Raw genomic sequence first — 55553 nt, 5'->3', positions numbered from 1 at the left:
CCTTTCGAAGGTGAAGACGCCGATCCTTATTCTCTCCGGCATGGCCGGTATCGAGGACAAGGTGCGCGGCCTGGGCTTCGGTGCAGACGATTACATGACCAAGCCGTTCCACAAGGACGAGCTGGTGGCGCGCATTCACGCCATCGTGCGCCGTTCCAAGGGGCATGCCCAGTCGGTCATCACGACAGGCGATCTCATTGTCAATCTCGACGCCAAGACGGTCGAGGTTGGTGGTCAGCGTGTTCACCTGACCGGCAAGGAATACCAGATGCTGGAGCTTCTTTCGCTCCGCAAGGGAACGACGCTCACCAAGGAAATGTTCCTAAACCACCTTTATGGTGGCATGGATGAGCCGGAGCTGAAGATCATCGACGTGTTTATCTGCAAGCTCCGCAAAAAACTGGATGCGGCGTCCGGCGGTCAGAACTTCATCGAAACGGTGTGGGGGCGCGGTTACGTGCTGCGCGAGCCCGAGGAAATCCGCGAAAGCGCCTGATTCTGCTCCTGCATCCCCTTCAAGAACGCGCAAACCCGGCCGCGAGGCCGGGTTTTTTGCATTTTTAACGTGATGTCCGTTCGGCAAAGGGCCTAGGGGCCTGACTCTAGAGCGGTTCACCGTTTCATGGAAACGCGGCTCCACTCTATCTGTCTGATTTCCTGCATTTGTGCTGACGTCAGGTGATTCCACCTGACTGCAAAATGCCCTAAGCTGCCGTTTGAAACTCGCGGAACTGCTCGAGCAACTGGGCGCGGGTGAAGGGTTTTAGCATATAGCCCTGCGCACCGGCGCGTTTGGCTCGCATGATCGCGCCGAGGTCGAGTTCGGCCAGGCACAGCAGCACATGCGGTTTGAATTCGGCGGGAAGCGCCATCAGTCCGCGCACAAGGTCGCTTGAATCCATGTCCGGCAGCGAACTGTCGACAATGATGATGTCGGCCATGTCATGGGCAGAGAGATCGAGCGCCTCCTGTCCATTGGCGGCCTCCGTGACCATCATCTCAGCACTGGTCAGGATCCGTTTGGCGACCTTCCGGATGACGCTCGAATCGTCGACGATCAGGCAGCGAGCCATTTTCCACACCCTTTCACGCAATGCAGTCTGCCGCTGACAGCAGACAGGGGAGACTATGAAACAACGCTGGTAAAGCCGCCGCAAAGACTTATGGTTAAAAGTCTATTTTCTCGCCGACAGGATGATTTCTTCGGCCGTTGCACGAATATTGACGGTCATGCCGGTCTCGCGGGCCAGAAGCAGCGTGTAGTAAAACTGGACACTGTGGGCGTCGATCGGCTCTTCGGGCTTGTTCCCCGAGTGAAGCTCCAGAAACTTCGGTGGCACGCGAAGCATCGGGCCTTCCGCAGCGATCCTGAAAGCCGGAGCGCTATCCAGATCTTCCAGGTAAACACGCAGTTTGCCCCCACGCGGAATGGCGGAATTGGCAACAAGCAGCAGGTTCAGCAGAAGCTTTACCTGGTTTTTGGGCAAAAGCGCGCGGGCGCCGTGCCACTCGAGGTCAGGCTTTTCGTTGGAGATGAAAGCCGTTGCCACCGATTGCGCGTCGCCAGTGTCTATCTGCATGCCGGCCGATCCGGCCGCGCCGAAGGCGATGCGCGCAAACTGCAGCCGTGCCGAGGCGTTTACCGCGCTGGCGCGGATCAGTGCCATGGCGTCTTCGTCGGCGCCGCCCTCGTCCAGCAGTTCAAGGCCATTGTTGATGGCACCCACCGGCGAGATGATGTCGTGACAAACGCGGCTGCACAGAAGAGCGGCGAGATCGGTCGCGCTCAACGAGAAAAGTTCGGACATGGGCATCTGTCCTCCAGACGTTGTTGCATCGGGCCATCGCCGCCTGCTGATGCCGCGGTGCCGGCCGGTCCTTGCTCTAGACCGCCGTGCGTCCGACCGGACGCACAAAGGACGATCCAAACGATTGATGGAGCATCGGAATAATCCGAAAACCGGATCCCACTTTTCGGTCCGATTCTCCAATGGTCCTGACTTCGAACAGGTTCCAGTCTCCAACCGAAACAGATCGGGCCGAATCAGATCGTGGAACGCGCTGCTTCTGGTTACACAGGCGGGCGAAAACCGGCAACAGTTTGGCCGGAAATGGCGTCTTGTGCAGTCGGGCTTTCCGCGCTGCAGGCCATCTGTCGGCCATGTTTCAGCTTGAGGTTAACAGTTGGAAAAGATTCGCGGCCTATTTTGAAGCAATCGTGGCTCAGCGCGGGGTAACGGTGGGCGGTCCAAGACAGCCACTCATGGATGGAGAATGAACAATGCCTGCAAGGCTTTTTGACTGGACGCGGTTCATCCAGGCCGTGCTGGTGGTTTTCGCGGTCGGCCTTGGCGCCATTTCCCTGACCACCAACACGGCACGGGCCAATAACGGCTATACGGCGCAGGAAATCGTCGATGCCGGGCACGGCTTCTTCGGCGCGACCACAGGCGGTCTGGCGACCCTGGTCGAGAAGGTCTTCTCTCAATACGGTTTGCCGAACGGATATGTTCTTGGCGAAGAAGGCTCTGGCGCGTTCATCGGTGGCCTGACCTATGGCGAGGGCATGCTCTACACAAAGAACGCCGGTGATCATAAGGTGTTCTGGCAGGGGCCTTCGATTGGCTGGGATTATGGCGGCCAGGGATCACGGGTCATGATCCTCGTCTACAACCTCAATTCGGTGAACGATCTTTACCGTCGTTTCGGCGGTGTTGCCGGCTCTGCCTATCTGGTGGCCGGCCTTGGCTTCAACGCGCTCACCAATGACAACATGATCCTGGTTCCGATCCGCACCGGCGTCGGTGCGCGGCTCGGCGTCAATCTGGGGTATCTGAAGATGACCCCGAAGCCGACCTGGAACCCATTCTGACGTGGTTTCGAATGGCGGCGCGTTGAATAATCCCGCGCCGCTACGAAGGGCGAAACCGCTTCACGAGCGTATCAGCTTGACCTGCGTGTCGTTTTGCGTGACCCAATGAGGTGACAACTGCAGATGCAGGGCTTCGCTGAAGATATGGGTTTCATGCGGTGATCACGACGATTTTGCTCATTTTACTGGGCTTTTTCACTGCGGGGTTTCTCGCTCTTTTGCTTGCGCCGCTTGTGTGGCGCAGGGCAGTGAGGCTCACCACAAAGCGCATCGAAGCCAGCCTGCCGCTTTCTGCCAACGAGCTTGAGGCAGAGAAGGACCGGCTGCGTGCCAGCCATGCAATGGCGGCCCGCCGGCTTGAAATGAACATCGAGAACCTCAACCGAAAGACTTCGTCGCAACTGGTCGAGCTTGCGCGTCTGAGCGATGAGGCGCGGCAGCTTGCCGAAGAGCGTGACGCGCAGGACAGGGTGATCGCCGATCTGCGGGACGAAACGGAAGAACAGCGCGCTGCGCTGACGGAAAACGCCGCGATCATTTCCACGTTGGAAGCGAAACTCGATGAAGCGCTCTCCGAGCTGGAGGTCCGCGGCACGGCGCTGATGGAGCTCAATGATCGTTACGAGGAAGAACGCCTGCTCGCGAGCAGCCGGCAGATTGAAATGGTCGCCCGCGAAACGGAACTGCGCAAGGTCGAGGATGATCTGGCCGAGCTTCGCCGCGATCGCAAGGATGCCATTCGTGCGGGCCGCGATGCCGAGGCAGCGCGCAAGGAGGCGGAGGCCGGTCTGAAGGTGGCGGAGAAGCGCAATGCGGATCTTCAGAAAAAATTGGAGAGCCAGATGAGGGCGCTTTACGAAAACGAGGAAAAGCTGGAGCGCCGTGAGGCCGAGATTGCCCGTTTGCGCAAGGAAATGAATGCGGCAAGCGAGGCCAGCCTTTCTGATCAGGCCGCGCGCCGGTTGATGGAGGCCGAGGCGGAAAGCGACCGGCTCTCCCGCGAGCTTGCCGACAAATCCCTGCAACTGCGCACGCTTCTGGCTGATGCCGGTGGTCGGACGGCGGCGCCTGCAAAGCCCTCGGAGGCCGAACAGGACAAGCTCAAGACACGCATTTCCAGACTGCTTCAGGAAAACAAGAAGCTTCGCGGCGAACTGTCCGAGAAAAAGAGAAACGGCAAGGCCGCTCCCGCAAGGGCTCAGGCCGCGGGGCAGTCGGACGATGCCTTGCGCGAGCAGATCCACAACCTTGCTGCCGAGGTGGTCAGTCTCACAGCCGCGCTTGAAGGCGGGGACACACCCATTGCCGACCTTCTGAAACAGGATGAGGCAGCCGGCGAGGGGCGACCCCTCAGCCTTGCCGAAAGAGTGCGGGCCCTGCGCGATCGTTCCTAAGAACGCGGGCCTGAGCGCGCGGGCCATCAGCCTCTGCGCCAGAGCCTGTGCAGAGCGATGGCGGAGGCCGCTGCCACGTTGAGACTGTCGAAATCGGGAGCCATGGCGATGCGCGCGGTTGGAAGCCGCGTCATGTCTTCGTCGGAGAGGCCGTGTCCCTCGCTACCGAGCAGAAGTGCGTGGCGTGGACTGCGCCTGACGTCGGCGATGTCGATTTCCCCGCGCGGGCTCAGGGCCAGAATGGGATAGCCCCGGTCCTGCAGCGCCGCCGCAAGCGCCGCCGTGTCGCTGAATCGGGCGAAGGGCACTTTGAGCGTCGCGCCCACCGAGACGCGGATCGCCTTGCGATAGAGCGGATCGCAGCAATCGTCGGTCAGAAGAACGGCGGCGGCTCCGAATGAAGCGGCGTTGCGGAAGATCGATCCGACATTGTCGTGGTTGGAGATGCCGGAGAGCGCGACGACGAGCGCTTCGTCCGGCAGCGTGTCGAGAAGCGCTTCGCCGCTGGTTTCCGGCTTGCGACCGATGGCGAGGATGCCGCGATGGATCTCAAACCCGGCGATTTCGTCCATGACCGCGGCGCTGGCGGTGTAGACGGGAACGTTCCGGGGAATACGTTCGATCAGGTCGCCGAGCCCCGAAACGCGGTTTTCGCGCAAAAACACGCTTTCTGCCTCGAACCGGCTCGTGGAGAAAAGCACGTTCAGCACCACGCGGCCTTCGGCCACGAACCGCCCCTGCCGGCCCACGAGGTCGCGTTCGCGGATGTTCCGATAGGCGGCGATGCGTGGATCGTCGGCGCTCTCGATGGGAAGGAATTCCCGTTTCACGCGGCAAGTCCTGCGCGTGCTTCCTTCGCCATGGCGACAAGGGTGGGACGCATCTGGGTCGCGTCGCTCAGCGGAGCAGCGAAAAAGATGCGCAGCGTTTCGTCGCCAAGCGCGAGGTCCAGCCCTTCGGGGTCGATGCCGGTCAGTCGCCATTTGCCGGCGGGTGCGCGGGCAAAATGGCGGGCATAGTTTTCGACCGCGTCCGCGTGATCGCTGTTCATATGCGCGATGGCGCCGGCCTCCGCCTCCGCAAGCCCTTCAAGTGCGGCGCTGCCGGTCAGAAGATCGTTGCCGGTGAGCCTGTAGGCACGGGCGAACCCGCCATTCAGAAGTGCGCCCTGCAACTCCAGCCGGAAGATGATGAAATCGGGAAAATCGACATAGAGTTTTGCCTTGGGGTGGCGGGCGAGATAGCGGCGCCTGACACGCTCATGGACCTCGCTCCCGCGTTCCAGCCGGGAGGCGACGGCCTTGATAGAAAGGCGCGGATGCGCCAGCGGGTCGCCCTTGCCGGGCTCGCCGATCATGAGCGAGCAGCGCGGGTCGGTATCAAGGCCCTTCGTGTGTGCGGAAAGGCCGGAAACGAGAATGAGCGGCGTCCCGTCGAGATCGGTCGCGGTGGCGACGCGGGTGGCAAAGGGCGCGCCGTCCTCCGGGTCAATGGTTGCCAGTGCGCCAAAGCGTGCGGTCCGCAACAGCGTCTTTGCGAGGCGAATGGCATCGGCATCGGTCTCGAGAATGACGTCTTTCTGTTTTTCTGCGCTCATCGCTGCCTCAATCCGTTGAAGCGTCTCCTTCGCCTATGATGCCTTCGGCTGCAAGTCTCTGTTGTTCTTCTCCGCTGATCCCAAACGGGGCAAGTGACGCCGCCGCGCCGGCGGGCGCTGCCGTTTCGCCCGGTGTGCGGGAGAAGCGGGGAGCGGGGGCGGGGCGCGTAAACCCGTGTTTTTCCGCATGGGCGTGGCGGGCGCGGCTGTGCGGATGAGCAGCAGCCTCCCCGGGTGTGAGGACCGGTGCGACACAGGCGTCCGAGTTTTCAAAGCGGTCGATCCAGAATGCACGATCCTGCGCGCCGAAGCGCCGGGCGATTGCCGCGCGCATGTCCGGCCAGCGTGCCTGATCGTATTGTGCGGCGGCCAGCTCGGTCTCGAGCGGCAGAAGACGTGCGAATGCGGCAAAGAACTGCGGCTCGAGGCAGGCGACTGCCACATGCCGACCGTCTGCCGTTTCATAGGTGTCGTAGAACGGCGCGCCACCGTCGAGCAGGTTGGTGCCGCGTTCCTGCCGCCAGAAACCCGTTGCCATAAAACCGAAAAAGGGTGCGGCCAGCATCGAGGCGCCGTCGATCATCGCCGCATCGACGATCTGTCCTTTGCCTGACCGGGTTCTCTCCAGAAGCGCTGCCAGAATGCCGGCGATGAGAAACATTGTTCCCCCGCCATAGTCGCCCACGAGATTGAGTGGCGGAACCGGGCGTTCATCCTTGCGCCCGATCATGGAGAGCACGCCGGAATAAGCGAGATAGGTCAGGTCGTGGCCGGCGCGCTGCGCCAGCGGACCGTTCTGCCCGAACCCCGTCATCCGGGCGTAGACGAGGCCGGGGTTGGCGCCAAGGGCTGCATCGGGTCCCGCGCCCAGACGTTCCATCACACCTGGGCGAAACCCCTCCATCAACACATCTGTCTGCTGGATCATGCGCATGAGCAGTTCCCGCCCGGCCGGGTGTTTCAGGTCGAGCTTCAGGATTTTCCGGCCATGGCGGTCGAGATCGTATTTTGGCGGGACTTTGAGAAAGTCGCGCCTGGCATCCCTGCGCTCGATGCGCAGAACCGCCGCGCCCATTTCGGCAAGCATGAGCCCGGCCAGCGGAACGGGCCCCAGCCCCGCCATCTCTATGACGGTGAAGCCCGCGAGCGGGCCTTTTCGGTCATCGCCTGTGTCTGGGCCCATGTCTGGCCTATTTCGGGGCCATGCGGATCGCGCCGTCGAGGCGGATCGTTTCGCCGTTCAGCATCTGGTTTTCAACAATGTGGCAGGCAAGCGCTGCGTATTCAGAAGGCTCGCCGAGGCGTGGCGGGAAGGGCACCTGCTGGCCGAGCGAGGCCTGTGCGTCCTCCGGCAGGCCGGCCATCATCGGCGTCTTGAAGATGCCCGGCGCTATGGTGCACACGCGAATACCCGAGCGCGAAAGGTCGCGCGCTATGGGCAGTGTCATGCCCACCACGCCGCCCTTGGAGGCGGAGTAGGCGACCTGGCCGATCTGCCCGTCGAAGGCGGCAACCGAGGCCGTGTTGACGATGACGCCACGCTCTCCACCGTCAAGCGGCTCCAGTTCCTGCGTGGCGGCTGCAAACAGCCGGATCATGTTGAACGTGCCGAAGAGATTGATCTCGATCACCCTGCGATAAAGATCGAGCGGGTGCGGGCCATCCTTGCCGACGGTCTTCATCGCAATGGCAATGCCGGCGCAGTTGACGAGAATGCGGGGCGCGCCAATCTTTTCCGTGGCTTCCCTGACTGCCGCTTTGGCGTCATCCTCGCTTGTGACGTCACACTTGACGGCAATGCCGTCAATGTCACTGGCCACCATCCCGGCCCTGTCCATGCCGACATCGGCGATGGCGATTTTCGCCCCTTTGGCAGCCAGTGCCCGCGCGGTTGCCTCACCAAGCCCCGAGCCGCCGCCCGTGACGAGTGCAACGATGCCGGATGGATTCATGTGATTGCCTCCCTCATTGTCTCCTGAGGACAGTAGCGAGGGAGGCCGGTCTGGAAAAGGTGTCTCCTGTGCAACGCCGCTGTGCGCGGGACAGGTTCAACGCCGGATGATGGCGCCGAGCACGTCGCGGATGCCGATGGCGCCGACGAAACGTGACGCTTCGTCGAACAGCGCGACCGGCGCTGTCTGGGACTGCTGCATGGCGCGCATCACCGTGCGCAGCGGCGTGCCCGCCGTTGCCCAGAAGACCTTTGGCCGGTCTTCAGGCAGGTCCTCGAGGTTGTCGCACGAGACCCAGATGGCCGGCCTGCCGTTGCGTTCGGCATCGACCACCAGCATGTTTTCGTCGAACCTGAAACGCGTTGTCTGTCGCCGGTCTAGCCAGAGCCAGCCTTCGCCGGCCGCTTCCAGGTCGCGCACGTCACGCATCACGTTCCAGGCCGTCAGCACCGAGAGCGGGTTCACATTGGAAATGAAGTCCCGCACATAGTCGTTCTCCGGCGCCAGCACGATGTCTTCCGGCGTGCCTGTCTGCACGATCCGCCCGCCTTCCATGATGGAGATGCGGTTGCCGATCTTGAGCGCTTCCTCCAGATCGTGGCTCACGAACAGGATGGTTTTCTTCAGACGTTCCTGAAGTTCGAGCAGCTCATCCTGCAATTTGGTGCGGATGAGCGGATCGAGCGCGGAGAACGGCTCGTCCATCAGCAGGATTGGCGCTTCCGTGGCAAAGGCGCGCGCCAGGCCCACACGCTGCTGCATTCCGCCGGAAAGCTCATGGGCATATTTGTCGGCCCAGTCGGTCAGATGCACCAGCTCGAGTTGCGCCATCACGCGTTCCTTGCGCTCCCCTGCAGGCACGCCGGCGAGCTCCAGCCCGAAGCCGACATTCTCCGCCACGGTGCGCCAGGGCAGGAGGGCGAACTGCTGAAAGACCATCGCCACGCATTCGCGGCGGATCTTGCGTAACTCGGCCTGGGAGCAGTTCACCACGTCGGCCTGCCAGTCACCGTCATGGACGACGACATTGCCGCGGGCCACGGTGTTGAGCCGATTCACCGCGCGCAACAATGTGGATTTTCCGGAGCCCGAAAGTCCCATCAATACGGAAATCTCGCCACGCTCCACGGTCAGATCGCAGTTGGCGCAGCCTAGCACTGCTCCTGTTTCGGCAAGGATTTCCTCGCGGTTTTTGCCGGCATCCACAAGCGGCAGCGCATCCGCCTTCTGCCGTTCGTCGCCGAACAGGATGTCGACCTTCTGAAAATCGATGGCCACGCTCATTTGTCGCTCCCCCGCTCGATGCGCGCGATGCGGTCGAGAATGATCGCCAGCACGACGATGGCGAGGCCGGCTTCAAGCCCGAGCGGGATGTTGACCGAGTTGAGCGCACGCACCACCGGCTTGCCGAGCCCGTCGGCGCCGATCAGTGCGGCGATAACGACCATGGAGAGCGACAGCATGATGCACTGCGTCAGCCCGGCCATGATGGAGGGCAGGGCGGCGGGCAGTTCCACCTTCCACAGGAGCTGCCGTTTGGTGGCGCCGAAAGCCTGGCCGGCCTCCAGCATGGGCTGGGGAACGGAGGTGATGCCAAGATAGGTGAGCCGGATCGGTGCTGGCGATGCGAAAATGACTGTCACGATCAGACCGGGGGCGGCACCGAGACCGAACAGGATGAGAACCGGGATCAGATAAACGAAGGTGGGCAGCGTCTGCATCAGATCGAGTATCGGGCGCAGCACCTTGTAGACACGCGCATTGTGCGCCGCCCAGATGCCCACAGGTACGCCGATCGCCATGGAGACAGCCGCTGCCGCCACGACAAGCACCAGCGTCTCCACGGTTTCTTCCCATAAACCCTGATTGATGATGAAGAGAAGGCCGACAGCGACGCCGATTGCGAGCTTCCAGGAGCGCTGCAGCGCATAGGCGAGCGCTGCAATGGTCAGCACCAGAATGGTGGGTGGAATGGCGAGGAGAATGTCCACCAGACCGTCCAGCACATCGGCCAGAATGTCTGCCAGCGTATCGAACAGCCAGGCGAAATTGGTGGTCAGGAAATCAAAAAAATCTCGGCCCCACCGGCCGATGGGAATTTTCCAGTCAGCGATCCATTCTGAAAGAGGGTCCATGAGCCCGAATGGTTCCTTTCTTCGGATTTCTTCTTATGTTGTGCTCGCCATTCATTTGGCGGCTGCCCGGCTTGCCGGCCGGAGGGGAGCGGTGCGAAACGTCTTGGCCGGCGCGTCGCACCGTCCTGTCGTTTACATGCCCAGATGCGCTTTCACGGCGTCGAGGCCGGCATCGCCGCCGAACGTCGTCACGCCTTCGAGCCACGGGCCGAGCGCGTCCGGATTGGCCTTGAGCCATTCTTCAGCGGCCTTTTGCGGTTCGGCACCGTCGTCAAGAATCTTGCCCATGATCTCGTTCTCCATCTGGAGCGAGAAGACCAAGTTCTTCAACAGCTTGCCGAGGTTGGGGCATTCTTCGGAAAGGCCCGCGCGGGTGTTGGTGTGAACCGTCGCCCCGCCATAGTTCGGGCCGAACACATCGTCACCGCCTTCAAGATAGGCCATCTCGATATTGGCGTTCATCGGGTGCGGTTCCCAGCCGAGGAACACCACGTGCTCCTTCGATCCCACGGCGCGGCGCACCTGCGAGAGCATGCCGGCTTCCGAGCTTTCCACCACTTCGAAATCCTTGAGGCCGAACGTGTCGTTCTCGATCATGTCGAGGATTAGACGGTTGCCGTCATTGCCGGGCTCGATGCCGTAGATCTTGCCGTCCAGCTCGTCGGCAAACTTGGCGATATCGGCAAAGCTCTTCAGGCCGGCATCATAGGTATATTGCGGAACGGCCAGCGTGTATTTCGCGCCTTCCAGATTGGTGACCACGGTTTCCACCGTGCCATCCTCGCGGTAGGGGGCGATATCGGCCTCCATGGTAGGCATCCAGTTGCCGAGGAAGACGTCCACATCGTCGTTCTTGAGCGAGGCATAGGTGACCGGCACGGAAAGAACCTGCGTCTCGGGCTCGTAACCGAGGCCTTCAAGCACCACCGATGCGGTCGCCGTCGTGGCCGTGATGTCGGTCCAGCCGACGTCGGAGAAGGTGATGGCTTTGCAGGAATCCGGGTCGGCGGCGAAGGCGGTGCCCGATGCCAGGCTTGCAGCAAGCCCGAGGATCAGGGTCGCTTTTCGGCTGGATAACATGACGGCTCTCCTCTGTGGTTGTTGTTCGGCAGAGCGCGGGTCTTAACCGGCTTTGCGCATTATTTCAAAGGCAAGCACCAATTCAGGGTCGCTGCAAGCACAAAGAGGTGTCTGTTTGCGCCATGCAACGTGCCGTATGCGACGGTATTCTGGTGGAAGAAAACAATCGGGCGTTTTCTGGCCGGCCGATGTGGTGTTTAAGAGCGCGAACAATACAGGCAGCGCGATGGCAAAGCTCTACTTCCACTACGCGACCATGAATGCCGGCAAGTCGACCATGCTCCTGCAGGCATCCTACAATTACCGCGAGCGCGGGATGAACACGATGCTGTTCGTCGCGGGTCACTACCGCAAGGAAGATGGCGGCTACATTTCCTCGCGCATCGGCCTCGACAGCGATGCGGAGATGTTCCGCGACGGCGACGACCTTTTCGCGCGCATCGCCGAGCACCACGACCACACGAAAGTGCACTGCGTTTTTGTCGACGAGGCGCAGTTTCTGGAAGAAGAACAGGTCTGGCAGCTTGCCCGCGTGGCAGACAGGCTGGGCATCCCGGTCATGTGCTACGGGCTGAGGACCGATTTTCAGGGCAATCTCTTTACCGGTTCGCAGGCACTCCTGGCGCTGGCGGATGAACTGCGCGAGGTGCGCACGATCTGCCGCTGTGGCCGCAAGGCCACGATGGTGGTGCGGCTGGGGCCGGACGGCAAGGTTGCCAAGAAGGGCGCACAGGTCGCCATCGGCAAGGATGTCTACGTTTCGCTTTGCCGAAAGCACTGGGAAGAAGAGATGGGCCGCTGGAAGGCGGAGGATCTCGTGGGTTTTGTCGGCAGCGCTGCCGAGTAGCGCCCCTTCAGGCGACACCGAGAAAACGGATCAGCGCATAGCTCGCCACACCCAGAGCGGTCAGCGACAGAAGGGCTGCGACGATCACGCGCCCGCCGCTCTTCATCACGCTTCTTATATCGACCGTCAGGCCGAGTGCCGCCATGGCGACGATCGTCAGAAGCCCCGACGTTTCATGCATGACTGGAAGTGCCGGAGCCGGTATGAGGTCTGCCGAGCGCAGCCCCGTCATGGCCAGAAAACCGATGATGAACCAGGGCACCATCTCAAAGAAACCAAGCTTGACGCCGGTCCTACGCCCATGGGTCAGCCCCAGAAGAAAGATCACCGGGCCGAGCATCAGCACACGAACCAGTTTGACCAGCGTGCCCACCTGAATGCCGATCGGGCCGGCAGGGGCGGCGGCAGCCAGCACCTGCGGCACCGCATAGACCGTGAGGCCGGCGAGAACGCCCGACTGGACCGGGCTCATGCCGATGGCCGCATAAATGACGGGCAGAAGCAGCACGACAAGAATGCTCAGGAATGCCGTGAAGGAGAGGGAGGCGGCCACTTCCGAAGCTTCGGCGCGGATCACGGGTGCCGCGGCTGCAATGGCCGAATTGCCGCAGATGGAGTTGCCGCAGGCGACCAGCGTTGCCAGTCCACGCGAGAGGCCGAGCGCGCGGCTGATCGCATAGCCTGCAAGCAGTGACAGAACGACCACGCCGACAATGCCGCCGACCAGTCCGAAACCTGCATCGCCGAGCGCGCCAAGGCTGATCGAGGCGCCAAGCAAAACGATAGCCACTTCCAGCACGGCTTTGGCGCAAAAATCGATGCCGGGGCGAAGCGCGGGGCTTAACCGGGCGGCGGAGCTTATGGCTGCGCCGAAGAGGATGGCAAGCACCAGTCCCTCAAGCCACGCCTCGCCGAGAAACACCTGTTCTGCCCACGCTGCCGCCAGCGCGGCTGCTGCGACGAGAACGGACAAAACAATGCCGGGGACAAGATGGAGCGGGTGGCGAAGTGCGGACATGAAGGCGACCTGATGCGATGACCCAATCTTGGTCGCATGGTGCTTTATCGACTTCTATCGAATAGTTTGTCATATATCGTTCGTGAAAATCGAATGATGTCATGACCTTTGAACAATTGCTGATCTTCGTTGCCGTCGCCGAGCGGGAGCACCTGACCCAGGCAGCAAGTGCTGTGGGGCGCACGCCCTCCGCCGTCAGTGCCTCCATCAAGGCGCTTGAGAGCTATTACGGCGTGGAACTCTTTCACCGCGTTGGCCGCCGCATCGAGCTGACCCGTGTCGGCAGGGTTTTTCTGAGTGAGGCGCAGGCAACGCTCGCGCGGGTACGCTCGGCGGAAACCATGCTCTCCGAGCTCGGCGGGCTTCGCCGTGGCACGCTCAACGTTCACGCCAGCCAGACGGTTGCCAGCTATTGGCTGCCGCCGGTTCTGATGCGCTTTCACAAGCTCTACCCCGGCATCTCGTTGAAACTCACTGTGGGCAACACCCGCATGGTGGCAGACGCAATGCTTGAAGGCGTGGCCGAGGTCGGGCTGGTCGAGGGAAGGGTGGATGAACCGGCGCTCACCGTGCGCCGGGTGGATCGGGACGTCATGGCAGTCGTGGTTGCGCCCACGCATCCGTGGGCCGAGGGGGCGCCTCTTACACCGCAAGACCTCATCTCGGGAGCGGCGTGGATTATGCGTGAGGAGGGATCCGGCACACGCACCGCCTTTGAGAGCACGCTGACCGAGATGGGCGTCGACCCAGCCGGGCTCAATCTCGTCATGGAGTTTCCCTCCAATGAGGCAGTGCTTTCCGCTGTGCGCGAGAGTGATTGTGCTGCGGCCATCTCCATGTCGGCTGCCGGACCGCTCGTGGAGCGTGGCCTCCTTAAAGTGGCGAATATCGATCTTGGTGCACGCGATTTCAGCCTGCTTCGCCACAGGGAGCGACGCCAGAGTGGGGCGGCCACTGCGCTTGAGGAATTGTGCGTCGAGGCCGGTAACGTCTTTCAATCGTCAATCGACCCACATATATTTCCGCAACCCTGACCTTTGCGGAGCGTATCATCATGGCCACCTTGCAGAATTTCGACACGGAGATCGCGAAGACCCGTGAGGTGGTCGACGAGATGCGCTCGAAGATCGAGCAGTCGGGCACCGTTCTCGACAAGCTGGCGCGCACCGATGAAAAGATCGGCCAGGCCGATTTCGACATTGAGAATGCCCGCATTCAGGATGTGCTCACGCAGCAGAAGGTGATGGAGACCAACATCGCCGACCTGATCATCGGCCTTGAGGATGCCACCAATGTCTTCGGCTCCGAATTCGAGAGCATGAAGAGTTACACCGGTTGGGAAAACTTCATCGGCATCTTTTCCAAGCAGAAGAAGCAGCGCATGCGCACAGAGCGCGTCCGCAACATGTCGCTGGCCGGCAATCTGCAGGAACTGCTTTCAAAGTCGGACACCATCACCGGTATTCTGAAGGATCAGAAGCAGGTTCTCGAGGAACGCTATCAAACCTCCGAGGCAAGCCTTGCCAAGGTTATCGAGCGGCGCAAAATCACGATGGAGACCCTGGAGGCCACTCAGAAGCGCATCGAGGAACTGAACCCGATGCTGCTCGACATCGAAAACCGCATCGCCGCCTCCACGAGCCAGAAGGATCGCGCGGCGCTCGAGGGGGAACGCTCGAAGCTTGCCACCGAATACAATGAGGCGCAGGCGAAGGAGCAGGAGCTGCTTGCCGAAAGCCAGACGCTCGAGCGCTACACCTCCATGTTCCAGACCTTCGTGGATTCGCTCAACAACCAGATCGCCGCCCAGTCGACGCTGATCAACAAGCTCACCATCGACACCGAACAGCGCATCGTTCTCTACAAGGCGCTCGAAGATTCGCTGAAGACCGCAGCCCAGCAGGATGTGGCCCACCGCATCAACACTCTCGGCTCGAAGGTCGACAACACCGCCGAGGAGACGATGGCCGGCATCGGCGCAGCCGCGCAGCGGCACATTGGCGACCTGCTTGAGCTACACGAGAAAAACATGGTCACCACCGCCGACATCCAGCGCCGCAAGAAGCTCGCCGACGATGCCTTCGCCCGCCGTTTCGAAGACGTGATGAAGAAACACGACGCAGCCAACTACGTTCGGGCGTGACGAGATACGGTGTGCGCACCTTCAATGCCGAGCCTCACCCTTACCCTCTCCCCGCTGGCGGGGAGAGGGGGACCTATACGTTGCGGCCATCCTCCTTCTCCCCGCGAGCGGGGAGACGGAGCCGGCAGGCGGATGAGGAGCGGGCGCCAAGGTCCCAGAACAGGTCTTTTGAATGAACGCCGTTCCTGACGCCGCTGCACGCTATTTCGACGCCATCGCGGCCGCTCTTCAGGGGCTCGGCGTCTATTTTGGCGACCGGTCCGCATCGCCTTTCCAGTCGCACGGTCTCGTGGCCGAGGTCGTCTCACCCTATATCGGCCGGTTGGAGCGCTCTTTCGAGTGCTGGCAGAACCGTCTCGGTTTCATGGAGAAATTCCGTATTCAGCGCGCCGAAAGCGGCTACCCGGTTTTCCAGAGCGTGCTTGAACTGGAAAACGATCGGCGTCAGGCCGACAAGCGTCTTGCCGGTATATCGGGTCCCGATGAACTGCGTGCCGAGATGGTCGATTTCATCCTGCGCCATCGCGAATTTCCGGCAGACCTCCAGCGTTCCATGGCCGAGCGCCTCTATCTGGAGCAATTGAAGGCGGGCAATGTGTTTTCGCCCTTCATTCTGCCGGAAACGGTGCGCGTTTCGGTGAATCCCAAGACAAAACGGCCTTATTATCTGGTGCACTGGGGCGCTTTTGACGGAAGTTCGAGCCTTCCCATGGTCTATATGGCGGCGGTCGAGGATTCATCTCCAGCGATGATCAAGGCGCTTGTTTCCGACGATGGCAGGCTCAACGACGATGTCGAGATTGGCCTGCCGGTGGGCGGTCTGCTCAATCCGGAACTCGCCCATCAGTTCGACGGTTTTGCCGAGAAAAACTCCGCCTATTCCCTTTCGCCGGCCACGATTGCGGGTAATCTCGACAAGGATTTCGACCACCTCCACCCCAAGCAATTGCGCCGGGTGGTGCTGGGGCCGTTCTACACGGCCGGTATCACGGAGAACAATTCGACCGTCTCGGAAGTGCTTGGCAAGGTGCGCCGGCAGGAAAATGCGTGGCTTCTCACCTGGACGGTGCAGGAGGTCTATTCCAAGACCGAGCGCCCGGCGCGCAAGGGGCTGTGGTCCAGCCAGCCGGCGCGCGAGGAGTTTTTCATCGATACTGACGATCTTGATGCGGCCCGCATGGGCGTGAGCGCCTATGAACAGCACGCGCTTGTGCCGCATGAGGCCTATCAGGCGCTCTACGCTGCCGGCGAGGCGCGGAAGATTTTCGAAGGCTACGACGTGCACGTCATTTCGGGCGGGCGGGTGATCACGGATGTGTAGCAGCGTCGCCCCGGCAGAAGGCTATGCGCCAGCGTTTGCGCCCCCTTCTCCCCGCCTGCGGGGAGAAGGTGAGGATGAGGGGCGAGCGCCAGGGGTGAAAGTTTGGCAAGGCATGGGCGTCTTTCCGCCCGAGACGCCGCATGCCCCTCATCCGCCTGCCGGCACCTTCTCCCCGCAGGCGGGGAGAAGGGCGATGGCCGCTGGCGTTGTGCATCACGGGCGGTCCCACTGCCCGACAGATCAGGAATTTCCATGGACACCGGCCTGACGACCATCGACGAGAAAGACATCGAGAAGCACCGGGCGACGGCGCAGAGCCTTGTGACGCGCTTCGTGGTTCTGCAGGCTGATGGCGGTCGCTCCGGCACCGAGCTTGCCGGCACCGGGCGGCGCTTCGTGTCGACCGTTTCCACCGGCGCGCTGCGCAGGACGCGCGAGGTGGAGCTGGCGAAAACCATCGCCGCCATCCGTCAGGGCGACCCGATGCTCTCGATACCACAGCACACGCTTCTTTTCCGCGCTCGGCGCGGGGTGGCGGTGGCGCTGGCCGTTGCCGATGTCTTTGCACGCTCGACCGAGCTTGAAAGCCTTCAGGAACGGAATGCCCGCAGCCCGCTTGAGGGCGATACGGCACAGACCTATCACGCGCTCCTGCAGGCTTCGGCCTATGTCGCCGCCTTCACGCTCTCATCCTATCTCCTGCAGATGCTCGACGCCGACAGTGAACCCGTGAACGACACGGATGAGCCGGATTTCCAGTTCGATACGCCGCAGGACGCGCTCAAAAGCGTTCTTGCCGCGCTCGATGGCGCGATCTCGGGTGCCGCCGACGACACTGCGATGACGGCGCGCGCCCGCGCGCTTGCCCGCGTCGCAATCGAGGGGCTTTTGCAGCGGCGCAGCCGTTTCACCGGCCTCGGTGCGTTTGAAGACACGCATATGCGGCTTGAGGCCGACGATTTCGCGCTGGACGGGTTCGACGTCGCACCGGGCAGCCGGCGCAAGCCGCTCGTCATGACCTTCAAGAAGCCCAACGAGATCATCGGCAATCACATCGCCAAATATCAGGCCATGAAGCTCGCCAAGATGCTGATGGCCTATGATTTCGACCGTCAGCTCAACCCGTTCGTGGAGCTGGGGGGCTTTCTGTTCACCTTCATCGGCGATGGCGCGCCGGGCACCGGCAAGACCATCCTCATCCAGATGACCGCCGGGCTTTTGAACGATTACTGTCAGATCGCGGGCGTGCCTTTCCACTATGAGAATTTCGGCGTCGACCAGATTTCCTCCTATCAGGGAAAGTCGGGGCAGAACTGCAAGCAGTTCGTGGAAAATGTGCTGAGCCCGCGCGCCATCGGCTTCGGCACCATCGACGACATCGATCAGGTGGCGGCCAAGCGCTCCGACGACCGCGCCTCCGCCGGCCAGCAGGAGGTGACGGGCGTTTTGATGGAGAGCTTTGCGGGTGCGGGCACCGTGGTTCGCGGCAATTGCTCCTTCGGCATGTTCTCCAACTATCCGGAGAATGTGGACGACGCGCTGCGCCAGCGCGCCGGCGCGCGCTGGCTGGTCGACGGGCCGCAGACGTTTGAGGACTATGTCGACATTTTCGTGCTTCTGGCCGGCAAGAACCATTCGATCCCGCTTGGCGAGCACGAGCCGTTTGCAACACAGGAAATCAAGCGCGCGGTCGAAACCGCCTATGAGGCGCATTCGAAGCCGCAGGAAGAAGGGCTTGCAAAGGTCTATGAGCGCTTCCTGAACGATCGCGGCGAGCCGAAGACGCTCACGGATATCGGCGCTTATCTGCACGAGATCAAGCTGGCAGAGCCACGCTTTACCGGCCGCGCGATCAAGAACATCACCGACGCGATCAAGATGCGCGCCATGGACATCGAGCTTCCGGACGAATGGTTCGAGACGCCCGATGCTTTCATGCGCAAAAGCTATGATGAGAAGAAAGCGATGATCGCCGAACTGCGCCGGCCATTCACGATGGACATGGTGATGCAGGAGATCAACCGCTACGCGGATTCGGAGTTCCGCTACTCGGACCGGTCGGACGATGCGGCCGTCTCCACCATCGTCCGCGACCAGCGCCTGCGCGAACGCGCCCTGCGCGAGATCGAGGACATGAAGGCGAGGGGTGTTTGGGATGGGTGATTTTCTTGAGATTCTTAAGCGGAAACACAGCGCGCTTGATGCTGAGATTGAGGAACTCAAAGCGTCAGGGGAATACCGGTGGTCTACTGAAAACGCACTTCGTGCCGGTAACGAAGTAAGTTGGGAAACTGGCGAATTTGATAGTAATACGGAAAATATAACTGAAATTGATAGAGATGGATTACTTATAAGGACTCGAAGAGAATCTTTGTCTGGTGCGCTTAATTCGGGACAAGCTCTTGATAAAATATGTTTATTAGAGGCCGAGATTGAAAAATTATCCCGGCGTTCATTAGCTTTGTCAGCATTGATAGTTTTTTTGTTAGTTGTGATCGTGCTGAAATGAACCTCCTCCGCGAAAACGATCTCATCTTCGGTCGGCTCCTGAAGATAGAAGAATCCCATCTGATCGCACGCTACAACAAGGCGCTCGATGCCTTCGGCGTGCCGCAGACGAAACTCGCTTCCTTCGAGATCGACCGCACCGGCTTCTCGCCGCAGATTGCCGAGGAGCTGGACGACGCGCAGTATCTCGACCCCAATGGTGTCAATCGCCGCTTTATCATCCTCACCCCGGCGCAGATCAAATTGCCCGTGGTGCACACGGCCTTCTCCAACACCTCGCAGCTCGTCTACGAATTCATGATGGCCAATGCGCGCGCCATCAATGCCATCACAATCAAGGATGTGGTCTATGGTGAGATCGAGGAGCAGGTAAATCAGGTGCGCGATATTGAGGATCTGCTCTCCATCGCGCAGGTGGAGTTCAAGGTTCTCTCCGCCGAAGACCTGCTCGGCAAGGCCGCGGAGCTTGGCCGGCTTGCCGACCGTGTGAAGCATGAGCCCGACGCCTGGCGTGACGACGAACTGCTCAACCGCATGGTTGCTTTGGCGCGTGAAACCGGCGACATCCGCGAAAACAGTCTTGTGCCCGAACAGGTCGTGTTCCGGCACGATGCCTATTGGACGAGCCATTTCGGCGGTGTCTATATATTCACCGATCCAAACACCACAACGGTGATCGCAGATCCTGCGACGCCGGGCTTCCGCCGCTCGCGGCCCTGGCAGGTGAGCTATCTGTCGAAGGACGATCCAGCGCGCATCTTCCGATTCCTGGCAGAAACGGGCCGCATCCAGCTCCCCCGCGCCTCATGGATCGAACGCTCGAACTATCTCGCCCATCGCGGCGAGATGGTACTGCTTGATCTGATCCGGCGCGAGGAGCCGGATACCGATTTCGCTCGCATCGATCCGGTGTGGCTGCAGACCTGGACGCACCGCAACGCGAAACTGGTTGCCGGTGAGGGGAGTGTTCCGCTTCTCAACGCCGCCGTGCGCGAAATCACCCAGACGGGCACGCTCAAGATCGAAGAAATTCCGGCGCGTGAACGCTTTCTTGTCACCCGCGCAGATCCGGCGCACAAGGATGCCTGGCTCACCAACCGGCTGATTTCCGATTTCGTGCCGTCCGATTTCATCGCCCGTTACGTTTTCAACAAGCAGGGTTTTTACCGCGATTACGAAACCTGGCCGCAAGCCTGGCGCGAATATGTTGTGGCGCGGCTCAAAACCGCATATCTCATGGACAAACCGGCGCTACGGAAGCGTCTCTATGGTCTGGAAACCTGATCCTGGACCCAAATCGCCTGAGGGAGGCGTTTCGTGCTCGATCCGATCGTTGATTTCTTCACCCGGGTGTTTCACTGGATCGGCCGTGGCATCGGGCTGTTGATCGCGTGGATCCTGTGGCCCTTTCTGGCCGCCGGGCGCTGGTATACGCGGCGCGGCTGGATCATTCGCGGTTCCATTGGATTCGTGCTGCTCGCGATCGTTGGCTTTTACGGCTATTTCTTCTGGCAGACGCAGGCATGGACCGGATTCAATCCCGACTATGTCGAGGAATACAATCTTGACGCGCGTGGCGTTTCCGCCGGCGAGCAGACAGCGGCCACACAGGGCGGCGAGACGCGCACCTGCGGACGGTCCGCCATTGTCGACGTCACGGCTGACCTCACGGATTTCAACGTCAACGAAAATGCATGGATTTCTTCCATGCTGCTTTACAAGCTCGGCTTTTTCTTCGTGCTCGACTGGGACGACACGCCCTTCTTCGACAACAAGGCATCGTTCCAGCGCGGCATCAATCAGGCCGTTCGCCGCAGCGCCATCGAACTCGTCGATGCGCTTGGCCGCGTGCGTGGTACTTCGCAGATCGACCGCGATCTGCAGAATGCGCGCGGCGCGCTCACCTTCGATGAGGAAACCTGGTATTTCGGCCTGAGCCCCTTTGGGCCCAAGACGCCCACCCCGAGTTTCTATCGCTCCGCCATTCGCGATTTGCGCAGCTTCAACGGCCGGCTTGAGAGCTGCGATGCCGTGTTCGATGCGCGTGCCGACAATCTGATCCAGTATCTCGACCGCATTGCGAGCGATCTGGGCTCGACCTCCGATCTTCTGCGCCAGCGTTCGGAAAATTACAATTCCGGCTGGTTCGACACGCGTGCGGATGATCGTTTCTGGTTCGCCTATGGCCAGCTCTACGCTTATTACGGCCTTCTGAAAGCGGCGGGTGCCGACTTCGAAGATGTGATCAAGCAGCGTTCGCTGGGCTCGCTCTGGGACACGACGGAAGAGCAGTTCCGGGCGGCGCTCAACGTGCAGCCCTTCATCATTTCCAATGGGCGTGAGGATGGCTGGATCATGCCCACACATCTTGCCACGATGGGCTTCTACATTCTGCGTGTGCGCTCCAATCTCGTGGAACTGCGCCTGGTTCTGGATCGGTAGGTCAACCGGCATGCGGGGCGGGCGCAGATGTCTGCCACGCCTACCGCTTCATTGCCACCGTCGCACATGCCCTGTCGCATTTCACGCATTGCGCGCCTCTTTTGCGACGGTGGACGTTTATAATTCGCGGCTTTATGCCAGTCGGCAAACGTTGCGGACCACCGGGAGAGGAAATCATCGTCATGGCCGAAGTGAAATCCGATATCGAGATCGCCCGCGCGGCGAAGAAGAAGCCGATCCAGGAAATCGGGGCGCGGCTCGACATTCCGTCCGAACACCTACTTCCCTATGGCCATGACAAGGCGAAGGTTTCGGCCGAGTTCATCGCAGAGGCCCGCAAGAACGGGAACGGCAGGCTGATCCTCGTCACGGCGATCAACCCGACGCCGGCGGGTGAAGGCAAGACCACCACCACCGTCGGTCTGGGCGATGGTCTGAACCGCATCGGCAAGAAGGCGGCGATCTGCATCCGCGAGGCCTCGCTTGGCCCGTGCTTCGGCGTCAAGGGCGGGGCGGCCGGCGGCGGCTATGCCCAGGTGGTTCCGATGGAGGACATGAACCTCCACTTCACCGGCGATTTCCACGCCATCACATCGGCCCACAACCTTCTTTCGGCGCTGATCGACAACCATATCTACTGGGGCAATGCCCAGGAGATCGACACGCGCCGCGTCGCATGGCGGCGTGTCATGGACATGAACGACCGGGCGCTTCGCGAGATCGTCTGTTCGCTTGGTGGCGTGGCCAACGGTTTCCCGCGCGAGGCGGGCTTCGACATCACCGTGGCCTCCGAGGTCATGGCCATTCTGTGCCTTGCGACGGACCTGAAAGATCTCGAAAAGCGGCTCGGCGACATCATCATCGGCTATCGCCGGGACAAAAGCCCCGTTCACGCCCGCGACATCAAGGCCGATGGCGCCATGACCGTGCTCCTCAAGGACGCGCTTCAGCCCAATCTGGTGCAGACGCTGGAAAACAATCCGGCTTTCGTGCATGGCGGCCCCTTCGCCAACATCGCCCATGGCTGCAACTCGGTGATGGCGACCACCACGGCGCTGAAAATTGCCGACTATGTGGTGACGGAGGCCGGTTTCGGTGCCGATCTCGGTGCGGAAAAATTCTTCGACATCAAATGCCGCAAAGCAGGCCTCAAGCCCGCCGCCGCCGTGATTGTGGCCACCGTACGGGCGCTCAAGATGAATGGCGGCGTCAAGAAGGAAGACCTGGGCACCGAGGATGTCGCATCCGTCAAGGCGGGCTGTGCCAACCTTGGCCGCCACATCGAAAATGTGAAGCAGTTCGGCGTGCCGGCCATCGTCGCCATCAACCATTTTCATACGGACACGGATGCCGAGATTGAGGCGGTAAAGGCGTATGTGGCCGAGCAGGGGGAGGAAGCCGTTTTGTGCCGCCACTGGGCTGAAGGCTCTGCCGGTATCGAAGAACTGGCACACAAGGTGGTGGCGCTGGCCGAAAGCGGAGTCTCCCAGTTCGCACCGCTTTATCCCGATGACATGCCGCTTTTCGACAAGATCGACACGGTGGTGAAGCGCATCTATCGCGGCTCGGAGGCGATTGCCGACAAGTCCGTGCGCAATCAGCTAAAGCAATGGGAAGAGCAGGGATACGGCCACCTGCCGGTCTGCATGGCCAAGACGCAGTATTCCTTCTCCACAGATCCCAATCTGCGCGGTGCGCCGACCGGGCATGTGGTGCCGATCCGCGAGGTGCGGCTTTCCGCCGGTGCCGGTTTCGTGGTGGCGATCTGCGGCGAGATCATGACCATGCCAGGCCTGCCGAGAGTGCCTTCGTCAGAGCATATTTTTCTCAATGAAAACGGCCTGATCGAGGGACTTTCCTGATAAGTTGAGTCTGATGGGGGGCGGGCTGCGGGCCCGCCAACTGCCGGCACGGGGACAGAGCGCAGGCCCGTATGTGGTACAAACTCAAGTTCACTTGAAGTTTGGCCTCGATCGTGAAATTCTCAGCCTCAACACGGGAGGCTGCCAATGCTCACTATCAACCAGGTTTCGCGGCGCAGCGGCGTTGCCGCCTCCGCCCTGCGCTACTACGAGGAGCGGGGGTTGATTACTTCCGAGCGAGCGGGCTCGGGCCATCGCCGCTACGAGCGCGCCGTGCTGCGTCGCGTGGCCTTCATCGTTTTCGCCCAGCGGGTGGGGCTTTCGCTCGACGAGATCAAGGCGGAGCTTGGCAAGCTGCCAACCGACCACGTGCCCAGGGGCGATGACTGGGCGCGCCTTTCGGAAAACTGGACGAAGCGCATAGACGAACGGATCGCGGAAATGGAACGGCTGAAGCGTGGCCTCACCGAATGCATATCCTGCGGTTGCCTGTCGCTCGAAACCTGCGCGCTGACGAACCCGGCCGACCGGGCAGGGCGAATGGGGCCGGGTCCGCGATACTGGGTCGGCGGCAGGGCGTGAAGCTCCGGCGCTAGACCGGTTCACCGTTTCACGGAAACGCCGCTCCGCTCTACCAGTCTGTTTTTCCGAATTCATGCGGACGTCCGGTGAATTCACCTGACTGCAAAATGCTCTACTCCTCCCTAATGCGTCTTGCCCATGCGCGCATGGCGGTCGGCAGCCATCTGGAAAAGCCAGCACCCAGCGTCTCGTAGCGCTGTACGAAGTCGGGGTGGTTTTCGTAGATGTCAGCGAGACCGGCATAGGCCTTGGGCGGGCAGGGCTTCGCCCACATCCGCGCGACCCAGGCGCGATGCCGTTCCACAAGCGGGTCGAGCGCTCGCGCTTCGGGAACAGTGCCGTTTTGCATCGCCTTGACGAGGTCTGCCTCGATCGCGGCCAACGCCTGCATGTGCCCCGCCATGGCCTGTTCGCCGGTTTGCTTTGCCGATGAACCGCCTGGAGCGATTTCCTCGCGGATCGATTCACCGAACCTCTCGGTGAGCCATGTCTCATACTCAGCCTGTTTTTCAGGCGCTACGAAACCTCTGTAGAGCTCTTCATGTTTCATCGCACGTTCTCCGTTCAGATGGGCGATCGTGCGGTCGATCGTCCTGACAAGCTGGCGATGGCGCTTCGCTTCCGCTTCCAGTAGGCGACGCTGTTGCTTCAGCGCCGCCACACCGTCGAAATCCGGGCTGTCGAGAATGGCGCCGATCGTTTCGAGCGGCAGTCCAAGCCCGCGGTAAAGAAGGATCTGTTGCAGGCGCAGCAGTTCCTCCTCGCCGTAGTAGCGATAGCGGTTTTCGCCGACACGCGCCGGGGGAAGGAGACCGATCTCGTCATAATGATGAAGTGCCCGCACCGAGATGCCGGCGAGCTTCGCCACATCGCTGACCGTCCATTCCTTCATTGCTCGTGCCTCCGCAGGACGAGAGAGATAGTCCCTCACGTAGCGTGAGGGTCAAGCAGCACTCGGTCCGGGATCGTCGTCACCGCCGGAAATGACAGCCGCGCGGTGAGGGACTGTACCTGTGTCCGCACTGTGGACGAGGCGCAGCGCGGGACGTTTCGTCGCGCGCATTTTTCTGCGTGCGGCTTCGGGCTGGTAAAGCACCGCTTCAAGCACAACACGCTCGGGCGCGGCTGTGCCATCTCGCGGCAGGACGATTGACTCGCCTGCAGCGAGCCCCAGAAGCGCAAGCCCGCGCAATGTCGTCAGTGGCAATGTCAGGCCGACGAAGCCCTGCAGTTCGTCATGGCTGATGATGCGCGTCTGCGGTGGCTCGTCGCCGATGCGAAAACGCACACGGCTGTTCAGCGTGGTGACGTGAGCCGGCATGTCTTCCCGGAAGATGACTGTAGCCGCGTCGAGTTTTGCGCGCAAAAGCGCGGCATAGGTTTCACCGAACCTGTGCCTGCGCTCCTGCAGGAATTCGAGGATGGTGAAGTCCTTGGTGGTAAGAATGCATCCCTGTCCGGTCCACACGGCAATCTCCTGCACGATCTCCAGCGCGGTTTCAGCGTCCTGGGAGGGGAAACCGCGAACAGACAAATCCGCGCAGCCTTGCGTCGGCGGCGCAGCTTGAACATCGGTCGTCCGGCCCCTGCGCCCGGGAATGACGCAGGGGCTAGGCTCCCGTCAGGAGATGTCCCGTGAAAAAGCGGAGATTGGGGCTGGACATGGCGACAGGCTCAGGCGGCGTTTTCTGCCTGGGTTACGCGCACCACGGTCAGCCTGTGGGTCTGGCCCGTGCGTGCGGCCCAGTCGATTGACTGGCCTTCCTTGAGCCCGATCAGGGCCGTGCCCACCGGGGTGGTGATGGAAATGCGTCCCTTTTCGATGTCCGCGTCGCCTGGATAGACGAGCGTGACCGTCTTCTCGGGGCCTTCGTCTGCCGTGTAGACGACGGTCGAACCCATGCGCACGATGGTCGAGGCAAGCGAACCGTCGCGTACCACGCGTGCCCGGTCGAGTTCGGCCATCATGGTTTCCGACGCTTCGGGATTGCGGTCTTCCAGCGCCTCGGCCAGGCCGGTCAGGCGTTCATAGTCGGTCTCGGAAATCGTGATGCTCGGCTTGCGCCCTGTCTTCTGCTGCATTGGCTTGTCCATGCGTGTCATGCGGGCATGCGTTCGGTTCATGCCGCGAGGCTTCAATTGTCATAGAAAGTCTTGGTGATGCGCCCTAGAACCGTTTCCGCCGCTCGATTTGATCGCCTCGATCAATCGGCGGAAGAGCGCCCCTCGGTTCGGAGGCGCACAGCACCGAACCGGGGGTCAATATCCCGCAATGGGACATACCCGGAAGAGAACGGAAATGTGTTTTCGGTTCGTGCTCATCTCATAAACGTGGTGCGCGGATGCGGCGATGTCAAGGCGGTAGCCGTAAATGTGGAACCGTTGCAGGATCAGCTTCGATCCTGTCTGCTGCGACCGGTGCGTCGTTTGAAGCGAAACCCTTCGGGCATTGCCGCGCGCACCATGATCATCTCGCCGATCGTTTCATGAGTGATGAGGCCGACAAGCCGGTCATGACTGTCGAGAACGGCCACTGCCGGGGCCTGCGCTTCCTGCATCAGGCGCACCCCTTCGGTCAGGCTCTGCCGCCTGTGAACGGTCGGAAGGCCGGTGCGCATCGCACTGGCTGCCGGTGCATCCGGCCCGGCATCCTTAAGGACGCGCATCATGTCGTTGCGCGTGATCAACCCCTCCAGATGGCCGTTTCCGTCGACCACCGGAAACTCGTTCTGCGTTGTGGCGAGAAGCAGGTCGATTGCCTCGCCGACGGTCGCCGAGCGGTCCAGCGTGGCAAATTTTCTTACCATCACATCCCCCGCCAGAACGCTGTTCGCAACGCTGCGAATCTGCGCGTTCTGCGCTTCTGCCGAAGCTGCCAGATAGACGAAGATGGCGATGAAGATCAGAAGCGGATTGTAAAGCAGTCCCAGAAAGCCGAACAGAAAGGCGAGGCCCTGGCCGATATTGGCGGCGATTTGCGTGGCTCTGGCCCAGCTCAGCCGGATTGCCAGGAGCGCGCGCAGCACGCGCCCGCCATCCATCGGGAAGGCAGGAATGAGATTGAACAGGACGAGGAAAATGTTCACGCCGGCGAGGCGAACCAGAAAGTCGGCGCGTGGATCCTCCACCTGGATCATCTGCTCGATGCCGGCCGAGCCGCCGAGCGCGAAAATGATCAGCGCTGCGATGATAACGTTCACCAGCGGTCCGGCGATGGCGATCACCAGTTCCTGCATCGGTTCTTCGGGCATTCGCTCCAGCCGCGCCAGCCCGCCGATGGGCAACAAGGTGATGTCAGGCGTCCTGATCCCGTAGCGGCGGGCGGCCAGCGCATGGCCAAATTCGTGCAGAACCACGCAGGCGAACACGGCAAGGATAAAGGCGACGCCCTCCCAGGCGGCGGCACTGCCGCCGATCTGGTAGTGCATGAACCAGATCCAGACCAGCAGAAGAAAGAAGGTTACATGAACCCGCAGCACCGTGCCGCCGATTTTGCCGATGTTGAAAGACCAGCCCATGAACATCGCTCCTGTTGGAAAGACACGGCTATACCTTATTTAGGGTCAGGACCAATTAATATGACCACAATGGCGTTCGATAGACCAAGAGATGCAAGGAGAAGCCCGCAGAGCGGGGTCCTTCCCCCGGTCAAGGGGTTTGACGCGGCAGGTCGCCGGTCTATCGATCGTCCTTCGGATCGGCCTGATTTGCACGGCCTACTTTGTCGCAAGATCTTGAAAGACATGAAGTCTTCCTGCGGCCTTGCTTCGCGTGTCCGCACAAATCAGGCCGACCATTGCGGCCATATTAATTGGTCCTGACCGTAGGCAACATTCGCGGTGTTGGCATCCCGCGCATCGCGAATTCGGTTGATTGAGGGAGTTGCTTCGGGGATGGCATTTGCAAAAAGGGGTTTCATTCGACAGGTTGCGCGGCGACGCAGGGCGCTGGCGCCCGTGCTTCTCCTCCTGGTTCTGACGCTTGGTTCGTTCATATTCCTGGCGATAGCCGATGAAGTCGCGGAGGGGGAGATCAAGGCGCTGGACGAACAGGTGCTTCTCGCCCTGCGCAATCCTCTGGACGCTTCGGACCCGCTCGGGCCGCCATGGCTGGAGGAAGCCGCTCTGGAGATAACCGCCATTGGCGGTTATCCGGTTATCGTTCTGTCTCTTCTGGTGGTGGCCGGCCTGCTCCTCGTGATACGGCGCTATGGCGCGGCCTTCTATGCGGTTCTGTCCGTCGGTTCCGGCGCACTCGTCTCCTACATTCTGAAAAACCACTATGAGCGCCCGCGGCCCGACATCGTCGAGCATCTGGACGTGATCCATACGGCGAGTTTTCCAAGTGGTCACGCCACCGTCACCACAGTCACCTATCTGACACTGGCGGCTCTTGTCGTGCGTTTCTTTCCGGACTGGCGCATCAGGCTCTATGTGCTCGCCGTGGCGGTTTTCATATCGTTCATCGTGGGTGTCAGCCGCATCTATCTGGGTGTTCACTGGCCGAGCGATGTTGCCGCCGGCTGGGCGCTGGGCGCGGCGTGGGCAAGTTTCACATGGCTGTGCCTCAGCCTCCATGCGCTCTATCGCGGCAGACGGCTGGCCGATGGTGCTGGAAAGCGGTTGCGTGAAAGCTCCGTCGAGGCTATGGAGAAACCATGACGACGATTTCTTGCGCAAAACTCTGGTGGTGGGTCCGTTAACAGCGGCCGACCGTGCAGTGTGCGCGCAGAAAAGACAATGGCCGCAGGTGAAAACCGGGCGGCCATTTTTGTCTGCGCTTCCCGGCGATGCCTGAAAAAGGGAGCATGAAATGAGCCTGGAAGTTCTGGATAACGGCGCCGAGCAATTTAAAACGGCAGGCGGCGTGACCATCACGCGGACCCGTGTGGAAACCGTCTATGAAGGTGCCATCGACACCTATATCGATGCGCTGGACGAGCGCCGCGGCGCAGTCTTTTCTTCCAATTACGAATATCCCGGTCGTTACACCCGCTGGGACACGGCGATCATCGATCCGCCGCTGGTGATCTCGGCGCGCGGTCGTGACATGAAGATCGAGGCGTTGAATGATCGGGGCAGGGCGCTTCTGCGCATCCTTGACGACCGGGTTGCCGGGCTCGAGGCTGTCACAGTGACGGAGCGAGACGACGCACTGCTCGCGCTGGCCGTCGCAGAGCCCGAACGGGTCTTTTCGGAGGAAGAGCGTTCCCGCGTGCCGACGGTCTTCACCGTGCTGCGTGCCATCACCGATCTCTTTCATACCGATCACGATGCCAATCTGGGGCTCTACGGTGCGTTCGGCTACGATCTCGCCTTCCAGTTCGACCCGATCAAACAGAGCCTCGAGCGCCCCCAAAGCCAGCGCGACCTGGTGCTTTATCTGCCGGATGAGATCCTCGTGGTCGACCACCACGCTGCAAAAGCCTGGCACGACCGTTACGACTATGCGGCGGAGGAAGCTTCGACGGCTGGCCTTCCACGCGATGGCGTAAAGGCGCCTTTCAAGACGGCCGATCATGTGCCGCCGCGTGGCGATCACGAGCCCGGCGAATATGCGCGCCTGGTCGAAAAGGCCAAGGAGAGCTTCCATCGCGGAGATCTGTTCGAAGTGGTGCCCGGGCAGATGTTCATGGAGCGGGCCGAGCGGCGTCCGTCGCAGATTTCGCGGCGCCTGAAAGAGATCAACCCGTCGCCCTATTCCTTCTTCATCAATCTCGGTGAACAGGAATATCTTGTCGGTGCCTCGCCGGAGATGTTCGTGCGGGTCAATGGCCGGCGCGTCGAGACCTGTCCGATCTCCGGTACCATCAAGCGGGGCGACGACGCCATTGCCGATGCCGAGCAGATCATCAAGCTCCTGAACTCCAAGAAGGACGAGTCCGAACTGACCATGTGTTCGGATGTCGACCGCAATGACAAGAGCCGTGTGTGCGAGCCGGGTTCCGTGCGGGTGATCGGGCGCCGCCAGATCGAGATGTATTCGCGTCTCATCCACACGGTCGATCACATCGAGGGACGGCTGCGCGAGGGCATGGACGCATTCGATGCGTTTCTGAGCCACGCCTGGGCCGTCACCGTGACCGGTGCGCCGAAACTCTGGGCCATGCGTTTCATCGAGGAAAACGAGAAGAGCCCGCGCGCCTGGTATGGCGGTGCCATCGGCATGGTGCATTTCAATGGCGACATGAACACCGGCCTGACGCTGCGCACCATCCGCATCAAGGATGGTGTGGCGGAGGTGCGGGCAGGGGCGACGCTCCTGTTCGATTCCGATCCGCAGGAGGAAGAGGCCGAAACGGAACTCAAGGCGTCGGCCATGCTGTCGGCGATCCGCGATGCCGGGAAGACAAACATGGAAAACGAAACGCGCGCCGGCGCCCGTGTCGGCGAGGGGCTGAAGATCCTGCTCGTGGATCACGAGGATTCCTTCGTGCACACGCTCGCCAATTATTTCCGCCAGACGGGCGCGGAGGTGGTGACGGTTCGTGCGCCGGTCGCAGACGAGGTGTTCGACCGTGTGGCACCGGACCTGGTTGTTCTGTCACCGGGACCGGGGCGGCCGGAAGATTTCGACTGCAAGACCACAATCGCCAAAAGCCGGCAGCGCAAACTGCCGATCTTCGGCGTGTGTCTTGGCCTGCAGGCGCTTGTCGAGGCCTATGGCGGTGAGCTGCGTCAGCTTGCAGAGCCCATGCATGGAAAGCCCTCGCGCATCCGCGCCAGCGGCAACAGCCTGGTGTTCTCAGGTCTCCCATCCGAGGTGACGGTGGGGCGCTACCATTCCATCTTTGCCGACCCGGTGCGCATGCCGTCCGCCTTCATGGTGACGGCGGAGACCGAGGATGGTGTGGTCATGGGCATAGAACATGAGGATGAACCGGTTGCGGCCGTGCAATTCCATCCCGAATCGATCATGACACTCGGACAGAATGCCGGCATGCGCATGATCGAGAATGTGGTGGCGCATCTGCCACGAAAGGCGCGTGTGAAAGCGGCCTGACACATTGGCCATTTGGGTTCCCGCCGGGGTTGGGCGGGAGCGACGGAAAGGAACCGCCATGCCATCCAATGGCAAGCTTCAACGCATCGCGATGTGGTCCATCGTTGTTGCGCTGGGCATTTTTGCGCTCAAGCTTGCCGCGTGGTGGCTCACCGATTCCGTGGCGCTCTTTTCAGATGCGATGGAATCGGTGGTCAATGTCGTCGCCTCATGTGTGGCGTGGTACGCGCTGCGCATCGCCCACACGCCGGCCGACGACAATCACCCGTTCGGCCATCACAAGGCCGAATACTTTTCCGCCGTTCTGGAAGGCGTCCTCATTGTCGTTGCCGCGCTGCTGATCATCCATGAGGCATGGACGGCTCTTTTCGAGCCCCGTCCGCTCGCAGCTCCGGTTGTCGGCCTCGTGATCAACGGGCTGGCCGCGGTCGGCAATGGCCTGTGGGCATGGCTTCTCATCTCCACAGGGCGAAAGGCCCGCTCACCGGCCATGGTCGCGGACGGGAAGCATTTGTGGACCGATGTCGTCACCTCTGCCGGTGTCATTTTCGGTCTCGTGCTTGCCGTGGCCACGGGCTGGTACTGGCTCGATCCGGTGATGGCGCTTGTGGTTGCGCTGAACATCCTGTGGCACGGCTGGCATCTGGTGGGCGATTCCGTGCAGGGGCTCATGGATGTATCGGTGGAACCCGAGGAGTTGGCCCGGATCGAGCGCGTGATCGCCGACAATGATGAAGGTGCCCTCGAATTCCACGATCTCAAGACGCGTGAAGCGGGCAGGGCCCGCTTCATCGAGTTTCATCTCGTGGTGCCGTCCGACATGACGGTCGAGGCCGCACACCGCATCTGCGACCGCATCGAAGGGGCGCTCGAAAAGGCCCAGCCCGGTGCGGAAGTCACCATTCACGTGGAACCGGAGCACAAGGCGAAATTCTGCTGATCAGGAGCGGTTGATGCCCTTTTCCAGCACGTCGGGATAAGTCTTCACGATCTCCTGCACTTCGTCGCTATAGTCTTCCATCTGCTGGATTTTGCGGATCTCGATGGTCTCATTGGGCGAACCGGGGCAGCGCTTGGCCCATTCGATGGCATCGTCGAGTGTCGGAACGTTGATGATCCAGAAGCCGCCGAGCACTTCCTTGGCCTCGATGAACGGTCCGTCGATCACCACTGGCTCGCCGCTGGCGAACGAAACCCGCGCGCCTGCAGACGGCGGATGCAGGCCCTCCAGCGCTTCCAGTACACCGGCGGCACGCAATTCTTCATTGTAGGCCATCATCTTGGCCACCGCGTCGGCCGGCAGGTCGAGCTCGGGACCGGCCGTCTCATATCCTTTGGGGATCATCAGCATCATGTAGCGCATGGAGTGTTCCTTTGTCTGTGCTTGTCCGACCCAGGACGGATGAGAGGGGGACGATCCGACAGGCTCATCGATTTTTGTTTGGTGAGCCCGGCCCCCTGCGACGCTACCGCGAGCGTGATTTCCGCGCCAGATAAAGCTTTCCGCCGATCCAGGGTCAGGAGCTAAGCGGCCCTGCGTTCGGCGAGCTGGCGATCGAGACGGGCGTAGCCCTGCTCCATACCATCGGACATGGGCGACTTCAGGATGTTGTCGCGCGCTTCCTTCGACGTGCAGCGGATCACCATTTCCATGCGCGTGGTCTCGCCATCGTCTTCGAAGGTGGTGATGATCTCCGTGCCCCCGCCGGTCCAGTCCTCATCGAACATCTCTTCATGGACAATACGGTGGGGTGCATCGATCTCCCGATAGGTCGCCGTCATGCCCATATCGGCGCCATTTTCGGTGTTGTGCCACACATAGCGGCCCTTGCCGCCCGCCCGAAGGTCGATCTCGCACACGGGCAAGGTCCAGTTTTCCGGGCCGGTCATCCAGCGCTTGATCAGCTCGGGTCGCGTGTGAGCGTCGAACACCATCTGCCGCGGAGCATTGAAGCGGCGGGTGATCACGAGCTCCCTGTCACCACGCGCGGTGACGGTGATGGTCCTGGAGTGTGACATGCGGGGCTCCTTTCGGTGTCTGGTCAGGAAAGGCGTGGGGCCGGATCAGCCCGTGCCGGCCGGCGGATCATTCACGGTCTTCAGGGTCTCAAGAAGGGCGTCGAGCTTTGCGTAGCGCACCTCCAGGAACCGACGATACTGCTCCAGAAAGTCGATGGCCTCGCCCAGCGGGCGGGCTTCCAGCTTGCAGGGACGCCTCTGTGCATCGCGGCTGCGTGAGACGAGCCCAGCCTTCTCCAGCACCTTGATGTGCTTGGAAATGGCCGGCTGGCTCAGATCGAAAGGTTCCGTCAGCTCCATCACGGTCGCCTCTCCTTCGGCAAGGCGTGCGAGAATCGCCCGTCGCGTCGGGTCTGCCAGAGCCGCGAATGTCGCATCGAGTTGATCGGTTTGCATGACGCTCACTTAATATCTTATCGGTTATATAGCCTATTGGAAATGTAAAATCAATCGACAGCACCAGCGGCCATGGGACGTGGACATTCCCATATGCGGCCCGATCCTGTATGCCGTCATGGCAGACAGTCGGGACGCTTGTTAATGGACACCACGCCGCAGACTTCCTTCAAGGGCCCTCTCACGCGTCTTGATCCTGTTTTCCAGTGGCTGTTTCTCATCGCTCTCACTGTGGTTTTTGCCGGCGTGATGCTTTTTGGCGCGCTGCCGGCAGCACTTCTCATCGGCCCCATGCTGGCAGCCGTTGCCACGGGGGCACTGGGGGCGGGCATTCGCGTTCCGGGTCTTGGGTTTGCCTCGGCGCAGGCGCTGGTGGGGCTTCTGATCGGCGGCTCACTCGAGCCCGCAATCATCGCCTCCTTCGCCGATATCTGGCCCATCCTCCTGCTTTCGGTTCTGGTGACGGTCGCGGCCAGCAGCTTTCTGGGTTTTCTCGTCAGCCGCTGGAGGATACTGCCCGGCACGACAGCCGTCTGGGGCTCTGCGCCGGGGGCGGCCACGGCCATGGTTCTCATGGCGGGTGCTTTCGGTGCCGATGCACGGCTCGTGGCTTTCATGCAGTATCTGCGGGTGATCTTCGTCACCGTTGCCGCTGCGCTCATTGCAAGGCTGTGGGTCGACACGTCCGGTGTCGATGCGCCTGAAACGGTCTGGTTTCCCCCGATCGATCTTGCAGCCTTCGCAATCACGCTGGTCACGGCGCTGGCGGGTGGCCTGTTCGGCAGGCTGGTGCGGCTGCCGGCGCCATTCTTTCTTGGAGGCATGCTTGCAGGAGCGCTTGTGCATCTGGGCGGCGGTATCGCGCTGGAGCTTCCGCCCTGGCTCATGGGCGCGGCCTATATGGTGGTGGGCTGGACCATCGGCCTGAAGTTCGACCGCGCTCTCTTACGCACCGCTTTCAGGGCATTGCCGCAGGTGGTGATTTCGATTCTCGCCCTGATGGCATTCTGCGGTGTGCTCGCCTGGTTCCTGCATGTGGAATGGGGCATCGATCCGCTCACCGCCTATCTGGCCACGAGCCCCGGCGGCATGGATTCCGTTGCCATCATTGCGGCCGCCGCCTCGCAGGACGTGAACCTCTCTTTCATCATGGCTGTGCAGATGGCGCGCTTTCTCTTTGTGCTTCTGGCCGGCCCGCCCATCAGCCGCATGGTGGCGCGCTGGGCGGGTGGCTAGGGTCCTGACCCTGGGGTCAGCCAATGGCCGCACGCGCGCCTCTCCAGAAGTCCAGATAGGTTTTCGGCGCTTCGGGGGATGTCATCATCTGCTGGCTGAGAAATATCCCGACAAGGCCGTTCTTCGGGTCGGTGTAGGCCGTGGTGCCATAGCCGCCGTTCCAGCCAAAGCTGCCCTGCGCCAGCCATGGCCGAGTGTTCTTGAGCCCCACTGACATGCCGAGCCCCCAGCCGGCGCCGCCATCGTCCATGAACATGGCGGCATGGGGCGCCTGCTTCTGTTCCCGTGTGAGTTGATCCCGCGTCATCTCTGTCACGGTTTCGGTTCTCAGGTAGCGTCTGCCATCGAGCGTGCCGCCATTGAGCATCATGCGGCAGAAGGCAGCGTAGTCGTCCACCGTGGTTACCAGCCCGCCGGCGCCAGAATCCATCTGCGGCGGTGTTGAGAAGTCGATGCCCTGTTCCGGGCCAAACGGGATCGCCCGTATATCGCCATTGGCAAAATCCGGCCCATACTGGACGGGCAGGCGGTGCTGCTTGTCGTCCGGCACGAAGAAATCCGTGTCCTTCATGCCGAGCGGCTCCAGAAGGCGGGTCTTCAACACCGCGCCAAGCCGTTCGCCCGTCGCCCGCTCGATCAGGATGCCGGCAACGTCGAGACCGTTGTTGTAGAAAAAGCTTTCGCCTGGATTCGCGGCGAGCGGCAATTCGCCGAGCTTCTTCATATAGGCATCGGACGACATTTGCGGCAGGACCCAGTTCGGCGCGACGCCGGCCTCGCGCATTGCCGCCTGGATCGGATAGGCTTCCGGAAACACCATGATGGCGCCGAGACCGAAGGTCATGGTCAGCAGATGGCGCAGGGTCACGGGTCCATTGGCCGGCACGGTTTCATCAAGCGGCCCGTCGATCCGTTTCAGAACCTGGCGGTTTGCAAGTTCCGGCAAAAGATCGTCGACGGGGCCGTCCAGCGTCAGCACGCCATCCTCCACAAGCATCATCGCCAGCGCCGCCGTCACCGGCTTGGTGATGGATGCCACGCGATAGATCGTATCGCGCGCCATGGGCGCACCCGCACCGTTCATCCCGAAGGTGCCGGTACTGTCCACATGCGTCTCTCCGGCATGGTGGATGAGCCATGTGGCCCCGGCGAGCTCACCCGCATCCACACGGGCGCGGATGGAGCGGCGCAGTGCGTCGAGTGCCGCTTGGTTGAATGATGCAGTCTGCATGGCGCTGGACCCCCTGGGGAAAGCGGAACAGACAAGAATGGCCGAGGTACCGGTGACGAGCGCGCGGCGGATGCGATCAGGCGCCGTCGTTTTTCTATGTGGCATTGTTCGGGGCTCCCGGCAGTGTCAGTGTGGGTTTTCTGTCGAGTGGAACCATGTGGAAATAGGGCTCCGCTTCAGACAGTGTCCGCATATAGCTCGGTCGTTCCATCAGGCGTACGAGATAGGCAGCCAGTTTCGGGTGCCCGTCGATGACTGGGATGATGTTATTTGCGTAGAACAACGCGGGGGCTGCTGAGCAGTCGGCCAGCGAAAACAGATCACCCAGCGCCCAGCGCTTTCCAGTCATCAGGCTTTCGAGAAAGGCATAGGAAGCCTGTAGACCCTTCATCGCCTCCTCGACGCCGAACGGGTCGCGGCATTCGTCGGGCCTTAGCTGGTCACCGACGATCTTCTGCACATGGTAATGGACGTAGTTGTCGAAATAGCGATCGAGCATTCTTGCCTCAATCGCCGCCTCCGGGTCAGCCGGCACGAGGCGTGCCGGGCCAGGATAGAAGTGATCGAGGTATTCGATCACCACGGTCGATTCCACCACGGTGCGCCCGCGCAACTCGTCCACCAGGGCCGGGATTTTGACTGCGGGCGAAATCTTTCGAAATGCTTCGCGCTCGGTCGCGTCCATCAGGTTGGGCGTGATGGGCTCGAATGGTGTGCCATTCTCGTAGAGCGCGATCAATGCCTTGTGGCAGTACGAGGAGAGGGGGTGCATGTAGAGTTTCAGGGACATGGAGGGTTCCTGCGCTGTCAGCCGGTTCAACGGTTTGAGTGCTCTGCGATTGCCGCGATGATTTCCGGCCAGTCGCCGGGGTGGAGTTCATGACCGCCGCCCTCGATTTTCAGGAGCCGCGCGCCGGCAACGGTGTCGGCCAGCAAGGTGCCGTGGTCCACGGGGAAGATCGGATCCGCTGTGCCGTGGATTACAAGAAGGGGCGCTTCCAGCCCGGGGAGGCGGCCATCAAGCCCCTCGCCACCCTTCAGCATGAAATGATTGGTCGCGCTGACAAAGTTTCTCGCGCGTTTTACGTCGCTTTCCACAAGGTTACGGGCGCGCACTTCGTCATAGGGATGTGCGGTGCCGGCAATCATCTTGGTGTCCCTGACGATGAAGTCGATCACCTGTTGGTCGTCGGTCCAGTCTACGTTTTCGCCTGTGGAAGCATGTTCCATATAGGCGGCGCTGGTCTGCGGCAGCCCGGATGTGTCGATCCCGACGGGCGTTGTGGAGATCAGGGTCAAAGCCCGTACGCGCTGCGGGTGTGTGAGCGCTGCGATCTGGGCGATCATCCCGCCAAGCGACATGCCCGCAAGATGAGCCTTTTCGATGCCGTAGCCGTCGAGGATACGGATCGCGTCCTCGGCCATATCGTCCATGGTATAGGGCGGGCTTCCGGGCTGGTAGCTGGTGGAAAGCCCGGTGTCGCGATTGTCGTAGCGGATCACATAGTGGCCGCGCGCCGCAAGGTCCTGGCAAAACTCCTCCGGCCACCAGAGCATGGATGCCATCGCTCCCATGATGAGCAGAATGGCTGGATCGGCCGGATCGCCAAAGCTCTGGGTGGCGAGTTCCACGCCGGTGTCGGTCTTGATCATGCGCATTCTTTCGTCTCCGTCTCTTGCCGTGAGTTCGGCGGCTTGAAGGGGCACTGCGATGTTGCAGATCGTCAGCGCGGCTGCCGACTGTAGAATGATGCGGCGGGTCGGTTTGAAGGGGGTCATGAGTGTGCGTTAAATTGCTCTGGCGTATCCGCGGGATTTTGGTCGGGCGTATAACGCAGGATCAGCGTGCCATTGCTCAGCGGCCTGCTCTCGATGAGGGTGAACCTGCGCCGCCCGCTGCCCGGCTTGAAGAAAGGCGTGCCCTTTTCAAGCTGCACCGGCACCACGCCCAGCATGAGCTCGTCGATCAGCCCCTCTTTCAGCAGGGAGGCGCTGAGGTCGGCGCTGCCGAATATGTAGATGTTCTTGCCGGGCTCGGCATTCGCCTTCAGTTCCCGGATTGCGCCAGAAATGTCGTCGGTTACCCGGGTGTTGTTCCAGTCCGAACTGGTGAGGGTTCGTGAGGCGACCAGTTTGGGAAGAGCGTTCATGAAGGCCGTCACTTCGGGTTCGTCGGCGGCATCGGCGCTGGTCCAGTGCGCCTTCATGCCTTCATAGGTGACACGACCGAAGACGAGCGCGGCGGCGCTCTGGCCAAAACTCATGCTTAGCGCCTGCAATTCCTCGCCCCAGGCCTCGCCGTGATGGTCGAGGTCCCATTTCTTCTCCCCCTCGAAATAGCCGTCCAGCGTTACGAGTACCCAGACAATGACCCTGCTCATTCCGTCCTCCTCAGCAGTGTAGTTGTGCTTCGCTTTTAAAACTGGTTTCATTTTCAAACTGGTTGCACCATATGCAAACTGGTGGCAATATGCAATCAGAATTTTTTGGAGGTTCTATTGCAGGATCAGCATCGTTCGGGCTGCCCGATCAATCTCACCGTCGAGGTGGTCGGCGACAAATGGAGCCTCGTCGTCGTGCGCGACATGATGTTCGGCAACAGGCGCCATTTCCGCGAACTGTTGAACGGTTCCATGGAGGGCATTGCCTCCAACATTCTCGCCGATCGCCTGCGGCGCCTGACGGCAGAGGGGGTGATTTCGAAGGCGGACGACCCCAGCCACAAGCAGAAGGCGATTTACAGTCTGACGGAGAAAGGCATTGAGCTGGTGCCTGTCTTCGCCATGATCGGTGCCTGGGGCAGCAAATGGCTTCCGGTCACCGAGGAGCTTTCGATCCGGGCGAAGCTCCTTGCGGAGGGCGGGCCGCCGCTCTGGGAAGAGTTTATGGAAGATCTGCGGGTAACGCATCTCGGAGCACCGCCGGACCCGGACAGGAGCGGGCCCGATGTGCGCGAGCGGCTTCAGGCGGCCTATGAGGCGGTGGTGGCCCGCCAGGCGGGAGGCGGTCGAAACTGACCGCCTCAGGCGTATTCGTCATGGAGCCGCCACCAGCGATAGGGCGCGCTCTGCGGTGTGCCTTCGGGTGACGCTTCCCATGTCTCCTGCCGTCCATAGGGCGTCAGGTCGAGCAGGGTCCAACTCGTGCCGAGTGCTTCCACCCCGCGGCCGCTGGTGTGGTAGGTGTGGTAGATCGACCCGCCCTCGCGCAAAAAGACGTTCAGGCCGAAGCCGCCTTCCACCCCGTGATCTGCGTTGAAGGTGGAATTCATCACGGAGTACCAGGGCAGGGTCCAGCCCATCCGCTCTCTGAACGCCTCGATGTCCTCCACCGGTGCGCGTGAAACGAGTGCCAGGCTCGTATCGCGGGCGTTGAGATGCGCGGGATCCCCCAGATTGTCGACAAACATTGAGCAGCCGGAGCAGGGGGCGGGGTCGGCGGGTTTCAGCATGTGGTGATAGACGATCAGTTGCCTGCGGCCTTCGAAAAGCGCCTCAAGCCCGTGGCTGCCTTCGCCATCCACGAAACGATAGTCCTTTTCGACCCTGACACGGGGCAGCAGTCGCCGCTCGGCGGCCAGTGCATCGCCTGCCCGTGTGTGAGCCTTCTCCTTTGCCAGCAGCGCCTCGCGCGCCTTGAGCCATTCCTCGCGTGATACGGTTTGCGGTTCCATTGCTGCACTCCTCCGTCGTGTTTTGTTGCTACGCCGCCTGCGTCAGCAGTGCGTCCAATCGCCTGAAGCAGGAGGTCCACCCCTCCGCATGGCCGTCGCGCGAGGCATCCGAGGCAAAGAATGCCTGGTGAAAATGCATGCGGGTTTTTCCGTCTGCGGTTTCGCTGAAGGAAATGGTCACGACGGTTTCGTGGCCGCGATCGCCCTTTTCGTCATCCCAGGCGTGGGTGAAGACGATGCGTTCGGGCGGCGAGACTTCACGATAGGCTCCGCTCACCCAGTGTTCCGCGCCGTCGCTGCCGCGCATGCAGGTGCGAAACCATCCGCCGGTGCGGATGTCGCCTTCGGAGACCGGTATGGTCATGCCTTCCGGGCAGCCCCAGCGGTCCAGATGCTCCTTGCGGGTCCACATCTCGAAGACGAGGTCGCGCGGGGCATTGAACACGCGCTGGATGGTGAGTTCGGCATCGGCTTTCTGCGTTGTTTCCACACTCATCGCTGTTGCTCCTTCTGCAATTCTTCCAGGTAGCTGTCGAGACGGTCAAAGCTTTCGTCCCAGTAGCGGCGGTAAGCCTCCACCCAGCCGGCAATGTCCTTCAACGGGCCAGCCTGGAGCCGGCATGGGCGAAACTGTGCTTTTTTTCCGCGCGAGACGAGGCCGGCTTTCTCCAGAACCTTCAGGTGCTTGGAGATGGCCGGCAGCGTCATCTCGAAGGGTTCCGCCAGTTCGTTGACGGTCGCTTCGCCCTCGGCCAGCCGGGCGAGCATCGCCCGCCGGGTCGGGTCGGCGAGGGCGGAGAATGTGGCGCTCAGCGCGTCGCTCTGCATTTATTTCACCAGTTAGTTAATTATCTTTTTGGTAAAATACAGATCGCGAACCCGGTGTCAAGGACCGGGCCTGCTGGCCGCGCGACGATCCACTTGCCAGCCGCGCCGGCGTCGTTTAAGGAAGCTTCCATGATGACGCGCCAGACAGTTTCTTTCTCCGCTCGTGCCGCCTTTGCCGGCGCGACCGTGCGCGCGCTTGCTTCAAGCCTTCTTCTTCTCGGCCTTATCGGCGATCGCCGGGTCCGTTGAAGGAGCGCCCGGCGATCGATGTCGCCGCACGGCAAAAGCTCTTTCTCCAAAACCGCACTTTACTGTTGACAGGCCCGCCGTGCGAAGCGCACGCAACCGGTGCCGGGAGAAAATGGAATGGACGCGCAGAATACGATGACTGACATGGCACAAAACCAGGCAAGAGACGGCGCAGCTTCACCGAAGCGCAAGGGAATGTCGGACGCTTCGATCAAGTATCAGCCCTATCCGCAGATCGATATTGCAGATCGGACATGGCCCTCGAAACGTATTGAGAAGGCGCCGATCTGGTGTTCGGTCGACCTGCGTGACGGCAATCAGGCGCTGATCGATCCGATGGGGCATGAGCGCAAGGCGCGCATGTTCAGGCTCCTTCTGGATATGGGTTTCAAGGAGATCGAGATCGGGTTCCCCTCCGCTTCGCAGACGGATTTCGATTTCGCGCGCTGGTGCATCGAAGAGGGCGGTGTGCCCGACGATGTGTCGCTGCAGGTTCTGGTTCAGTGCCGGCCCGAGCTGATCACCCGCACCTTCGAGGCGCTGGAGGGCGCGAACCGGCCAATCGTTCACTTCTACAATTCCACCAGCGAGCTGCAGCGCCGCGTCGTGTTCGGCAAGGATGTCGCCGGCATCAAGCAGATCGCCACCGATGCGGCCAAGATGGTCATGGACATGGCCGCGAAGGCCGGCGGCGGTTACCGTTTCCAGTATTCTCCCGAGAGCTTCACCGGCACCGAGCTCGATGTTGCGCTCGATATCTGCAATGAAGTGATCGAGATCATCAATCCGACGCCGGACAACAAACTGATCATCAATTTGCCGTCCACCGTCGAGATGTCGACACCCAACATCTATGCCGACCAGATCGAATGGATGTGCCGCAATCTCGACCAGCGCGAAAACCTGATCATCTCGCTGCACCCGCACAATGACCGTGGCACCGGCATCGCCGCCACCGAGCTCGGCCTGATGGCGGGCGCCGACCGGGTCGAGGGCACGCTGTTCGGCAATGGCGAGCGCACCGGCAATGTCGATGTCGTGACCCTGGCGCTCAACATGTACACGCAAGGGCTCGATCCGGAGCTGGATTGCACCGACATCAACCGCATGAAGGATGTCTATGAATACTGCAACCAACTCGTCATCCCCGAGCGGCACCCTTATGTGGGCGAACTGGTCTACACCGCCTTCTCCGGCTCCCACCAGGACGCGATCAACAAGGGTATGAAGGCCATCAAGACGGCCAACAAGCCGCTCTGGGAAGTGCCCTATCTGCCCATCGATCCACAGGATGTGGGCCGCTCCTACGAGGCGATCATCCGCATCAACTCCCAGTCGGGCAAGGGCGGGATCGCCTATGTCATGCAGGCCGATTACGGCCTCAACCTGCCGCGAAACCTGCAGGTGGAGTTCCGCGAGGATATTCAGGAGATCACCGACCGCGAGGGCAGGGAGCTGCCTGCGAAGCAGATCTACGAGCGCTTCATGGAGCTCTATGTCGAGCAGCCTGGAGCGCGCATCAAGTTCGTCGATCACCAGACGTTTCCCGACACCAGCGTGAAGGGGCAGCGCATCGTCGAGGCGACGATCATGGACAGGGGTGAGGAAACCGTCATCAAGGGCGTGGGGACAGGTCCCGTCGACGGTTTTATCGACGCGCTCTCCAAGCATCTGGGCGTGGATATGTCGGTGGTCGATTATTCCGAGCACTCCATGCAGCAGGGCTCCAATGCGGCAGCCATCTGCTACATGGAAGTCCAGCATCCCGGCGGCAAGCTCTTCGGTGCGGGCGTGAACACCAACATCGTCACGGCTTCGCTCGAGGCAGTGGTGTCGGCGGCCAACCGGATCGTCGGTTGACGGGCGCACTTTATGCCGAAGACACGGGCGAGGGCGCACGCGCCCTCGTTCTGCTGCACGGCTTTGCCGGCAGCCACCGCGTCTGGGAGGGTGCGCGCCGGGCGCTTCCCGCCGGTCTGCGCATCATTGCCTATGACCTTCCCGGCCATGCCCGCTCGCTCGATCTGCCGGGGGCGGGCAGGGCAAAGGCGACCGCGCAGGCCGTCATTGATGATCTCGAAACCCGCGGTATCGCACGCTGTCACATGGCCGGCCATTCCTTCGGCGGCGCGGTCGCGGTCCTCGCCGCCCATCTCGCACCGCGCGCTGTGGCTTCCCTGGCGCTGCTCGCACCGGGCGGCTTCGGGCGGGAGATCGCCGGCGACCTGATGATGGCACGCGCACAGGCCAAGTCCGACAGCGAGATTGCAGCCGCTATGCAGGGCATGTTCGGAACGCATTGCACGGTTTCGCCTGAAAGCGTGGCGGAAGCCATCGCGCTGAATGCCGTGGCCGGGCAACGCGAAAAGCTCATCGAGATTTCGGGAATGATCGTTCGTGACGGTGAGCAGGGCGCTTTCCCTGCCCATATGCTCGAGGCCCTCTCCATGCCAGTCCATCTCGCATGGGGCACGCACGACGCCGTACTGCCACCCCGTCAGGCGGAGAACGCACCCGGGGCCTTCACCGTTCATCTTCTGGAGGGGGCCGGTCACATGTTGCCGGAAGAAAGACCGCAGGCGGTGGCCCATATCATTGCGCAGAGCCTGCGCGACGCCTGAAGGCGCCCTCCCGCTTTCGTCATGTCGTTCGCGGGTTTGCTTCGCGTGCCCTATCGGCAGGCGGAACAAAACGTGATGATTTTCTGTTTTAGCCATGTTAACGATGGGTTAACGCTAAGTTTCGTCAGGAGTCCCGCCCATGAGTGAGGCTGGTCAGTCCGCCGTTTCGGTTACCAATGTGCGCAGTCTTTCAGACGCGATGCGCGAGATGAAGAACGCGGCTGCCGACAGGGCGGATGTGGTCGTCGACATGCGTGAGGCAAGCCGCACACGGCTTGAGCTGCTGGCTCAAGAACTGCAGCCGGTCTTCGCCGATGTGCCGGCGGACGATCCTTCCTTCGACTTTGCCATTTCCTCGGGAGAGCAGCCGAGACTATGGATCGACGCTGTCGCCCATGTGGCGATGGGACGGGATCGCCGGACGTACCGCTTCCTGCGCGACACGCGGCTTGGCCGGGTGGTTCTGGCCGAAAGCACCGATATCGCGCCGGTCGCGGATCAGGTCACCCGCTACATTGCCGAGCGTATGGTCGAGCGCCACCGCGCCATTGAGGGTGATGTCGAGGTGCTGCCGCGCCACAGCGAGACGGAAGAAGCGGTTGCGCCTGCTGCGCCTTACAGGAGCGCGTGGCGCGGCTTCTTCGGTGGTCTCGGGCTCGTGCTTCTGGGGGGCATGGTCGGTGTCGTCACCGTTGCCGTCGCCATGTGGGACCGTTTTCCCGAATTGGAGACGCTTCTGTCCCGTTTCTGAAGCCACAAATTTTCGCCTCGTTTATCGGTTTACCCTGGGTTGAAGGGGCCGATTGCGAGTGATTGTCAGGAAGTTTCTGCTTTTTGCGCCCTGTTTCTGGCTTCCGTCGATATTGCCTGTCTGGCTGCTGTGGTCAGGATCAGCAACTGCGTCGATGCACAAGGCGTTCTGCATGAACCGTTTGCCCTGATGGAGCTTGGTGCCGTGTCTCTGGGCGCTTGGCGTGGCTGTTGGAATGGTGTGTGCCGGCACCGTCGTGTGGGCGGCTTCACGCGTCCTGAGCGTGGTCAGCCAGCCCGCTTTTCGCCGCTGAGCAAGGCTCCTGAAACCTCTCCGATCGTGCCATTGCCATCGGTGACACCGCGTCGGGAGAAGCGGATTTCCCAGCCGCCCGGCGTTCCGTCGATTTCGAACAGATTGTAATGCGCGGGCGGCTTGGCGCTCCCATGGGCCTGGCCGGCAGCGGCAACACCCACCACGGGCACTGTTTCTCCATTCGGTCCGTCGATGCGATGCACGGTCGGTTTGTGGGTGTGCCCGTGCAGCACAAGCTCCGCACCGTGCTCGCGGATCAGTTTCTGGAACCGTTTGATGCCGTAAAGCCGTTTCGCTGCGTGGGTCGCGCCGCGCACCGGGGGGTGGTGGATCATGACGACCCGGAAAAGCCCGGCCTCCCTCGTGGCATCGAGCATCTTTGCCAGCCGTTTGGCCTGTGCCCTGGAGAAATGTCCGCTCGCCAGAAAGGGCGCGGTGGCGCGTGCCGAGGAAACGCCGATGATGGCGATCCTGTCGCGCACACGCAGATAGGGGAAGCCCCCCTTGCCTTTCGGCTGTTTTCCGTCATCACCGGTCATGTAGGCCGCCCAGGCGCGGCAGCAGCGTGCCAGCGCACCCGGCACATAGGCGTCGTGATTGCCCGGCACGACCGAAACCCTGTCCGCCGGGCCGAGGCTTTCCAGCCAAAGCCGCGCCATCTCTATCTCCTTGTCGAGGGCGAGGTTGACGAGATCGCCGGTAAGCGCAATGTGATCGGGCGCGGCCGCCAGCATGTCGTCGGTGATGCGGTCGATCAGCCCGTGGTCAAGATTGAGCCGCCGGTTGCGCCGCCAGTTGATGTAACCGGTGATGCGCTTGGAAGCGAGCTCCCGATAGCTTATGGCGGGGAGAGGCCCCAGATGGATGTCGGAAAAATGCGCGAGGCGAAACATGCTTCGTGTGTAGAACACGCAAAACGCCCTGACCACCCCACAGGATGCAGCATATGAACGCAACGACCCCGCAGCGCCCCTGGCCGCCTCTCAGCGCCCGGCTTTTCCATTTCTGGCTGCGCCTGAGCCGCCCCATGACACTGGGCATGCGCGGGGTCGTCTACGATCAGGAAAACCACGCGGTGTTTCTGGTGCGACACACCTATGTGAAGGGCTGGCACTTTCCCGGCGGTGGGGTGGAGCCGGGCGAGAGCACCGAAGCGGCCCTTGCGCGTGAACTGGTTGAGGAAGGCAATATCGAGCTTCTCGCACGGCCCGAACTAAAGTCTTTTCACTTCAACCGCATGGCCAGCAACCGCGATCATGTGGCGGTTTATCTGATCACGCGTTTCCGCCAGACACACCCGCATGTGCCTGACCGTGAGATCGCCGAGGCGCGGTTCTTCCCGGTGGACGCATTGCCCGCCGGCACCAGCGAAGGCACCCGTCGCCGCATTGCCGAGATATTTGAGGACGCGCCCGTCTCGGATGAGTGGTAGCGCGCGCCCTGGCGTGTGGCAAATTCAGGCTGCCTTCGCCAGCCGGTCGCGATTGTGCGGGGCCGCCAGGTCAAGCTCCGGCCCAAGAGGCACCACGCCGCTCGGGTTGATCGTCTTGTGGCTGCCATAGTAGTGCGCCTTGATGTGCAGCAGGTCGACCGTCCCGGCCACGCCCGGCACCTGGTAGAGCTCGCGCAGATAATTCGACAGATTTGGATAGTCGGCGATGCGACGCAGGTTGCACTTGAAATGGCCGACATAGACCGGATCGAAGCGCACAAGCGTGGTGAAGAGCCGCCAGTCGGCTTCGCTCAGCCTCTCACCGGCAAGGTAGCGCTGGCGTGAGAGCCGCTCTTCCACCTGATCGAGTGCTGCAAAGAGCGCTCCGAACGCCTCTTCATAGGCTTCCTGCGTTGTCGCAAAGCCTGCCTTGTACACACCATTGTTGATGTTGTCGTAGACGAGCGCGTTGATGCTGTCGATCTCGCTGCGCAGATCTTCGGGATAGAAGTCCACACTTGCGTCACCCCATTCATCGAACGCCCCGTTCAGCATGCGGATGATTTCAGCCGACTCGTTGGAGACGATGGTTTCCGTCTTCCTGTCCCACAGCACTGGCACGGTGACGCGACCGGAATAGCCCGGGTCTGCCTTTGTGTAGATCTGGTGCATGAAGTCGAAACCGTAGAGGTCGTCGCCCGTCGCGCCGTCCTCCTTCAGGAAGGTCCAGCCGTTCTCGCCCATGAAATGATGGACGACCGATACGGAAATCACGTCCTCCAGCTTCTTCAGCTTGCGGAAGATCAGTGTGCGGTGTGCCCAGGGACAGGCAAGCGAGACATAGAGATGATAGCGACCGGGTTCGGCCCTGAAGCCGCGCTCGCGGCCTTCTGCCGGCGCGCCGTCCCTTGTGACGAAATCCCTGAATTGCGACCTGGACCGCTCGAAGCGGCCGCCGGTTTTCGACGTGTCATACCACTTGTCATGCCAGACACCTTCAACGAGCAAACCCATTCAAAAACTCCTTTGTTTGCGCCGGATGTAGGGCATTGCCCCGGCAAACCCAACCGTTCGGAGCGTAAACGCTGCGTCAACAATTTCGTTTCAGCGGCAAAGTTGCAGTGGACGGGCCAGGAAAATGCTGGTAGCGAAAATTCCATTCAGCGAGGAAAATGCACGGCAATGATCCGGTTTCTGGTGGAGCGACGACGAAAGGACTGAAGGCCCCTGGCATGGGGCAGGCGCGCCCGTGGCCGCCTCCACCTTTCGTAGACCACCGGAACAACTGATCATGTCTTCTGCCGACATTCACTACCTGCCGGAAGAGCCGGCCCACGACGCTGAAATCGAACTCATCAACGAAGAAGCCTTCGGCCCCGGTCGTTTCACGCGCGCTGCCTATAAAATTCGTGAGGGCGGTCCGCATGACCGGGCACTCTCCTTCGTGGCCGTTCATCAAAACCACGTCATCGCCTCGGTTCGCATGACATGGATCGCAGCCGGCGAGGGGCGGGCGCTCCTGCTCGGCCCGCTTGCGGTGCGGCCCGCCTTCAAGAGCATAGGCATTGGCCGCAAGCTTGTGGCCATTGCCGTCGAGGCCGCGCGCGAAGCCGGCGCGGGCTCGGTCGTGCTCGTCGGCGATGCCCCTTACTATGGTCCGCTCGGCTTTCAGAAGATTCCCAACGGTCAGCTTTCCATGCCGCGCCCGGTCGATGCAGAGCGCCTTCTGGCCGCCGAACTGCAAAAAGGGGCGGTGGCGACGCTGAAGGGCGACGTTACGCACGCCGCACTTGTAAGATAATCTCGACTCTGGGAAATAATTGTGGAATACAGATTGCCTATTTATAGGTGATTTGTGATTATATTTGTTATTGTAGAAATTTGTACAGAGAAAAATAAATGCGTTATTTCATAATATTTTCGTGCACCTCTCTCCTTTTGACAGGATGTCTTTCTCCCGAACCCTACAGCGTGGAGCAGCGCGGGCCGGGCGCACTGACGGGGAGCGCCACGCCGCCACCCTATCTGAAGGGCGGCCATCCGGGAAAAGAGCGCCTCTGCGAAACACGGAACAGCGCCGGCGAGCCGGTGGTCTACAATTGCTGAATTCGGCTTGGGCGCCGGCGTTCAGCGCCCCTCGCGATACCACATTGCCCCGAAGGCGAAGAGCAGCAGCGCGAGCGCCAGGAATCCGGTGAAGACAGGCACCCGGCGTACGGCTTTCAGAATGCTGTCATCGGTGGTTCTGAACCCGATCCAGTCATTGCCCGATGCGCTGCCGGTGCGGCGCACGGGAACGATATTGGGCAGGTCGTTATCGGCAATTCTGCGCACCGAGCCGCCTGTCGCATCGGCGGCCGGTACAAGCTTTTCCTCCGTGGAGATCATGTCGCCGAATTCCGGCGCGTTCACCGGTCCCACATGGGCGAGCGTTGTCAGATCGCCATTGGCGATGCTGTAGATGCCTATTTCATTCGTCTCCAGGCTTGTGGAGAAGCGGCCTGGCCCGGCGGGGCCGAGCTCGGCCGATAGCGTGTTCCCGGAAGGCGTGGTGATCTCGGCCTGCGGCGCGCTTTCTTCCATTGTCTGGCGTGTGATCTCGAGCCGCATGCCGCGGCCCGCCGCCGAAAGGCGCTCTTCCTCGAGCTCCGGCTCCTTCATCAGCCAGTGGGCGATGCGACGATAGAGCGCCACATGCGGGCCGCCACCCTCGAAGCCGCGGGCCCACAGCCAGCCCTGATCGGAGAGGAACATGCCGACACGACCCTCGCCCTTGCGGTTCAGAATGAGAAGCGGCTGCTCGTTGGCCCCCTGCATCACCACCTGCCCGTCTGGCCGGTCGATGCCGATCAGGCGGAACCAGCGGCTCCAGGCGGGTGGCTCGGACGCCGCCCCTTCAAGGCCGCGCGTCACCGGGTGGCGTTCGCCGGTCTCGGTCAGGCGCGGATAAAAACCCTGTTCCACCACATCGCCTGTCGGCAGGCCGGGCAGGGCGGCGATCAGTGGTGTGCGGGCGATGGACTGGTTGCCAGCGAATTCCGGCCCCGCCGCGATCAGCAGCGCACCGCCATTCTCCACATATTCGGCGATATAGTCGTAGTAGAGGATCGGCAGCACATCGCGGTGCTGGTAGCGGTCGAAGATGATCAGGTCGAAATCGTCGATCTTTTCGACAAAGAGTTCGCGCGTGGGAAAGGCGATCAGCGAAAGCTCGTTGATCGGCGTCCCGTCCTGCTTTTCCGGCGGGCGCAGAATGGTGAAGTGAACGAGATCCACCGAGGCATCGGATTTCAGCAGGTTCCGCCAGGTGCGCTCGCCCGAATGCGGTTCGCCCGAAACCAGCAGCACGCGCAGGTTTTCGCGGATGCCGTCAACCAGCGCGACCGCGCGGTTGTTCACATCCGTCAGTTCCCCGTCGACGGGGTCTATGGCCAGTTCGATGATGTTGCGACCGGCATTCGGCACGTCGATCTCGAGCAGCGTCTCGCGGCCGATCAGCGCCTCCTCGATAAAGAGTTCCTCGCCGTTGATGATGACGCGAACATCCACCGGGCCGCGCTGGTCGCCTGTGGCAATGACCCGATAGGTCATTTCCAGCGGCTTGCCGACAATGCCGAAACGCGGCGCGCGTTCGAAGCGGATGCGGCGGTCCATCTCGTCGGCCTCGCCGGTGATCAGGCCATGGATCGGGGCACCAAGTGCTGCCGCATTATCGGGAATGTCATGCACCTGCCCGTCGGTGACCAGAATCGCGCCGCCAACGCGGGAGGGCGGCACGTCGCGCAGTGCGCTGTCGAGTGCCTCGAAAAGATGCGTCTGTGCGTTTTCTGTTGCCGAGGAGGTACGCCCGGTGCGCACCACACGGGTTTCGAATTCCCTGAAGCGGGCGAGCCTTGCCTCCAGCTCGGCAGCCGCCTCGTCGGTCATGGCGCTGCGACCGTCGATGGTGGTCTGGCTCTGGCTCTCGTCGACCACCACGGCCACCACGCTTTTGAGCGGTTCACGCTCTTCATCCAGAAGCACCGGATTGGCCAGCGCAGCGCCAAGTGCTGCCAGTGCTGCAAGTCTGAGCCACGCGCCGCGCTGCCGTGTCCACAGCCCGGCGCCTGTGAGAAGCGCCACCGGTATCAGCAGCGCCGCCAGAACGGGCCAGGGGAAAAATGGTTCGAAACTGAGCGACCAGTTCATGCTATTGCCCCAGCCGTTCCAGCAGGACCGGCACATGCACCTGGTCCGATTTGTAGTTGCCCGTGAGCATGTACATCATGATGTTCACGCCGGCACGGTAGGCATAAAGGCGCTGCAGCGGGTCGTTGGGCACGGTCGGCAGAAGCGGTTCGCCGCTGGCGTCCAGCGCCCAGGCGCCTGCAAGGTCGTTGCCGGTGATCATGATTGGCGTCACCCCGTCGCCCACCCGCACAGGCCGGTCGGTGCGGGTGGAGGAACCCAGGGATGCTTCCACCCAGAGCGGGCTGCCGCGATAGCGGCCCGGGAACTCCGGCAGGATGAAGAAGGATTTCGTCAGCACATGATCGTCCGGCACCGGTTCCAGCGGCGGCACGTTGAGGCCGGAAAGGATATCGCGCAGGCGCTGCGTGGCCGGTGTCACGGCATCCGAGCCAAACCCGTTCGAATACTGGTCGCGCGTATCGAAAAGAACCGTTCCGCCAGACTGCATATAGGCGTCGATCCGGGCGATGGCCTCCTCGTTCGGCATCGGTGCGTCAGGGTCGATGGGCCAGTAGATCAGCGGATAGAAAGAGAGTTCATCCGTGGCGATGTCGACGCCGGCCGGCGCGCCCGGCTCCAGAGCCGTTTTGGCGGCGAGAAAGGTCGACAGGCCCTGAAGACCGGCGCGGCTCGTGGCGTCGAGCGAGGAAAGCCCGGTGATGACATAGGCGATGCGTGTCTGCGAAATCGCCTCGATCGCGTCTTTCTCGCCGGTGCGCTCGTCCTGCGCGCGGGCTGCATCCGGTGTCATCATGGCAAGCGTCAGGGCCATGGCCAATAGGGCGGCCGCACCCTTCGCCAGTTTCGGTTTGCGGCGCAGCCGCCCCCCGAGCCAGAGTACGGCGAGTGTGTCGAGCGCCAGTAGGGCGAGGGCGGCGGCAAAGAGCGGGCCTTTCAAGGGCTGCTGTTCGTCCAGGCCATAGGAGATGGCGGTCATCGGGGCAGGGGTTTTGGGTCGCGTGATCGGGGTCAGCTCCGCGTCGGGCGCAAGCAGATTGTGCGCCACCACGCCTTCCTCACTGCCATAGAGGCCGGGCGGGTGTTTCAGTGTCACGGCGTTTGTGTCTGCGGTAAGAGGCTCGGCCTCGCCGGAAGGCGGCACGAGGCGCCCTTCCGCCGAAATCAGGCGATACGGTGCAAGCGCTCGCCCGCCTTCTGCTCCCGCATTGTTGAGCGCGCCCTGGTTGCGGGAGAGCTGGACGATCCGGCGCAGCATTTCCACGAAACTGCCGGAAATGGGCAGGTTCGACCAGGTGGCTTCGGGGGTTACGTGAAAGAGCACGATCTGGCCTTCGCCGCGCGAAACGCCGGTGACGAGCGGTGTGCCATCGGCCAGATTTGCCCAGCTTCGTTCCACGATATCAGGTGAGGGTTCGGCCAGAACCTGACGGTTCACCGTCACGTCGCGCGGTGGCGCGAGATCGGAGAAGGGACCATTGGGCGGGAATTCCGCCACGGGCTGCGGCTCGGTCCAGGAGAGCGCACCGCCCAGCGAACGTTCACCCAGCCTGAGGCGCACGGGCAGAAGGTCTTCGTCATTGTCGGCAGCAGCCAGACGGGGTCCGGCAAAGCGCACCAGCGTGCCGCCGCCGTTCACCCAGTCGATCAGCGCCTGACGCGGGGCTGCCGGCAGCGTACCCACATCGGCCATGACGATGACCGCCGGGTTTTGCTCCAGAAGCTCCGGCAGCGCTTCCGTCAGCTCGGCGCTGGAAGGCTGCATGAGGTCCGCGAAGGGCGCGAGCGCCCGTTCGATGTAGTAGAGCGGCGAAAGCAGTGGTTGCGCCTGATCGGCCTCGCTCTGCGAAATCAGGCCAATGCGTCGGCGTTTGCTGTTTTCATCGAGCACGCGCAGGCCGGCGGCCTGATTCTGGCCCTCAATCCCCACGGACACGAAGTCGTTTCGCAGCTCGAAGGGAAGGCGCATGGCGCCCGTCGCCCGGGTTTCGCCCGCGCCGAACGTGATTGTCGTTTCGGCGATGCGGCGGCCCCGGTCGTCGCTGGCAAAGGCGACCGCCTGGCGGGGACCGGTGTCGCCCGCTGCGCGCGTCGCCGTCACTTCGAAGGCTTCCGCCATGTTCTGCGCATCGGTTGCGGCAAGCAGCGAAAGCCGTTCCGGTTCAGCCCAGAGCACTTCGGCAGGCCCGCCGGAGAAAAGCTCGGCGAAGGCCGCTTCGTCACCGCTCATTGCCAGCCCGTCGGAAAGCACGGCGATTGCCGCACCCGGAAAATCGGAAAGCACTCCTGCCACGCGTCCAAAAATCGCCGGCCTGTTGGCCGGTACAGGCCGTGGCTGCGCCGCATTCAACCGCTCCAGAGCGGTGTCTGCATCGAAGGGCCCGACCTCCTGGTTCTGCTCTTCCGCAGTCAGCGCCAGCACCACGGGCTGTTCATTGGCGCGGGCGTCTTCGATCAGGCGCGCTGCGGTCGCCACGCGCTCCTCCCAGTCGGGGGCGGCGGCCCAGCCATTGTCGAGAACGATGGCGAGTGCCGCCCCTTCGCCGGCTGCCTTTTCGCGTGGGTTCAGCACCGGATCGGCCAGCGCGAGGATCACCAGTGCGGCAAGCAGCAGTCTGAGCAGCGTGAGCCACCACGGGCTCTTGTGCGGTGTCTCTTCGCGCCTGACCACGCGTGCCAGAATTTTCAGCGGTGGAAAGGTTTCCGTCTGCGGGCGTGGTGGAGTGAGACGTAAAAGCCACCAGATCACCGGCAGGGCGATCAGGCCCCACAGCAGGAACGGTTGTGCGAAGCTCAGGGAGAACCAGTTCACAGGCCGCCCTCCGCGCCAAAGCCCGCATCCGCGCTCATGGCATTGTGCACGGCGACCAGCGCCTGTGCAGCAGGTCGGTCCGTGTGATGCACGGTATAGCTCCAGCCGAGCCGCTTGCACCAGCCGGCCAGTTCTTCGCGCCGGGCGAGATAAAGCCGGCGGTAATCGTCGGCCAGCATTTCGGCACGTCCCGCCGTCAGCTTCTCGCCGGTTTCAGGGTCGGCAAACTCGGTACGCCCGGCATAGGGAAAGCTTTCTTCCGCCGGATCGGCGATCTCGATCAGATGCGCGCGCGCGCCGCGGCTCGCCAGTTGGTCGAGCCAGGCGATCGTTTCTTCCACCGGATCGAGAAAGTCGCTCGCCAGCACCACGTCGGAGAAACGGCGGATCTGCAAAAGGTCGGGCCGCGCGGGCAGGTCGGGCGTGTGCAGGAGCTGAGCGGCCAGCCGTTCGGCGCCGTTGCGGGCTGAAAACGGGTCGGTCACGCCGGGCCAGGCGATCCGTTCACCGCTGCGTGACAGAAGCTCGGCCAGTGCAAAGGTCAACACCAGCGCCCGCGCTTCCTTGGCTGTCGGCGCCAGCGAAGACTGGTATAGCATGGACGGTGAAGGATCGGCCCACAGCCACACCGTGTGGGCCGCCTCCCACTCGCGGTCGCGCACGTAGAGATGGTCGTCACGCGCCGAACGTCGCCAGTCGATGCGTGAGACCGCTTCACCCTCCACATAGGGGCGGAACTGCCAGAAATTCTCGCCGATGCCGCGCTTGCGCCGTCCGTGCCAGCCGGCGATCACATTGTTGGCCACGCGCCTCGCATCCACAAGCAGGTCGGGCATCAGCGCGGCCCGCGCACGCGCGCGGACCAGCGCATCGCTCGATGCGACCGGTGTGGAAACTTCGCCGATCTTTGCCATCAAGATCCTATCTGGAGCACGAGGCCCATCAGTCGAGCGCTTTTACGAGACGCCGGATCACATCGCGCACCGTCATGCCCTCCGCGCGCGCTGCGAATGTCAGCGCCATGCGATGCTGGAGTACGGGCTCTGCCAGTGCCCGCACATCGTCCACCGAGGGTGCCAGCCGCCCATCATAGAGCGCGCGGGCACGGGCGCACAGCGTTAGTGCCTGGCTGGCGCGCGGGCCGGGGCCCCATGCCACGTGGCGGTCGGTGTCGGGGTTGCCGACGCCGGGTCTGGCCGTGCGCACCAGTTGAAGAATCGCATCGACCACGCTTTCGGGCACTGGCATGCGGCGGATCAGCATCTGGATTTCCTTCAGCCGTTCCGGCGAGAGCGTGTTTTCCGCCTCGGCCTCATCCACGCCCGTTGTCTCCAGAAGGATGCGCCGTTCGGCCTCGATCTCGGGATAGAGTATGTCCACCTGCATCAAAAAGCGGTCGAGCTGGGCTTCCGGCAGCGGGTAGGTGCCTTCCTGCTCCAGCGGGTTCTGCGTTGCGAGCACATGGAAGGGCGAGGGCAGGTCATGCCGGTGGCCGGCCACGGTCACGTGATATTCCTGCATCGACTGCAAAAGCGCCGACTGCGTGCGCGGGCTGGCGCGGTTGATCTCGTCGGCCATCAGAAGCTGCGAGAAGATCGGGCCGGGCAGGAAGCGGAAGGAGCGTTTGCCCTTCTCATCCTGCTCCATCACTTCCGAACCCAGAATGTCCGAGGGCATCAGATCCGGTGTGAACTGGATGCGCCGTGCGTCGAGGCCGAGAACCACGCCCAGCGTTTCCACCAGTTTGGTCTTGGCGAGCCCCGGCACCCCGACGAGCAGTGCATGGCCTCCGGCGAGGATGGCCACAAGCGTGCGTTCCACCACTGCTTCCTGACCGAAAATGACCCTGCCGACGCCCTCTCGCACTTTTGCGATGTCGGCCAGCGCGCGCTCCGCCGCAGCGATCATCTCCTTGTCGCTCAGGGGCTTCTCGCCCGGCATCTGGTTTTTGGAAACAATGCTCATGCCGTCTCGATCCTTGTTGAAGCCCCGCAGGGTGGCCCCGATGTGGCCCGGGAGCGTTCGGGGAGCGTTCCGGGGCCGGTAACGGATCACGCGGCACGTGCATGAAGCGATTCGTGCCGTCACGTCCCTTTGGCAAATTTAAAACACTGAACAAGGCTGACAAGCGAAACAACAGTGACTATTTCGTGACCATGGACAATGAAAAGAGCATGAGCACATCAAGTCTCGCATCGGCCGGAGACGCTGTCAGTCTCGAGGCGTTGATCGCCCGCGCTGCCCGCGCCGGCAAGGGCGTGCCCCCCGTGGAGCGCTGGAACCCCGCCTTTTGTGGCGATCTCGACATGGAGATCAGGGCGGATGGCACCTGGTTTTACATGGGGACACCCATAGGCCGCCCGGCTCTGGTGCAGCTTTTCTCCTCCGTTCTGCGCAAGGATGAGGACGGCAAAACCTATCTCGTAACTCCGGTGGAAAAAGTCGGCATCCGCGTCGAGGATGCTCCATTTATTGCCGTCGAGATGGTTGTGACCGGGGAGGACGACGAGCAGGCGCTGACTTTCCGCACCAATGTGGGTGATGTGGTCGAAGCCGGGCCGGACCATGAACTGCGTTTTGTGGATCAGCCGGAAACCGGCGGACTGAAACCCTATCTGCATGTGCGCGGACGGCTCGAGGCGCTGGTGGCGCGGTCCGTCATGTATGACCTGGTGGAAGTGGGGGAAGAGATCGAGATCGAAGGGCAGGCGATGTTCGCCATTCGCTCGCGCGGCTGCGTCTTCCCCGTGATGCCCGTTGCCGAACTGCACAGGCTGTCGCAATGACCATGACCCGTCCGCCCAAAACCCTGTTTTCGGCCGAGGAGTTTCGCCGCCGCGCGGCGCGCCAGCAGGGGCCTGCGGGCGCGCAGGACTACGGCGATCACAGCCTGAACCCCGACCTGCGCGAGATGATCGTGCGCCCGGGTCTGCGGGATGCGGCGGTGCTCATCCCGGTTGTCGACCACGCCGGCGGTGCGTCGGTTATCCTGACCCAGCGCACGCAGGCGCTGCGCAGTCACTCCGGCCAGATTGCCTTCCCCGGCG

56 protein-coding genes (2 of these 56 cut by a window edge) are annotated in these 55553 nt (G+C 61.9%); 26 read left to right on the top strand and 30 right to left on the bottom strand.

All coding sequences use genetic code 11. The annotated features are described in order from the left end of the window. Positions 1-496, top strand: the 3' portion of a protein-coding gene (gene ctrA / locus AC07E3_RS10785) for a response regulator transcription factor CtrA (protein ID WP_007009633.1). Its footprint begins 200 nt before the window's first position; 496 of the gene's 696 nt are visible here — the last part of the coding sequence; the start codon falls outside the window, past its left edge; its stop codon occupies positions 494-496. Between the two features lie 208 nt (positions 497-704). On the opposite strand, the gene AC07E3_RS10780 is transcribed toward ctrA, so the two are convergent. Continuing rightward, positions 705-1073, bottom strand: a complete 369-nt coding sequence (locus AC07E3_RS10780; RefSeq protein WP_065815510.1) for a response regulator — start codon at positions 1071-1073, stop codon at positions 705-707. A gap of 102 nt (positions 1074-1175) precedes the next feature. Further along, positions 1176-1808, bottom strand: a complete 633-nt coding sequence (chpT, locus tag AC07E3_RS10775; protein WP_065815982.1) for a histidine phosphotransferase ChpT — start codon at positions 1806-1808, stop codon at positions 1176-1178. Positions 1809-2281: 473 nt separating this feature from the next. Between chpT and AC07E3_RS10770 the strand changes: the two genes are divergently transcribed. Beyond that, the gene (locus AC07E3_RS10770; protein ID WP_336069586.1) at positions 2282-2872 is read left to right on the top strand and encodes a DUF1134 domain-containing protein; all 591 of its coding nucleotides are present in this window, start codon (positions 2282-2284) and stop codon (positions 2870-2872) included. A 248-nt stretch (positions 2873-3120) separates the two neighbouring features. Beyond that, a complete protein-coding gene (locus tag AC07E3_RS10765; protein WP_336069588.1) occupies positions 3121-4266 on the top strand; it encodes a coiled-coil domain-containing protein in 1146 nt (381 codons plus the stop codon). A 26-nt stretch (positions 4267-4292) separates the two neighbouring features. Here AC07E3_RS10765 and AC07E3_RS10760 read toward each other — a convergent pair whose 3' ends face one another. From AC07E3_RS10760 to AC07E3_RS10730, 7 genes are all read right to left on the bottom strand, one after another. Then, positions 4293-5096 (bottom strand): TrmH family RNA methyltransferase, encoded by an 804-nt coding sequence (locus AC07E3_RS10760; RefSeq protein ID WP_065815507.1) that lies wholly within the window; start codon positions 5094-5096, stop codon positions 4293-4295. After that, entirely contained in the window at positions 5093-5863 is a 771-nt protein-coding gene (locus AC07E3_RS10755; RefSeq protein WP_478361801.1) for a HugZ family pyridoxamine 5'-phosphate oxidase, read from the bottom strand. Before AC07E3_RS10755 ends, AC07E3_RS10760 begins: the two co-directional genes overlap by 4 nt. Positions 5864-5870: 7 nt before the next feature. Further along, the gene (locus AC07E3_RS10750; RefSeq protein ID WP_478361799.1) at positions 5871-7046 is read right to left on the bottom strand and encodes a CaiB/BaiF CoA transferase family protein; all 1176 of its coding nucleotides are present in this window, start codon (positions 7044-7046) and stop codon (positions 5871-5873) included. 7 nt (positions 7047-7053) lie between these two features. After that, positions 7054-7815, bottom strand: coding sequence for a 3-hydroxyacyl-CoA dehydrogenase (locus AC07E3_RS10745; RefSeq protein ID WP_478361797.1), 762 nt, complete (start codon positions 7813-7815; stop codon positions 7054-7056). A 96-nt stretch (positions 7816-7911) separates the two neighbouring features. Continuing rightward, a complete protein-coding gene (gene choV / locus AC07E3_RS10740; RefSeq protein WP_478361795.1) occupies positions 7912-9099 on the bottom strand; it encodes a choline ABC transporter ATP-binding protein in 1188 nt (395 codons plus the stop codon). Continuing rightward, positions 9096-9950: a choline ABC transporter permease subunit gene (gene choW / locus AC07E3_RS10735; RefSeq protein ID WP_223006075.1), complete on the bottom strand. Its 855-nt coding sequence runs from the start codon at positions 9948-9950 to the stop codon at positions 9096-9098. Before choW ends, choV begins: the two co-directional genes overlap by 4 nt. A gap of 132 nt (positions 9951-10082) precedes the next feature. Next, on the bottom strand, positions 10083-11030 hold the full coding sequence (locus tag AC07E3_RS10730) for a choline ABC transporter substrate-binding protein (RefSeq protein ID WP_478361793.1): 948 nt from the start codon (positions 11028-11030) through the stop codon (positions 10083-10085). 226 nt (positions 11031-11256) lie between these two features. Between AC07E3_RS10730 and AC07E3_RS10725 the strand changes: the two genes are divergently transcribed. Then, the gene (locus AC07E3_RS10725; RefSeq protein WP_478361791.1) at positions 11257-11877 is read left to right on the top strand and encodes a thymidine kinase; all 621 of its coding nucleotides are present in this window, start codon (positions 11257-11259) and stop codon (positions 11875-11877) included. Positions 11878-11884: 7 nt separating this feature from the next. Here the strand turns inward: AC07E3_RS10725 and AC07E3_RS10720 are convergent, their stop codons facing one another. Next, entirely contained in the window at positions 11885-12895 is a 1011-nt protein-coding gene (locus tag AC07E3_RS10720; RefSeq protein ID WP_478361789.1) for a YeiH family protein, read from the bottom strand. A gap of 101 nt (positions 12896-12996) precedes the next feature. Between AC07E3_RS10720 and AC07E3_RS10715 the strand changes: the two genes are divergently transcribed. The 9 genes from AC07E3_RS10715 (at position 12997) to soxR (ending at position 23753) form a co-directional block, all read left to right on the top strand. Beyond that, on the top strand, positions 12997-13929 hold the full coding sequence (locus tag AC07E3_RS10715; protein WP_478361787.1) for a LysR family transcriptional regulator: 933 nt from the start codon (positions 12997-12999) through the stop codon (positions 13927-13929). Positions 13930-13949: 20 nt separating this feature from the next. Then, complete coding sequence (locus AC07E3_RS10710; RefSeq protein WP_336069615.1) at positions 13950-15038, top strand: hypothetical protein; 1089 nt, start codon at positions 13950-13952, stop codon at positions 15036-15038. 172 nt (positions 15039-15210) lie between these two features. Next, positions 15211-16359 (top strand): hypothetical protein, encoded by a 1149-nt coding sequence (locus tag AC07E3_RS10705; RefSeq protein WP_478361784.1) that lies wholly within the window; start codon positions 15211-15213, stop codon positions 16357-16359. Between the two features lie 252 nt (positions 16360-16611). Then, the gene (locus AC07E3_RS10700) at positions 16612-18522 is read left to right on the top strand and encodes an AAA family ATPase (protein ID WP_478361782.1); all 1911 of its coding nucleotides are present in this window, start codon (positions 16612-16614) and stop codon (positions 18520-18522) included. Continuing rightward, positions 18515-18868: a hypothetical protein gene (locus tag AC07E3_RS10695; RefSeq protein WP_478361780.1), complete on the top strand. Its 354-nt coding sequence runs from the start codon at positions 18515-18517 to the stop codon at positions 18866-18868. The genes AC07E3_RS10700 and AC07E3_RS10695 overlap by 8 nt, the downstream gene beginning before the upstream one ends. Next, positions 18865-20151, top strand: coding sequence for a DUF6638 family protein (locus AC07E3_RS10690; protein WP_478361778.1), 1287 nt, complete (start codon positions 18865-18867; stop codon positions 20149-20151). The genes AC07E3_RS10695 and AC07E3_RS10690 overlap by 4 nt, the downstream gene beginning before the upstream one ends. A gap of 33 nt (positions 20152-20184) precedes the next feature. Next, on the top strand, positions 20185-21309 hold the full coding sequence (locus AC07E3_RS10685) for a DUF2333 family protein (RefSeq protein WP_478361777.1): 1125 nt from the start codon (positions 20185-20187) through the stop codon (positions 21307-21309). A 182-nt stretch (positions 21310-21491) separates the two neighbouring features. Beyond that, positions 21492-23171, top strand: a complete 1680-nt coding sequence (locus tag AC07E3_RS10680; RefSeq protein WP_336069628.1) for a formate--tetrahydrofolate ligase — start codon at positions 21492-21494, stop codon at positions 23169-23171. Positions 23172-23318: 147 nt separating this feature from the next. Then, positions 23319-23753 (top strand): redox-sensitive transcriptional activator SoxR, encoded by a 435-nt coding sequence (gene soxR / locus AC07E3_RS10675; protein ID WP_065815493.1) that lies wholly within the window; start codon positions 23319-23321, stop codon positions 23751-23753. Positions 23754-23865: 112 nt separating this feature from the next. On the opposite strand, the gene AC07E3_RS10670 is transcribed toward soxR, so the two are convergent. From AC07E3_RS10670 to AC07E3_RS10655, 4 genes are all read right to left on the bottom strand, one after another. Continuing rightward, a complete protein-coding gene (locus AC07E3_RS10670; protein WP_478361774.1) occupies positions 23866-24645 on the bottom strand; it encodes a MerR family transcriptional regulator in 780 nt (259 codons plus the stop codon). A gap of 51 nt (positions 24646-24696) precedes the next feature. Continuing rightward, complete coding sequence (locus AC07E3_RS10665) at positions 24697-25287, bottom strand: GreA/GreB family elongation factor (protein ID WP_255606454.1); 591 nt, start codon at positions 25285-25287, stop codon at positions 24697-24699. A gap of 140 nt (positions 25288-25427) precedes the next feature. Further along, positions 25428-25835, bottom strand: a complete 408-nt coding sequence (gene rnk / locus AC07E3_RS10660) for a nucleoside diphosphate kinase regulator (RefSeq protein ID WP_336069635.1) — start codon at positions 25833-25835, stop codon at positions 25428-25430. Positions 25836-26143: 308 nt separating this feature from the next. Then, complete coding sequence (locus AC07E3_RS10655; protein WP_223006055.1) at positions 26144-27271, bottom strand: site-2 protease family protein; 1128 nt, start codon at positions 27269-27271, stop codon at positions 26144-26146. Between the two features lie 375 nt (positions 27272-27646). Between AC07E3_RS10655 and AC07E3_RS10650 the strand changes: the two genes are divergently transcribed. From AC07E3_RS10650 to AC07E3_RS10640, 3 genes are all read left to right on the top strand, one after another. Next, positions 27647-28414, top strand: coding sequence for a phosphatase PAP2 family protein (locus tag AC07E3_RS10650; protein ID WP_336069639.1), 768 nt, complete (start codon positions 27647-27649; stop codon positions 28412-28414). Between the two features lie 151 nt (positions 28415-28565). Then, positions 28566-30755 (top strand): anthranilate synthase, encoded by a 2190-nt coding sequence (locus AC07E3_RS10645; RefSeq protein WP_478361770.1) that lies wholly within the window; start codon positions 28566-28568, stop codon positions 30753-30755. Positions 30756-30813: 58 nt separating this feature from the next. Next, entirely contained in the window at positions 30814-31695 is an 882-nt protein-coding gene (locus tag AC07E3_RS10640; protein WP_478361768.1) for a cation diffusion facilitator family transporter, read from the top strand. On the opposite strand, the gene AC07E3_RS10635 is transcribed toward AC07E3_RS10640, so the two are convergent. The 3 genes from AC07E3_RS10635 to AC07E3_RS10625 form a co-directional block, all read right to left on the bottom strand. After that, entirely contained in the window at positions 31696-32118 is a 423-nt protein-coding gene (locus tag AC07E3_RS10635; RefSeq protein WP_007008723.1) for a YciI family protein, read from the bottom strand. A gap of 161 nt (positions 32119-32279) precedes the next feature. After that, positions 32280-32774 (bottom strand): SRPBCC family protein, encoded by a 495-nt coding sequence (locus AC07E3_RS10630; protein ID WP_223006046.1) that lies wholly within the window; start codon positions 32772-32774, stop codon positions 32280-32282. Positions 32775-32819: 45 nt separating this feature from the next. After that, the gene (locus tag AC07E3_RS10625) at positions 32820-33170 is read right to left on the bottom strand and encodes an ArsR/SmtB family transcription factor (RefSeq protein WP_065815487.1); all 351 of its coding nucleotides are present in this window, start codon (positions 33168-33170) and stop codon (positions 32820-32822) included. 144 nt (positions 33171-33314) lie between these two features. Between AC07E3_RS10625 and AC07E3_RS10620 the strand changes: the two genes are divergently transcribed. Beyond that, a complete protein-coding gene (locus AC07E3_RS10620; RefSeq protein WP_478361764.1) occupies positions 33315-34406 on the top strand; it encodes an AbrB family transcriptional regulator in 1092 nt (363 codons plus the stop codon). Positions 34407-34422: 16 nt separating this feature from the next. Here the strand turns inward: AC07E3_RS10620 and AC07E3_RS10615 are convergent, their stop codons facing one another. The 4 genes from AC07E3_RS10615 to AC07E3_RS10600 form a co-directional block, all read right to left on the bottom strand. Continuing rightward, complete coding sequence (locus tag AC07E3_RS10615; protein WP_478361762.1) at positions 34423-35637, bottom strand: serine hydrolase domain-containing protein; 1215 nt, start codon at positions 35635-35637, stop codon at positions 34423-34425. A 94-nt stretch (positions 35638-35731) separates the two neighbouring features. After that, positions 35732-36427, bottom strand: a complete 696-nt coding sequence (locus AC07E3_RS10610; protein ID WP_336069654.1) for a glutathione S-transferase family protein — start codon at positions 36425-36427, stop codon at positions 35732-35734. A gap of 26 nt (positions 36428-36453) precedes the next feature. Further along, the gene (locus AC07E3_RS10605; protein WP_478361811.1) at positions 36454-37290 is read right to left on the bottom strand and encodes an alpha/beta fold hydrolase; all 837 of its coding nucleotides are present in this window, start codon (positions 37288-37290) and stop codon (positions 36454-36456) included. 122 nt (positions 37291-37412) lie between these two features. Beyond that, positions 37413-38018 carry a dihydrofolate reductase family protein gene (locus AC07E3_RS10600; RefSeq protein WP_478361760.1) on the bottom strand — a complete coding sequence of 202 codons (606 nt, stop codon included), beginning with the start codon at positions 38016-38018 and terminating at the stop codon, positions 37413-37415. 117 nt (positions 38019-38135) lie between these two features. Here AC07E3_RS10600 and AC07E3_RS10595 point away from each other — a divergent pair, with 117 nt between their 5' ends. After that, positions 38136-38654 carry a winged helix-turn-helix transcriptional regulator gene (locus AC07E3_RS10595; protein WP_322338639.1) on the top strand — a complete coding sequence of 173 codons (519 nt, stop codon included), beginning with the start codon at positions 38136-38138 and terminating at the stop codon, positions 38652-38654. Between the two features lie 5 nt (positions 38655-38659). Here the strand turns inward: AC07E3_RS10595 and AC07E3_RS10590 are convergent, their stop codons facing one another. Genes AC07E3_RS10590 through AC07E3_RS10580 form a run of 3 tightly spaced genes read right to left on the bottom strand, consistent with a single transcriptional unit; the run spans position 38660 to position 40138 of the window. Then, positions 38660-39310 (bottom strand): DUF899 domain-containing protein, encoded by a 651-nt coding sequence (locus AC07E3_RS10590; protein WP_478361757.1) that lies wholly within the window; start codon positions 39308-39310, stop codon positions 38660-38662. A gap of 28 nt (positions 39311-39338) precedes the next feature. Next, positions 39339-39806: an SRPBCC family protein gene (locus AC07E3_RS10585; protein WP_065815481.1), complete on the bottom strand. Its 468-nt coding sequence runs from the start codon at positions 39804-39806 to the stop codon at positions 39339-39341. Then, on the bottom strand, positions 39803-40138 hold the full coding sequence (locus tag AC07E3_RS10580; RefSeq protein WP_478361754.1) for an ArsR/SmtB family transcription factor: 336 nt from the start codon (positions 40136-40138) through the stop codon (positions 39803-39805). The genes AC07E3_RS10585 and AC07E3_RS10580 overlap by 4 nt, the downstream gene beginning before the upstream one ends. 384 nt (positions 40139-40522) lie before the next feature. Here AC07E3_RS10580 and leuA point away from each other — a divergent pair, with 384 nt between their 5' ends. The 3 genes from leuA (at position 40523) to AC07E3_RS10565 (ending at position 43759) form a co-directional block, all read left to right on the top strand. Then, complete coding sequence (gene leuA / locus AC07E3_RS10575) at positions 40523-42247, top strand: 2-isopropylmalate synthase (RefSeq protein WP_478361809.1); 1725 nt, start codon at positions 40523-40525, stop codon at positions 42245-42247. After that, positions 42244-43008 carry an alpha/beta fold hydrolase gene (locus AC07E3_RS10570; protein ID WP_478361752.1) on the top strand — a complete coding sequence of 255 codons (765 nt, stop codon included), beginning with the start codon at positions 42244-42246 and terminating at the stop codon, positions 43006-43008. The genes leuA and AC07E3_RS10570 overlap by 4 nt, the downstream gene beginning before the upstream one ends. A gap of 139 nt (positions 43009-43147) precedes the next feature. Next, positions 43148-43759, top strand: coding sequence for a hypothetical protein (locus AC07E3_RS10565; RefSeq protein ID WP_478361750.1), 612 nt, complete (start codon positions 43148-43150; stop codon positions 43757-43759). A gap of 287 nt (positions 43760-44046) precedes the next feature. On the opposite strand, the gene AC07E3_RS10560 is transcribed toward AC07E3_RS10565, so the two are convergent. Continuing rightward, positions 44047-44967 (bottom strand): metallophosphoesterase family protein, encoded by a 921-nt coding sequence (locus AC07E3_RS10560; RefSeq protein ID WP_478361807.1) that lies wholly within the window; start codon positions 44965-44967, stop codon positions 44047-44049. A gap of 53 nt (positions 44968-45020) precedes the next feature. On the opposite strand from AC07E3_RS10560, the gene AC07E3_RS10555 reads away from it, so the two are divergent. After that, entirely contained in the window at positions 45021-45506 is a 486-nt protein-coding gene (locus AC07E3_RS10555) for an NUDIX domain-containing protein (RefSeq protein WP_322338643.1), read from the top strand. 24 nt (positions 45507-45530) lie between these two features. Here the strand turns inward: AC07E3_RS10555 and AC07E3_RS10550 are convergent, their stop codons facing one another. Continuing rightward, positions 45531-46520, bottom strand: coding sequence for a glutathione S-transferase family protein (locus AC07E3_RS10550; protein ID WP_478361748.1), 990 nt, complete (start codon positions 46518-46520; stop codon positions 45531-45533). Positions 46521-46797: 277 nt separating this feature from the next. Between AC07E3_RS10550 and AC07E3_RS10545 the strand changes: the two genes are divergently transcribed. Together AC07E3_RS10545 and AC07E3_RS10540 are read left to right on the top strand one after the other, a co-directional pair. Then, positions 46798-47307, top strand: coding sequence for a GNAT family N-acetyltransferase (locus AC07E3_RS10545; protein WP_478361746.1), 510 nt, complete (start codon positions 46798-46800; stop codon positions 47305-47307). Between the two features lie 98 nt (positions 47308-47405). Further along, a complete protein-coding gene (locus AC07E3_RS10540; protein ID WP_478361744.1) occupies positions 47406-47612 on the top strand; it encodes a hypothetical protein in 207 nt (68 codons plus the stop codon). 21 nt (positions 47613-47633) lie between these two features. Here AC07E3_RS10540 and AC07E3_RS10535 read toward each other — a convergent pair whose 3' ends face one another. The 4 genes from AC07E3_RS10535 to AC07E3_RS10520 are packed head-to-tail and all read right to left on the bottom strand — an operon-like array spanning position 47634 to position 54471. Continuing rightward, complete coding sequence (locus AC07E3_RS10535) at positions 47634-49694, bottom strand: hypothetical protein (protein ID WP_478361742.1); 2061 nt, start codon at positions 49692-49694, stop codon at positions 47634-47636. A gap of 1 nt (position 49695) precedes the next feature. Beyond that, complete coding sequence (locus tag AC07E3_RS10530; RefSeq protein WP_478361740.1) at positions 49696-52506, bottom strand: DUF4159 domain-containing protein; 2811 nt, start codon at positions 52504-52506, stop codon at positions 49696-49698. Next, positions 52503-53420: a DUF58 domain-containing protein gene (locus tag AC07E3_RS10525; protein ID WP_223006018.1), complete on the bottom strand. Its 918-nt coding sequence runs from the start codon at positions 53418-53420 to the stop codon at positions 52503-52505. The genes AC07E3_RS10530 and AC07E3_RS10525 overlap by 4 nt, the downstream gene beginning before the upstream one ends. Before the next feature lie 28 nt (positions 53421-53448). Continuing rightward, positions 53449-54471: an AAA family ATPase gene (locus AC07E3_RS10520; RefSeq protein ID WP_090327334.1), complete on the bottom strand. Its 1023-nt coding sequence runs from the start codon at positions 54469-54471 to the stop codon at positions 53449-53451. A gap of 209 nt (positions 54472-54680) precedes the next feature. Between AC07E3_RS10520 and AC07E3_RS10515 the strand changes: the two genes are divergently transcribed. Both AC07E3_RS10515 and AC07E3_RS10510 read left to right on the top strand, forming a co-directional pair. Next, positions 54681-55292: a DUF1285 domain-containing protein gene (locus AC07E3_RS10515; RefSeq protein WP_478361737.1), complete on the top strand. Its 612-nt coding sequence runs from the start codon at positions 54681-54683 to the stop codon at positions 55290-55292. Further along, positions 55289-55553, top strand: the beginning of a protein-coding gene (locus AC07E3_RS10510; RefSeq protein ID WP_478361735.1) for a CoA pyrophosphatase. 374 nt of this gene lie beyond the right edge of the window; 265 of the gene's 639 nt are visible here — the first part of the coding sequence; the start codon lies at positions 55289-55291; the stop codon falls past the right edge of the window. The genes AC07E3_RS10515 and AC07E3_RS10510 overlap by 4 nt, the downstream gene beginning before the upstream one ends.

The sequence above is a fragment of the Nitratireductor lacus genome (assembly GCF_056431025.1).
The sequence above is the reverse complement of the archived record's forward strand: the minus strand, read 5'-3'. Positions and strand labels throughout refer to the sequence as shown.

What these genes read in the sequence shown, in the direction of transcription:
- AC07E3_RS10730 (WP_478361793.1), bottom strand. Translation starts at nt 11,030, where the DNA reads ATGTTATCCAGCCGAAAAGCGACCCTGATCCTCGGGCTTGCTGCAAGC.
- soxR (WP_065815493.1), top strand. Translation starts at nt 23,319, where the DNA reads ATGCTCACTATCAACCAGGTTTCGCGGCGCAGCGGCGTTGCCGCCTCC.
- choV (WP_478361795.1), bottom strand. Translation starts at nt 9,099, where the DNA reads ATGAGCGTGGCCATCGATTTTCAGAAGGTCGACATCCTGTTCGGCGAC.
- AC07E3_RS10640 (WP_478361768.1), top strand. Translation starts at nt 30,814, where the DNA reads ATGCCATCCAATGGCAAGCTTCAACGCATCGCGATGTGGTCCATCGTT.
- AC07E3_RS10625 (WP_065815487.1), bottom strand. Translation starts at nt 33,170, where the DNA reads ATGCAAACCGATCAACTCGATGCGACATTCGCGGCTCTGGCAGACCCG.
- rnk (WP_336069635.1), bottom strand. Translation starts at nt 25,835, where the DNA reads ATGCAGCAGAAGACAGGGCGCAAGCCGAGCATCACGATTTCCGAGACC.
- AC07E3_RS10710 (WP_336069615.1), top strand. Translation starts at nt 13,950, where the DNA reads ATGGCCACCTTGCAGAATTTCGACACGGAGATCGCGAAGACCCGTGAG.
- AC07E3_RS10565 (WP_478361750.1), top strand. Translation starts at nt 43,148, where the DNA reads ATGAGTGAGGCTGGTCAGTCCGCCGTTTCGGTTACCAATGTGCGCAGT.
- AC07E3_RS10555 (WP_322338643.1), top strand. Translation starts at nt 45,021, where the DNA reads ATGAACGCAACGACCCCGCAGCGCCCCTGGCCGCCTCTCAGCGCCCGG.
- AC07E3_RS10755 (WP_478361801.1), bottom strand. Translation starts at nt 5,863, where the DNA reads ATGAGCGCAGAAAAACAGAAAGACGTCATTCTCGAGACCGATGCCGAT.
- AC07E3_RS10525 (WP_223006018.1), bottom strand. Translation starts at nt 53,420, where the DNA reads ATGGCAAAGATCGGCGAAGTTTCCACACCGGTCGCATCGAGCGATGCG.
- AC07E3_RS10780 (WP_065815510.1), bottom strand. Translation starts at nt 1,073, where the DNA reads ATGGCTCGCTGCCTGATCGTCGACGATTCGAGCGTCATCCGGAAGGTC.
- AC07E3_RS10680 (WP_336069628.1), top strand. Translation starts at nt 21,492, where the DNA reads ATGGCCGAAGTGAAATCCGATATCGAGATCGCCCGCGCGGCGAAGAAG.
- AC07E3_RS10520 (WP_090327334.1), bottom strand. Translation starts at nt 54,471, where the DNA reads ATGAGCATTGTTTCCAAAAACCAGATGCCGGGCGAGAAGCCCCTGAGC.
- AC07E3_RS10725 (WP_478361791.1), top strand. Translation starts at nt 11,257, where the DNA reads ATGGCAAAGCTCTACTTCCACTACGCGACCATGAATGCCGGCAAGTCG.
- AC07E3_RS10700 (WP_478361782.1), top strand. Translation starts at nt 16,612, where the DNA reads ATGGACACCGGCCTGACGACCATCGACGAGAAAGACATCGAGAAGCAC.
- leuA (WP_478361809.1), top strand. Translation starts at nt 40,523, where the DNA reads ATGACTGACATGGCACAAAACCAGGCAAGAGACGGCGCAGCTTCACCG.
- AC07E3_RS10630 (WP_223006046.1), bottom strand. Translation starts at nt 32,774, where the DNA reads ATGTCACACTCCAGGACCATCACCGTCACCGCGCGTGGTGACAGGGAG.
- AC07E3_RS10715 (WP_478361787.1), top strand. Translation starts at nt 12,997, where the DNA reads ATGACCTTTGAACAATTGCTGATCTTCGTTGCCGTCGCCGAGCGGGAG.
- AC07E3_RS10655 (WP_223006055.1), bottom strand. Translation starts at nt 27,271, where the DNA reads ATGGGCTGGTCTTTCAACATCGGCAAAATCGGCGGCACGGTGCTGCGG.
- AC07E3_RS10745 (WP_478361797.1), bottom strand. Translation starts at nt 7,815, where the DNA reads ATGAATCCATCCGGCATCGTTGCACTCGTCACGGGCGGCGGCTCGGGG.
- AC07E3_RS10605 (WP_478361811.1), bottom strand. Translation starts at nt 37,290, where the DNA reads ATGATCAAGACCGACACCGGCGTGGAACTCGCCACCCAGAGCTTTGGC.
- AC07E3_RS10750 (WP_478361799.1), bottom strand. Translation starts at nt 7,046, where the DNA reads ATGGGCCCAGACACAGGCGATGACCGAAAAGGCCCGCTCGCGGGCTTC.
- AC07E3_RS10515 (WP_478361737.1), top strand. Translation starts at nt 54,681, where the DNA reads ATGAGCACATCAAGTCTCGCATCGGCCGGAGACGCTGTCAGTCTCGAG.
- AC07E3_RS10695 (WP_478361780.1), top strand. Translation starts at nt 18,515, where the DNA reads ATGGGTGATTTTCTTGAGATTCTTAAGCGGAAACACAGCGCGCTTGAT.
- AC07E3_RS10560 (WP_478361807.1), bottom strand. Translation starts at nt 44,967, where the DNA reads ATGTTTCGCCTCGCGCATTTTTCCGACATCCATCTGGGGCCTCTCCCC.
- choW (WP_223006075.1), bottom strand. Translation starts at nt 9,950, where the DNA reads ATGGACCCTCTTTCAGAATGGATCGCTGACTGGAAAATTCCCATCGGC.
- AC07E3_RS10670 (WP_478361774.1), bottom strand. Translation starts at nt 24,645, where the DNA reads ATGAAGGAATGGACGGTCAGCGATGTGGCGAAGCTCGCCGGCATCTCG.
- AC07E3_RS10690 (WP_478361778.1), top strand. Translation starts at nt 18,865, where the DNA reads ATGAACCTCCTCCGCGAAAACGATCTCATCTTCGGTCGGCTCCTGAAG.
- AC07E3_RS10615 (WP_478361762.1), bottom strand. Translation starts at nt 35,637, where the DNA reads ATGCAGACTGCATCATTCAACCAAGCGGCACTCGACGCACTGCGCCGC.
- AC07E3_RS10770 (WP_336069586.1), top strand. Translation starts at nt 2,282, where the DNA reads ATGCCTGCAAGGCTTTTTGACTGGACGCGGTTCATCCAGGCCGTGCTG.
- chpT (WP_065815982.1), bottom strand. Translation starts at nt 1,808, where the DNA reads ATGTCCGAACTTTTCTCGTTGAGCGCGACCGATCTCGCCGCTCTTCTG.
- AC07E3_RS10585 (WP_065815481.1), bottom strand. Translation starts at nt 39,806, where the DNA reads ATGAGTGTGGAAACAACGCAGAAAGCCGATGCCGAACTCACCATCCAG.
- AC07E3_RS10620 (WP_478361764.1), top strand. Translation starts at nt 33,315, where the DNA reads ATGGACACCACGCCGCAGACTTCCTTCAAGGGCCCTCTCACGCGTCTT.
- AC07E3_RS10535 (WP_478361742.1), bottom strand. Translation starts at nt 49,694, where the DNA reads ATGAACTGGTCGCTCAGTTTCGAACCATTTTTCCCCTGGCCCGTTCTG.
- AC07E3_RS10650 (WP_336069639.1), top strand. Translation starts at nt 27,647, where the DNA reads ATGGCATTTGCAAAAAGGGGTTTCATTCGACAGGTTGCGCGGCGACGC.
- AC07E3_RS10550 (WP_478361748.1), bottom strand. Translation starts at nt 46,520, where the DNA reads ATGGGTTTGCTCGTTGAAGGTGTCTGGCATGACAAGTGGTATGACACG.
- AC07E3_RS10540 (WP_478361744.1), top strand. Translation starts at nt 47,406, where the DNA reads ATGCGTTATTTCATAATATTTTCGTGCACCTCTCTCCTTTTGACAGGA.
- AC07E3_RS10590 (WP_478361757.1), bottom strand. Translation starts at nt 39,310, where the DNA reads ATGGAACCGCAAACCGTATCACGCGAGGAATGGCTCAAGGCGCGCGAG.
- AC07E3_RS10645 (WP_478361770.1), top strand. Translation starts at nt 28,566, where the DNA reads ATGAGCCTGGAAGTTCTGGATAACGGCGCCGAGCAATTTAAAACGGCA.
- AC07E3_RS10610 (WP_336069654.1), bottom strand. Translation starts at nt 36,427, where the DNA reads ATGTCCCTGAAACTCTACATGCACCCCCTCTCCTCGTACTGCCACAAG.
- AC07E3_RS10635 (WP_007008723.1), bottom strand. Translation starts at nt 32,118, where the DNA reads ATGCGCTACATGATGCTGATGATCCCCAAAGGATATGAGACGGCCGGT.
- AC07E3_RS10720 (WP_478361789.1), bottom strand. Translation starts at nt 12,895, where the DNA reads ATGTCCGCACTTCGCCACCCGCTCCATCTTGTCCCCGGCATTGTTTTG.
- AC07E3_RS10580 (WP_478361754.1), bottom strand. Translation starts at nt 40,138, where the DNA reads ATGCAGAGCGACGCGCTGAGCGCCACATTCTCCGCCCTCGCCGACCCG.
- AC07E3_RS10600 (WP_478361760.1), bottom strand. Translation starts at nt 38,018, where the DNA reads ATGAGCAGGGTCATTGTCTGGGTACTCGTAACGCTGGACGGCTATTTC.
- AC07E3_RS10705 (WP_478361784.1), top strand. Translation starts at nt 15,211, where the DNA reads ATGAACGCCGTTCCTGACGCCGCTGCACGCTATTTCGACGCCATCGCG.
- AC07E3_RS10545 (WP_478361746.1), top strand. Translation starts at nt 46,798, where the DNA reads ATGTCTTCTGCCGACATTCACTACCTGCCGGAAGAGCCGGCCCACGAC.